Source organism: Joostella sp. (genome assembly GCF_048266025.1).
GTDB lineage: Bacteria > Bacteroidota > Bacteroidia > Flavobacteriales > Flavobacteriaceae > Galbibacter > Galbibacter atrarenae.
On record NZ_JBLXAF010000001.1, the window covers coordinates 540803 to 598473 of the forward strand.

Consider the following 57671-nt stretch of genomic DNA (forward strand, 5'->3'; position numbering starts at 1 on the left):
ATTTATGAGCGAATAGGGGAAAAATACAAGCATTATTTTATAGATGAGTTTCAAGATACATCTACCATGCAGTGGCAAAATATACAACCCCTCGTTTCTAATGCTTTAGAAGCAGAATTGCCAAGTGGCAAAACAGGCAGCTTGATGATTGTGGGAGATGCGAAACAAGCTATTTATCGATGGCGTGGAGGTAAGGCAGAGCAATTTATAGATCTTTATAACGAAGAGAATCCTTTTCACGCTGATAAAGAGGTTACGTCTTTACCTACAAACTACCGGAGTTATGACGAAATTGTTAAGTTTAACAATCAATTTTTTCAACATATTTCTCAATTTCTAAATAACGACACTTATAAAGACCTTTTCGAAAAGCATAGTTTTCAGAAGCAGAATAATAAGCCTGGAGGTTATGTGAATTTTAATTTTATAGATCCGAAAGAGAATAAAGAAAGTGAAGACAACCTCTATTGTATAGCCACTTTAGATGCTATAAAAGATGCTTTAGATAAAGGTTTTACATATAACGATATAAGTATTTTAACTCGTTCAAAAGCGCAAGGAACGACTATTGCAGATTACCTTTCTGAAAATGATATCCCAATAATTTCTTCGGAATCTTTATTGCTGAAAAACGATAAGAAAATTGCTTTTTTGATTGATTTAATCACCTATTTCAATCAACCCGAAGACAAAGAAATTCATTTGAATATACTGCGTTTCTTAGCTGAAAAAAATAAAGTTGAGGAGCTACATAGCTTTTATGAAAAGTACATCTCGAATTTAGAATTAGTTTTTGAAGAACAAGACTTTAAACCAAATTACTTTCTACAATTACCGTTTTATAATGCTGTAGAATATGCCATTAATACATTTAATTTGGCTGAAGAATCGGAAGCTTATTTACAATTTTTCTTAGATGAAATTTTAGCTTTTTCACAAAACAACAATGACAGTTTAAGTAGCTTTTTAGCCTTTTGGGAACTTAAAAAAGACGCTTTAAGCATCGTTGCACCTCAATCTTCAGACGCGGTACAATTAATGACAATTCACAAGTCTAAAGGCTTAGAGTTTTCAGTGGTTATCTATCCGTTTGCAGATACCAGTATTTATAACGACAGAGATTTTAAAATGTGGTTTCCTGTAGAAAAAGACCTGTTTGGAGTCGACTATGCATTATTCAGCAAAAAAAGTGCAATCGAAAACATTAACGAAACAGGAAAAGCACTGGTAAGCGATTATGATCAAAAACAAGAGCTAGATCAATTAAATATCTTATATGTAGCGCTTACAAGGGCTGTAGAGCAACTTTATATAATTTGCAAAAGAGACATTTCTGCAGGGGGCGTAGAGAATGTGAAGACTTTTGCAGGACTCTTTATAAACTTCCTTAAATCTGAAGATTTATGGAAAGACACCCAAGATAATTACAGCCTTGGAAACCATCAAAGATCGTCTGAAGGTAAAAGTATGAATACAGAACTATCTCAAACAATTCCGTTCATCAGTAATTCATCTTTTGGAAACTCTTTTGAACTGATTACAAAAAGTGGATCGCTATGGGATACTAAACAAAAAACGGCTATAGACAAAGGGAATATTTACCACTATTTACTTTCAAAAATATTCTACAAAGAAGACATTCAAATTACTGTTGATGAAGCGGTAGCAAATGGCCTGATTGAAAAAGAAGAGAGTGGTACATTTAAGCAATATCTTACAGATTTAACAGAAGAATCTAGCTTAAAAAAGTATTATACTCGAGCCTATAAAATATATAATGAAAGAGAAATTATTACTTCAGAAGGAACTTTTCTAAGACCAGATAGATTTGTAGAAAAGGATAATAAAGTAACAATAATAGACTATAAAACAGGAGGATTTTCAGACAAATATAAAAATCAAATTAACGGCTACGCAAATGCCTTAGCGCAAGTAGGCTATGAAGTAGAAGAAAAATTATTAGTATTTATAAATGATAATATCGAGATAATAAAGGTATAATTAACCTAAACCTTTAACTTTGCAAAAAACAACAGAACATGTACGGGAAAATAAAAGAACATTTAGAAAAAGAATTAGTAGAAATTAAAGAAGCTGGTCTTTATAAAAAGGAGCGAATTATCACTTCGCAACAAGGAGCAGAAATCACTATTAACACAGGTGAAACAGTTCTTAATTTTTGCGCCAATAACTATCTTGGTTTATCTTCTCATCCTGAGGTAATACAAGCCGCTAAAGACACTTTAGACTCTCATGGTTTTGGGATGTCATCAGTACGTTTTATTTGTGGAACTCAAGACATACATAAAGAATTAGAAGAGAAAATAGCCGACTTTTACGGAACTGAAGATACTATATTATACGCTGCAGCTTTTGATGCTAATGGAGGTGTATTTGAGCCGTTATTAACTGCTGAAGATGCTATTATTTCTGATTCATTAAACCACGCATCTATTATTGACGGTGTAAGACTTTGTAAATCTAAGCGTTACCGCTATCAGAATAGCGATATGGCAGATTTAGAGAAGCAATTACAGCAAGCAAATGAAGACGGAGCACGTTTTAAAATTATCGTTACAGATGGTGTTTTTTCCATGGATGGGTTAGTAGCTCCTCTTGATAAAATTTGTGATCTAGCTGATAAATATGATGCATTGGTAATGATTGACGAATGCCATGCAACAGGGTTTATCGGAGAAACTGGAAGAGGTACGCTAGAAGAAAAAGGAGTGATGGATAGAATAGACATCATTACAGGAACACTTGGTAAAGCACTTGGTGGAGCTATGGGTGGTTATACTACCGGAAAAAAAGAAATTATAGAAATTTTACGTCAGCGCTCACGTCCGTATTTATTCTCAAATTCTCTAGCTCCAAATATTGTTGGCGCATCGATTAAAGTTTTTGACATGCTAACTAAAAGTACCACCCTTAGAGATCAGTTACAAGAAAACACTGCATATTTCAAAAATGGGATGAAAAAAGCAGGTTTCGACATCATCGATGGAGACTCTGCAATAGTACCAGTTATGCTCTATGATGCCAAATTATCGCAGAAAATGGCCGAAGAGCTGCTTGAGAAAGGTATCTACGTTATAGGTTTTTTCTTTCCCGTTGTACCTAAAGAAAAAGCAAGAATTAGAGTGCAATTATCGGCTGCGCACACCCGAGAACACTTGGATAAGGCAATAAATGCATTTACCGAAGTTGGTAAGGATCTAGGGGTCATTTAGGGAACCTCTCTTTTTATTTTAACTAAAAAAATATATATTTGTTTTTGTTAATAAATCATAACAACTTACATTTGTCTTTAAATTAACACTTAAAATTAAATAATTGAACATGAAACATCTTAGCAAATTACTAGTTGCTGCTTTCCTTTTTGTAGGGATTAGCAACATGAATGCTCAAGACCAGAACAATCCATGGCAAATCGCTTTTGGGGTAAACGCAGTTGATGCATACCCAACAAATTCTGATAGACCATATGCTTCAGAATCTTGGTTCGACGAGTATTTTAACGCAAGTGATCACTGGAACATTCTACCTTCTATTTCTTACGTATCTGTTTCTAAATACGTAGGTAGTGGAATATCTTTAGGAGTTCGTGGATCATTAAACAAAATTGAAAACCTTGGAGATACTTCAGTTGATGATTTATCTTACTACGGAGTTGACGGTACTATTAAGTACAACTTCATTCAAGGTCACGTAATCGATCCTTTCATCGAGATTGGTGGGGGTTACACTTGGTTAGACGAAATCGGAGCTGGTACTCTTAATGGGGGTGTTGGTATGAACATCTGGTTTACTGAAAACTTAGGTCTTACTTTACAAACAGGTTACAAACATGTTTTCGAAGACTACTCTACTCCTCACTTCCAGCACTTAGCTGGTCTTGCTATCAAATTTGGTGGTACTGACTCTGACGGAGATGGTGTATATGACAAAGACGATGCTTGTCCAGAAGTACCTGGTTTAAAAGCTTTCAACGGTTGTCCTGATTCTGATGGAGATGGTATCGAAGATTCTAAAGATGCTTGTCCAAACGAAGCTGGTACTGCTGCTATGAACGGTTGTCCTGATTCTGATGGAGACGGTGTAGCTGATCCTCAAGATGAGTGTCCAAATACTCCAGGTCTTAAAGAATTAGCTGGTTGTCCAGATTCTGACGGAGATGGTGTAGCTGACAAAGATGACAAATGTCCTGAAGTTGCAGGTCCTGCTGCTACAAACGGTTGTCCAGATAAAGATGGTGACGGTGTACTTGACAAAGATGACAAGTGTCCTGAAACTCCTGGAACTGTAGCTAACGACGGATGTCCTGAGTTATCTGCTGAAGTTCAGAAAGCATTAAATAACTATGCTAAAACTATCTTATTTGATACTGGTAAATCTACTATCAAACCTCAGTCTAAACAAGTATTAGCTGATATCATTGGAATTCTTAATGAGTATCCAAATGCTAAATTTACTGTAGACGGTCACACAGATAGTACTGGTAGTGATTCTCTTAACCAAAGACTTTCTGAGTCTAGAGCACTTTCTGTTAAAGAATACTTAGTATCTAACGGAATTGACGGATTCAGATTATCTTCTGCTGGTTACGGTGAAACTAAGCCAATCGCTTCGAATTCTACTAGAGATGGTAGAGCTCAAAACAGAAGAGTTGAGATTAACTTAGTTAAGTAATTAACTAAATTAGTTCAAAACATATAATGAAAACGCTCCGAATATTCGGAGCGTTTTTTTATTTATAATACTTTATATTTTGGTAATTTAGTGGAAGAAAATTACTTTCCATGAAATCATTCCTAGCTCAAGTAGCTTTAGAGATATATACTAAACATAAGGAACAATTACCATCCCTTACCATTATACTTCCCAGCAAAAGGGCTGTTACATTCTTAAAAAATGAGCTCTTAAATATAGTAGAGAAAACTACCATTGCCCCAAACATTATTAGTATTGAAGAGTTTGTACAACAGCTAGCAAATCTTAAATTAGCTTCAAACATTCAGCTTTCGTTTGAGTTTTATGAGGTTTATAAAAAAATCACGCCAGAAAGTCAACAGGAAGATTTTTATTCATTTACATCTTGGTCTCAAACCATATTACAAGATTTTAATGAAATAGATCGATACTTAATAGATACAGAAACTTTCTTTTCTCACCTTTTCAATATTAAAGAATTAGATCAATTCCATTGGACCAATGTAGAGGAGAAAACAGAACTGCAAAAAAACTATCTTAAGTTTTGGGAAAAATTAGACCTCTATTACAAAACTTTCAACAAGCATTTAGTAGATAAAGGAATCGGATATCAGGGAATGATATACCGCGAAGCAAATGATAATATAGAATCATTCATTGAAAGCCATAAAGAGATAGAGCATGTTTTTATCGGTTTTAACGCGCTAAATAATGCTGAAAAGAATATTATTCAATTTTTTCTAAAAAAGACGAATGCAGATGTTTTTTGGGACATTGATAAAGTGTTCTTAGAAAATACAGAACACGATGCTAGTTTATTCCTCAGGGATTACAAACAGAATTGGCCTCATTTCATCGAAAACGAATTTAAAATAACAAGCAATCACTTTTCAGAAGAAAAAAATATCAAGATAATAGGAGTACCTAAAAATGTAGGACAAGCTAAATATGTTGGAGCTATTTTAGAAAATCTTAAAGGGGCTATAAAAAATACGGCAATTGTACTAGGAAATGAAAACCTATTAGCTCCGGTTTTAAATAGCATCCCACCAGAAATTCAGAAAGCTAATATTACAAGTGGTTTTCCTTTAAACCTATCTCCATTTGCTTCTTTTTTTGAAACATTACTGGATGTGTGGGACAAAACAAACGATCAATTATGGCATTATCAAGATGTGATAAACATACTCTCAAACCCAATAAGTAATTCACTTCTAGAAAATATTAGCAAGGAAAGCAATGAATTAATTGAGAAGATTAAAAAGGAAAATCTTATATACATCAATCAACATTCTTTAAATGAATTAAACCAAAAAGAAGCAAATCTATTCCTAGATAAAAAAGGAATTTCTATAAATACAGTAATTGAAAACTGTATTTCTATAATCTTATCCCTCAAGGCAACATATACCAGCGATGAACAAAGAAATCCATTATTCCTTGAATACCTTTATCGCTTTTATGAGGTTTTTAATCAGCTAAAAACTTTTAACAATCAATATAAATCGATTACAGGAATTAAAACCCTAAAAAAAATATATGTAGAACTACTTGCTAGTGAAACAGTAGATTTTAAAGGAGAACCGTTACAAGGATTGCAGATAATGGGAATGCTAGAAAGTAGAAATTTAGATTTCGAAACGGTTATACTAACTTCAGTTAATGAAGGTATTCTTCCCGCAGGAAAAACAAACAGTTCATTTATTCCTTTTGATTTAAAAACTGCATTCGGATTACCTACTTATAAAGAAAAAGATGCCATCTATTCGTACCACTTTTATAGGTTATTACAAAGAGCAAAAAACATATATCTCATTTACAATACGGAGCCTGATGCTTTGGAAGGGGGAGAGAAAAGTAGACTTTTGCAACAACTAACTATGCTTAAAGAGCCTAAGCATACTATTACAGAAACTATTGCTAGTCCAACCATAAAAAATGACAGAACAACATTAGCAACTATCAATAAAAGCGCGGCGGTTATAAATAAATTAAAGGAAGTTGCTGAAAAAGGGTTTTCACCAACTTCATTAAGTAACTATGTTCGAAATCCATTAGATTTTTACACACAGTCTGTTTTAGGAATAAGGCAAGTTGAAGAGGTCGAAGAGACGATAGCAGCAAATACGTTGGGAACCATTGTGCATGATACTTTGGAGTTTTTCTACAAGCCATTAGAAGGTAAAATAGTTACACTTGAAGACACCAAGAAAATGCGTAAAGATCTCGATAAACAAGTTGGGATTCACTTTTCAAAATCATACACAGAAACTAAATCATTAAGAGGTAAAAATTTAATATCTTATTATGTTGCTAAAAGATATATTGAGAATTTTCTAACTTTTGAAGAACAAAGAATAAAAAAAGGAGCTATTGTAAAAATAATTGAAATTGAAAGTAATCTTAAAACGGAGCTCCACATAAAAGAATTGAATTTCCCTATTTTTATAAAAGGGAAAGTAGATCGTGTAGAGGAAGTGGATGGAGTTATCAATATTATAGATTACAAAACAGGAAAAGTAGAACAAAAAGATGTTGAAATTATAGATTGGGAATGTTTAACTGAGGATTACAAATACAGCAAAGCATTTCAAATTCTTTGTTATGCATACATGATGCAAAAAAATAGTATTTATAATGAATTTCAAGGCGGCATCATTTCTTTTAAAAACATAAGAGGCGGCATTTTAAAGTTTACTAAAAAAGACGGTCCAGGCAGTAAAGCAACTAAAACACTTAAAATTAATGCTGAAATTGAAAATGCTTTTATAGAGCAATTAAACAACTTAGTGTTAGAAATATTCAATAAAGAAATTCCATTTCAGGAAAAAGAAATCCAAACACATGCATATTAACAGAAACATAGTATTAGAAGGTAAACACAAAAGACCAATTCTAGTAGACACATATTGCAACAAAGAGATTAATGGGCAACCAATTGTAATTTTTTGTCACGGCTATAAAGGATTTAAAGACTGGGGATATTGGGATTTAGTCGCTAAAGAATTTGCAAATAACGGCATATGCTTTGTTAAGTTTAATTTCTCTCACAATGGAGGTACCGTGAAACAGCCAATAGATTTTCCAGATTTGGAAGCATTCGCACTAAATAATTTCACAATAGAATTAGACGACTTAGAAACCGTTATCGATTGGATAATAAGTAGTAATAATGAACTCTCAGAAAAAATAAATACTTCTGATATTACATTAATAGGTCATTCTCGTGGCGGTGGTATTGTAACAATAAAAGCTGCTGAAGATAAGAAAATTACTAAATTAATTACATGGGCCAGTGTTAGCGATTTTAAAGCTCGATTTGCAGATGAAAAAGCACGCGCATATTGGAAGGAACAAGGTGTTATTTACATTGAAAATAGTAGAACTAAACAGCAACTGCCTCATTATTATCAGTTCTATGAAGACTTCATCAAAAATGAAGAACGTTTTACAATAAAAAATTCAGCAGAAAATATTGATATCCCCTTTTTAATTATACACGGCACAAAAGATCCTACTGTAGATTTAAGAGAAGGAGAAGCTTTGCATAATTGGAGCTCAAAAAGCGAATTATTAGTAATTGATGAAGCTGATCATGTTTTTGGAGGAAAACATCCTTGGGAAGAAAAAAAGCTCCCACAACACATGAAACAGGTTGTAGAAGCTTCGATAAATTTTATTGTTAAATAAAATTATTTTTTATCTGGACGCGTTGGTCGCACTTCAATTTTACTAGGCAACGTTCTTGGGTTCATTTTTAATAAATCTAATACTAATTGTCCGATATCTTCAGGCTGTATTTTCCAAGCATCATCTTTAGATGGAGTATGGTCGTTAAAATGAGAAGCAACAGAGCCAGGCATAATAGTTGACACTTTGATATCATACTTTCTAAGGTCTAGCATGACAGCTTGTGTAAATCCTACAACACCAAATTTAGTAGCATTATAACCAGCTGCTGTTGGAAAGAAATTTGTACCCGCCAAACTTGCTAATGTTATATAATAACCAGAAGATTTTTTTAAAGCTTCTACAGACGCTTTTAACGTATGAAAAACACCGTTCAAATTTGTATTTATCATTTGATGCCATGCATCGTCTTCTAACTCATCAATTGGAGCAAAATGACCAACACCTGCATTTGCAAGAACTACATCTAACTGCCCCCACTTATCCAAAATACTTTTTACAGCATCTTTTTCGTCTTGAATTTTAGTGACGTCAGAAGATAAACCAAGCACTAAATTACTATCACTACTTAAATTGGAAGCTGCCTTTTGTGCATCTTCTAATTTACGACCGCTAATAGCCACTTTCATACCTGCTTTTGTAAGCTCTTCTGCAACGCCATATCCTATTCCTTTTGTTCCACCTGTTATATAGGCTACTTTTCCTTTTAAATCCATTTGTTTAATTTTTATATAAAGATAAAAGCTAGGAAATAGAGTAAAAAACAAGCTACGTTATTCTTTTCTTAAAAGAACAACTTTGTCTGTAAGCTAAAAGACATTTTATAAAACATAGTTTAACAAACAAAAAAACGCAATCACTATTAAAAATGATTACGTTTTATGTGGAGCATATCGGAGTCGAACCGATGACCTCTACACTGCCAGTGTAGCGCTCTAGCCAGCTGAGCTAATGCCCCTATAAATAATTAAACACTACTTCTTTACACTTAGAATTAAAAGCGGGATTGTACATCTAAATTCTCGCTTTAAAATTATATTTTTTTCCCAAAGCTTAGCAAAAAATCCTCGTTTTCTTCTGAACACTACTAATATCTCTGGTTTATGCTCTTGGAAATGCTCCAAAACTCCTTCAAACGTAGTCGTATTCTCTGTAACCTTCACATCGTCACTAAGAGATTTAAGTGTACTATCAACTTGTAAATCTTCTTCAACGTAACTAGGTGTTTTAACTAAGAGCAAGTTCAAACTTAACTTAAACTTCTCTTTAAATGCCACCAATGGATCCAATATCGACGGACGTTTTACGATCCCAGATTTAAATGCAACAAGCCCTGTATTATAATCTTTAAAAGTATTCCCCTCAGGAACTATTAGAGTAGGGATATCTGTTTGCTTAACAATTTTTCCAGTAGTCTTCCCTAAGAAAACTTCTTCACGAATATCTGTACTCCTAGGTTCCATAATTAGCAAATCTATTCCATATTGCTTATCCACAGCTTTTATACCATCTAAAACCTCTCCATTATATGCGGTAATCGTAATAGAAACTCCCTTTTTATCAACCTTACTTACAACTTCTTCTAATTGCTCTGTAGTAGTTTTTGCAACTACTTGCTCGACATTTGCAATAGAACCTGCTTTGTTAAAAAATGTGTATGCTTGCATAAGATAAATCTTACTATCAAAAAACTTAGCAAAATCTATAGCATACTGCAAAGTATTTGTAGTATTAGCGGATGTCCCTATTGGAACCAAAATATTTTTCATATGGTATGGTGTTTAAAGAATGATTGATAAAATGCTTTCTTACTTTTGCGTTTAAATTTACATAAAAATATTTTCTCGTCGATTTTTAAGGCTAAAATTGGCATTATTCTATTATGAAAGAAGCTAAAATTAACTTTAAAGAAATTAATCAACTAGCCATTCCAGCAATTATTGCAGGAATTGCTGAGCCTCTAATTTCTCTAACAGACATAGCTATTATCGGTAACGTGGAAAAAAATCCAGTTGAAGCCTTAGCGGCAGCAGGAATAGTAGGCTCATTTCTCTCTGCAATAATCTGGATTGTAGCGCAGACAAAAACAGCTATTTCTGCAATAGTTTCTCAACATTATGGAGCAAATAGACTGCATGCTGTTAAAACATTAGTTCCTCAAGCTTTAGCATTTAATTTTCTTTTTAGCTTAATAATTTACTTTGGAACTGCGTGGGTGGCAGAAAGTATCTTCAGTCTATATAATGCTGAAGGACTTATTTTACAATACACAGCCGATTATTACCAAATTAGAGCGCTTGGATATCCACTTACACTAGTAACATTCGGGATTTTTGGTGTTTTTAGAGGTATGCAAAATACGCTCTGGGCTATGGCATGTAGCTTAACTGGAGCTGCAGTAAATATTATTTTAGATTATGTTTTAGTATATGGAATTGATGGAATAATTCCCGCTATGCATCTTAAAGGTGCCGCATACGCCAGTGTTATTGCACAGCTAGTAATGCTTATAATGGCAATCTTTTTTTACATTTATAACACCCCTTTTAACTTTAAGATAAGCACTAATATAAATCCACAAATGAAAAAGCTCTTATTGATGAGTGCTAATTTATTTGTGAGAACAGCAGCTTTAAATTTCGCCATTTATCTTGCAAACAGTTATGCTACAGACTATGGAAAAAATTATATTGCCGCACAAAGCATCTTAATGAACATATGGCTTTTCTTTTCTTTTTTTATTGATGGGTATGCTAATGCAGGAAATGCTATTTCAGGAAGGTTATTAGGTTCCAAAGATTACAAGCGCTTATGGTATTTAAGTATCGATATTTGTAAATATGCTATTATAATCTCCCTAATTTTGATGGTAATCTGTGGATTATTTTATGACGAAATAGGACGTCTTTTCAACAAAGAGGAAGCCGTTTTAGGTCTCTTTTCATCGGTATTTTGGATTGTATTAATCATGCAACCCGTTAATGCAGTTGCTTTTATGTTCGACGGGATATTTAAAGGGTTAGGCGAGGCTAGCTACCTCAGAAATGTTCTTTTAGCAGCTACTTTCCTTGGGTTTGCTCCTACACTATTTTTATTAGATTCATTTGATTATAAATTATACGCTATTTGGATTGCTTTCTTTGTTTGGATGCTTATTCGATCTTCAGCACTAGTAATTAAATTCAGAAGAAAATATGTTAATGAATCTACACCCAGATGATTTAACTAAAAATAAATAACCATTAAAAGCAGATTTAAAATCTACTCAAGAAGCAAAAGAGACTTAGATTTCTTAAATTTGGAAAACACCTTTTATATATTATCAATATGGGCACAGATAGAATTGACGGAAGTTTATACACTAAAATTGAAAATAATATTGCTATCCTAGAATTTGGGCATCCTGCAAGCAATTCTTTCCCTTCAATACTTTTGAAAAGACTTACTGATGAAATAAATTCGTTATCTGAAAATGAAGAAGTTCACCTGATTGTATTAAAGAGTGAAGGTGAAAAAGCATTTTGCGCTGGAGCTTCATTTGATGAACTTATTGCTATTGAAAACAATGAACAAGGAAAGGCTTTTTTTAGTGGTTTTGGAAATGTTATCAATGCCATGCGAAAATGTAGTAAACTAATTATTGGTCGCATTCAAGGAAAAACTGTAGGAGGTGGTGTTGGACTTATTGCGGCATGTGATTATGCTATTGCAACAGAAGCAGCAGCTATTAAATTATCCGAATTTACTATTGGTATTGGTCCTTTTGTAATTGCTCCTGCGATAGAGCGTAAAATGGGAGTAGCCGCTTTGGCAGAATTAACAATTGCAGCTACCGAATGGAAAAATGCTTATTGGGCTAAAGAAAAAGGGTTGTATGCCAAAGTATATGAAACTCTTACCGAAGTAGATGATGAAATCAATACTCTAACGAACAAATTAGCGGGATACAACCCAGAATCGTTATATGCCATGAAAAAGGCATTATGGGAAAATACCAAAAGCTGGGATTCGCTCTTAGAAGAAAGAGCTAAAACATCAGGAAAATTGGTATTATCTGACTTTACTAAGAAAGCATTAGAGAAATTTAAAAAATAAGCTCTTCGCTATCAATAGCTTTTGTGACATTTGCTTTAATAGTTGGAAAACTAGTAAAAAACTTACGTCCATCTTTTCTTTTTAAAACTGCAAGTTGCTCTCCATCTGCATTTGTATTAATTTCAGTTACTACAACTTCATTGTTATAAACAGATTTGTAGTTTGGTACTCCACCTCTTTTTATAATAATATTCTTTCTAGGTAAATCAATGTGGTTGTAAGTACTTTCAGAAATACTATTAATTGTTAGAACATCTCCAACTTTAACCTCTTTATCTTGTGCTTGGACAGCAAACACAAAAAATGAGAATACTGCAAAAAACAATCTCTTTTTCATATCTATTTTGCTTAATTGTTATTATACTCTAATTATATTAACAAATATACAAAATATTATGATTTTGATAAATAGCGAAATTCATAAAAAAATGCTAAAATCGAGGCTCTTAAAGACAGAGAATCAACTACTTAAAAGCTTGTTCTCCCGTGATATCCGCCCCAGTTATTAGCAGGTGAATATCATGGGTTCCTTCATAGGTTATAACGCTCTCTAAATTCATCATATGACGCATAATGCTATACTCACCACTAATCCCCATAGCTCCTAGCACTTGCCGAGCTTCCCTTGCTATATTTAGAGCCATGTTAACATTATTACGTTTTGCCATAGAAATTTGAGCAGAAGTAGCTTTTCCTTCATTTTTAAGTTGACCTAAACGAAGTGCTAGCAATTGTGCTTTTGTAATTTCTGTAATCATTTCAGCTAACTTTTTTTGCTGAAGTTGTGTAGAAGCGATAGGCTTTCCAAATTGAATTCGTTCTTTAGAATACCTCAACGCAGTATCATAACAATCCATAGCTGCACCAATTGCGCCCCAAGCGATTCCGTATCTAGCAGAATCTAAACAGCCCAGAGGAGCTCCAAGTCCACTTTTACCAGGCAATATATTTTCTTTAGGCACTTTTACATTATCAAAAATCAATTCTCCTGTAGCAGAAGCCCTAAGCGACCATTTACTATGAGTCTCTGGCGTTGAGAATCCATCCATACCTCTTTCTACAATGAGGCCATGGATACGCCCCTCTTCATTTTTTGCCCAAACTACGGCAATGTCTGCAAATGGGGCATTTGAAATCCAAAGCTTTGCTCCGTTTAAAATATAATGATCCCCAGCATCCTTAAATTTAGTCTCCATTCCTCCAGGATTAGAGCCATGATTAGGTTCTGTAAGTCCAAAACACCCCATAAACTCTCCTGAAGCTAATTTTGGAAGGTACTTTTTACGCTGTGCTTCCGATCCATACTTCCAAATAGGGTACATAACTAAAGAGGATTGCACAGATGCTGTAGAACGAACACCGCTATCTCCTCTTTCTATTTCTTGCATGATAAGACCATAACTAATCTGATCTAAACCTGCACCTCCATATTCCTCGGGAATATAGGGACCAAATGCTCCTATCTCTGCTAGTCCTTTTATAATTTGTTTTGGAAATTCTGCTTTTTGAGCATAGTCTTCAATTATTGGAGAAACTTCCTTTTTAACCCAACTACGCGCAGCGTCACGCACTAATTTATGTTCTTCGGAAAGTAAATCATCTATATTATAATAATCAGGTGCTTCGAAAAGGTCTGGTTTCATGGTTAACTTTTATGAATTGTTTTACTCAAATATAACCAAAGAAATATAACATATCAACGATGTATTGTTATATTTTACCCGTTTATTAAGTGAAGTATGAAGTTAATAGTTGTTTTACTGGTAATCGAGATTTAAAACTGCCTTATGATTCTGTAGAGTACATTTAGTATTTAATGTAATTACCTAGAAATTTTGTTGTTAATAGTGGGTTGTTTTCTATTTTCAGAAGGAAAATAAATTAACATTCAACAGAGAAATATAAATTATAAAATGTTTGTCCATTTCAAGAGAAACATGACAAAAAGAGTTGCTGCACTACTGGTTATTATTGAACTTTGCCAGAAATAAAGTCTACCTACCCATGTCTTCCACATATTTTTCCCGCCTATTTTTTTAACATAGTCACTAAGAGCTATATAATGAACAAAATTCATTAATAAAAAAATTAAAACCGCAATAACTACTATCCACATATTCTTTCATTTACTGAATTATAGTTTAATATAAAAACCAACCAATTAAACTCTTGGTATACTAAATATAGTGAAAATTATTTATAGTAAAGGAATGGCTTATTTTTGCTTTTATGCTACTAGCCAGAATCTTATATAAAAAAAGAGCATCTAAAATTAATTAAATGCTCTTTTAATATGATCTAAACTAATAAACGGCTATTACACTTCGTAATTATCCCAATTAGCAATTTCATTTCTTTCTTCAGGTTTAATACAAATATCTAAAGTACGCTGATCGTATTTCATATTATATTGAGCCAAAACATCGTCTGGAACTCCATCCCAAACATTTGGTGTATTCCCAACATAGCCAAGATATTTAATCCCTTCTTCGCTTGTAAAATATCCCGTAGACACTAAATCTCTTAAACGTGTAAAAAAGCGAGCTCCTTGAACAAGATGTGGTTTTACATCATCTGGATAAGCAATATCTTCAACGATTTCTATCTGTTGCTCTTCAGAAATACTTTTAAAAACCTTATTAAAGCGTTTATTACTTTCATGATCTATCCACATAATCCCACCTCGAAGTGGTAATTGATGATGCGGCATATCTAAAACTATGTATGAGATAAAGTCTATGACTCCTACTTTACTAGCTGCACTATAATCACCTTCAGCAGGAATAATTATATCAGCAAGAACGGTAAGTGTTTCTAATTCATGATCGTTAAAATAAGCCCCTTTAGCACGTAACTCCTCTTCATAGGCTAACTCTTCTTTGGTACGTGTTGTGTCGTAATTATTATCACTATCACTTGGCGCATCTGTGTTTGCAATGGTTGGCTCTTCGGTATCAGTAAGACATCCCGAAAACATAAATCCGGAAGTAACAGTACCTGCCACCATGGCTTTTAAACTTTTTCTTCTATCCATGATTTTTATGTTTTAAATATTCATTTTTTTCATTTCTTCTGTAAGATAATCAGACGCCCTCCAAGCCAATGCTAAAATTGTCCATGTAGGATTTTTATCTGCTTGAGAAACAAAAGCTCCACCATCCATAACAAATAAATTTGGCACATCATGCGTTTGATTATATCTGTTTACCACAGAAGTAGAAGGATCATCACCCATTCTCGTTGTACCCACTTCGTGAATAATTCTTCCTGGAGCATCTAATCCATAATCGCTTTCTTTTCCAGGCTTATCTCCCAATGGAATAGCTCCCATGTTATGATAAAGCTCTTCAAAAGTGTCTTGCATGTGTTTTGCTTGCTTAACCTCATCGTCTGTCCAATTATAGTTAAAACGCAACACTGGAATTCCGTATTTATCGACTACATTAGGATCTATCTCACAGTAATTATCTTTCTGCGGAATACTTTCACCTCTACCAGCCATACCAACCGTGGCACCATAATATCTACTAACATCTTCTTTTAGTCCAACTCCATAACCCCCAGCCTTTTTATTTTCGCCAGGTTTTTGAAACTTTCCATTAAGATTTTGAATTCCCATTCCAGCTCCATAAGAAGGCATTCCCATACCTCCCCAATATTCAATATGATATCCTCTAGAAAATCCAAGATCCTTTTTATCATTTAACCACCATGGAACATATAAATGCATTCCTCCAACACCATCTTCATTATAACGTTTTCTTTCCATTAATTCAGGGATTATTGCAGATCTAGAAGCTCCTGTAGAATCGTGTAAATACTTTCCTACTACACCACTTGAATTGGCAACTCCATTTGGAAATCTTTCTGACTTAGAATTCAATAAAATCCTAGCAGAACTACAAGCACTAGCAGCTAAAATAACAACTTTTGCTTTTACCGTGTACTCTTGATTATCATATTTATTTACATAAGAAACACCTGTAGCTTTTCCATTTTCATCCGTTAAAACCTCTCTTACCATTGCATTTACATAGAGATCTACATTATCATACTCCAATGCTGGTTTTACCAAAACAGATGAAGACGAGAAATCTCCGTAAATACTACATGAACGAGAACATTGACTACAATAGAAACAAGCACCACGACGATTATCTACACGTTTAGTAAGAATAGAAAGTCTTGATGGAATAACAGGAATATTAGATTTTGCTCCTGCTTTTTTAAGATATAATTCGTGTAAACGGGGTTTTGGTGGTGGTAAAAAATACCCATCTGGTTCATTTTTAATGTTTTCTTTACTACCAAAGACTCCAATAAATTTATCAACCTTATCATAGTAAGGTTTTACATCGTCATAAGAAATAGGCCAGTTATCTCCTTTTCCATCAAAATCTTTTCTTTTGAAGTCCAAAGGCCCAAAACGTAGCGATATACGTCCCCAGTGATTTGTTCTTCCACCAACCATTCTAGAACGGAACCAATCAAATTTAGATCCATTTTTATGAGTGTACGGTTCGCCATCTAGCTTCCATCCACCATAAGCCATATCGAAATCTCCAAAAGCTCTTGTGCTTCCAGCCCCTCGACGAGGAGATTCATAAGGCCATTTAAATTGCGTTTGTTGATCGGGATTAGCAGGGTCAAAATTAGGTCCAGCTTCTAGCAAGGCTATTTTAAAACCAGCTTCAGAAAGCACCTTTGTCGCCATTCCTCCTCCAGCTCCAGAACCCACGACCAAAATGTCGTAAACCTTAGACGCTTCTTTAATTTGAAAAGACATTTACGTTTGTATTAGTTAATATTAATTTTATATAAATCTTATTTATTGTAAAGGATTTTATTTGGGCGATTACTCATATAAAAGTTTAACTCGCCTCCTTTTATAATATCGTCATGCTTTATAAATGGTTCCTTTAACTCTTTACCATTTAATAAAACTTTATCGACAAATACATTTTCTTCTGATTGATTCTTAACAACCACTTTAAATTTATTACCATTTTCAAGATTCACAGTAGCGCTTTTCATCGCAGGGCTTCCTAATGCATATACATCTGAGCCTGGTGCAACTGGATAAAACCCTAAAGTACTAAAAATATACCAAGCACTCATTTGTCCAAAATCATCATTCCCACCTAAACCATCAGCTTTAGGTTGGTACATTGCTTTTAATATCATCCTAATTTTATCTTGAGATTTCCATGGAGTATCTGTCCAATTATACAAGTACACTACATGGTGAGAAGGTTCATTTCCATGAACATAATTACCAATTATTCCTTCACGGGAAATATCTTCCGTATTTTCAAAATATTTATCTGGTAAATCCATAGAAAAAAGCGAATCTAAATGCTGCGAAAAGACTTCCTTACCTCCCATCATTTCAATCATCTTATTTGGCGCGTGTGGGACATACAAACTATAATTCCACGAGTTACCTTCAATAAAACCTTGCCCATGAGTATTTAATGGATCAAAATCCTTTTTAAAGCTTCCGTCGTCTAATTTAGGACGCATAAACCCGCTTTTCTCATCATATACATTTTTATAATTCTCAGCACGTTCACTAAATTCGTTATAAATATCATCCTTCCCTAGTTTCTTTGCTGCCTGCGCAATTGCCCAATCATCATAAGCATACTCTAGCGTTTTAGAAACAGAAGAACCATTTTTATCTTCTGGAACATATCCTTTTTCCATATAATATTCTAAGCCATCGTAATAAGGAACCTTTGCTGTATGAACACTTGCCATAAGTGCAGCTTCAGCATCAAAACCTGTATTACCTTTTACAATAGCATCAGCAATTACAGAAACACTGTGATATCCAATCATACACCAATTCTCATTGGCATAATGAGACCAAACTGGAAGCATCCCATGTACACTTTGATTATAATGCGAAACCATAGAATTAATCATGTCTGAATTTCTCTTAGGTTGCAATACATTGAATAATGGATGTAATGCTCTGTATGTATCCCATAAAGAAAAACTAGTGTAATTTGTAAAATTCTCAGCTTGATGAATATTCATGTCTAAACCACGATATTTACCATCAACATCCATATAAACTGTTGGACCAAGAAAAGCATGATACATTGCCGTATAGAAATTTACCATTTCATCTTGATTTATAGGATCCAATTGAACCTTATTCAGTTCAGAATTCCATGAACTTTGTGTTTCCTCCTTGACCTTTTCAAAATCCCAATGAGGAATTTCTACATTCATATTATTAATAGCCCCTTCTGTACTCACAGGAGAAATAGCAAACTTAATTTTCACCTTTTCACCTTCAGAAGTATTAAAATCAAAATATGCTTTTAAATTTTCTCCCGCCATTTCTGGAAAGTTAGTGTTTTGGTCAAACTTTCTCCAAAAGCCCTTGTAAACATTATTGTCATAATTTTCTTGACCATATTTAGTGATTGGCTTACTAAAAGCCATCGCAAAATAAACTTTACGTGTTCTTGCCCAACCATTAGTTTGTCTGTAACCAGTAACTAGCGTATCGTTTTCTACACGAACAAAGGTCCATACATTTTTCTCCTCATAATTATAAATTCCCGATGTTAGATCTAAAATAATATGAGATGCTTCCGATTTTGGAAATGTATACTGATGCATCCCTACACGTGTAGTCGCAGTTAATTCAGCTTTAATATTATAATCTTCTAGCTGAACGCTATAATAACCAGCTTCTGCATGCTCATTTTTATGAGAAAATCGTGAACGATACCCAGTATCTGGATTAGATTCTGTTCCTGGATTCATTTGAAGCTCGCCTACAGTAGGCATGATTAAAAAATCACCTAAATCTGAATGTCCTGTACCGCTAAAATGTGTATGACTAAAACCAACAATAGTTGTATCATCATATTGATATCCTGCGCAATATTTATATACATCTGGATTATAATGCCCATCTATCTCATAAGGAATGGTATCCGTATCTGGACTTAGTTGTACACTCCCAAATGGAGCCGTAGCACCTGGATATGTATGTCCCATTTTGGCAGTTCCAATCATTGGATCTACATACTGGACTAAATTTTGGAAATCATCAGTATGATTAGAAGCTGACTCATTAGCGACTTCTTTCTTCTGATTACACGCCACAAACATTAATGCTGAGAAAAAAACAGCAAACTTTAACGTATATTCATATATAAATTTAGGAGGTTTTATCATAATCTCTCTTAAACAATTTACATTTTATTCATTTGATAAAGAATATGGAGCATCTGATTTTTCTGTTCCTCTATTCTTATTAGGCGTGCTACTCATTTCAAAATCAATCTTAGCTCCTTCCATTAAAGCTTTATGACTGATAAAGTTTTTGCTATAATTCTGCCCGTTAAGACTCATTTGATCCACATACCTATTCTTGTCATTATTATTAGGAGCATCAATTATAACTTTTTTGCCATTTTGTAATTCAACAGTAAGCTTTTTAAATAGTGGGGCACCTAAAACATATTCATCCGTTGCTGGACAAACTGGATAAAATCCCATTGCAGAAAACACGTACCAAGCTGATGTTTGTCCGTTATCTTCATCACCACAATAACCGTCTGGCGTAGGCATATACATTCTATCCATTGTTTCACGAACCCAATACTGAGTTTTCCATGGCTGAGAAGCATAATTATACAAATAAATCATGTGTTGAATAGGTTGATTCCCATGTGCATATTGCCCCATGTTTGCTATTTGCATTTCGCGAATTTCATGGATAACACCTCCATAATAGCTTTCATCAAAAATTGGTGGTAAAGTAAATACTTCGTCTAGTTTAGCTGTAAAACTATCTTTCCCTCCCATTAAATCCATAAGTCCTTGGATATCATGAAAAATAGACCATGTATAATGCCAACTATTACCCTCGGTAAAAGCATCTCCCCATTTAAATGGATTAAATGGCTCCATGAATTTACCATCTTTATTTTTACCACGCATTAAATTGGTTTCCTTATCGAATAGATTTTTATAGTTTAAACTTCTTTCTTTATAAAGTTTTATTTCTTTTTTAGGTCTGTCTAAGGCTTTTGCTAACTGATAAATTGCAAAATCATCATAAGCATATTCTAATGTACGGGCTGCATTTTCATTAATATCTACATCGTAAGGAACATAACCTAAGTCTTTATAATATTCTGCTCCGGCACGACCAACAGCAGTAAGCGGCCCTGCATTATTTGCTCCATGAATAACAGCTTCATAAAGTGTTTCTATGTCGTAATTAGCATCTTTATTTTTAAGATAAGCATCTGCAACTACAGAAGCGGAGTTATTTCCAACCATAACACTTCTAAGTCCTGGACTTGCCCATTCTGGCAGCCATCCACTTTCTTTGTAAGCATTTGCCAAACCTTCTTGCATTTGAACATTTAACTCAGGATACATTAGATTTAAGAAAGGAAACAGAGATCGGAAGGTATCCCAAAAACCTGTGTCCGTAAACATGTATCCAGGCAAGACCTTACCATTGTATGGACTATAATGAACTACGTTTCCATCTTTATCGTATTCAAAAAACTTTCTTGGAAAAAGAAGAGAACGGTATAAGCAAGAATAGAAAGTCTCAAACTGATCTATAGTTCCGCCTTCTACTTTAATTCTATTTAATTCTTTATTCCATATATTTCTTCCTGCCTCTTTTAAAGCATCAAAATCTTTATTCCCAATTTCTTTTAAATTAATTTCAGCTTGTTCAATGCTTATGAAAGAAGACGCTACTTTGGCATTTACCTGTTGTCCTTTTTTGGTTTTAAATCCGACAACGGCACCAACATGATCTGCTTCATTTTCTAAAACATCTTGAAGTTTATTGTTGCTGAAAGTATTTGTACTAACAAAAGGCGTATCAAATTCAATAACAAAGTAATTTTTAAAATTATCAGGAACTCCACCGCTATTTTTAGTAGTATAACCTATTATTTTATTTTCCTTCGGAAGTAATTTCACATATGATCCTTTGTCTAATGCATCGATTACAATATAAGCACTATCAGTTTCTGGAAAAGTAAATCTAAAGCGAGCAGCTCTTTCTGTTGGTGTAATCTCTGTGGTAACATTGTGATCCGCCAAATAAACACTATAATAATGAGGCTTTACGGTTTCGGCTTTATGAGAAAACCAACTTGCACGATCGTCTTCATTAAAAACTAACTTTCCAGTAATTGGCATGATAGCAAATTGCCCATAGTCGTTCATCCAAGGTGATGGCTGATGTGTTTGTTTAAAACCTCGGAGTTTATCTGCATCGTATTCATATGCCCAACCATTCCCCATTTTACCAGTTTGAGGTGTCCAAAAATTCATTCCCCAAGGCATTGCAATAGCTGGATATACATTACCATTAGACATACTTGGTTTTGAGTCGGTTCCCATTAAGGGCTTGACATAATCAATTGGATTCTCAATTGAAGCTATTTGCTTTGTTTGTCCAAAAGAGACAGCGCATATAAATATAAAATAGATAAAAAATGATGGTCTCATAAGTAAATATAGCTTAACATTAAAGCTTTTTTAGTTGTTTGCTTATTGTAATTTATCTAAAATAAAACAAATAGCTTAAGCTTTCTTATTTTAAAATTAATAATTAGTAAAACGTTTTAGCAATTATTAACCAAGATGACTTATAATATTAATTTAGATAAGGTTCTGCTATATTACAAAAAAATAAATATTGACGCAAAATTAAGTCTCTAGCTTAAAGAAGCATACAATATTATTGATTAGTAAAGTGAAAATATAAACATCTTCTAGATACTTACATTTTTAAGTAAAAGTCTTTGGTAAGCTCTATATAGTCTGTGGTATACTTATGTCTTTCTTTTTCTATAATCAGTTCTTCATAATTACAGTCTGATTCTAAAAAGGACAATTCTATAAGAGATCTTTTAACTTCTGAAGTGGGATTTCCTTTAACTCGTAATACTCGATTAGGAAAAAGGTTGTTTTTTGAAGCCAATTCTAAAAAACTAACTTCTTCTTTATATGGAATAATGATACTAAAAACTCCACTAGAAGATAATAGAAGAGACACTCCTTTTAATAAATCTTCAAAAGGGAGTGAAAAATTAGATCGTGCTTTTTCTCTTTGGTTATCATGGCTTGTAAAGTCTTCTGTATAAAAAGGAGGATTGGAAATTATCAAATCATATTTATCCTCAATCTCCTCAACGAACTCATCAAAACCTGCATGATAACAAAACAAACGATCTCCCCATGAAGAAGTTTCAAAATTACCTACACATTGCTCATAAGCATCATCGTCTATTTCTATTGCATCAATTAATTCGGCATTACTCCTTTGCGCGAGCATCAATGCAATTAATCCGGTTCCTGCTCCTATATCTAGAACAGAAAAAGGATTACCTTTTAAAGAAGTCCATGCTCCTAATAGCACTCCATCCGTTCCTATTTTCATAGCGCAACGGTCTTGCTGAACAGTAAACTCTTTAAATTTAAAAGGCTTCGTAGACATTTTTAATATATTATAGAGAATTTATAGATATAGGTCAATAAGTCCCTCGGGAGTTTTTACGACCACTTCATTGTTTTCTCGATCTATTTTTTCAATAAACTCATCGTTCATTGGAATCAAAATTTGTCTACCTTCATTTTCTACCTCAAAAAGTGCTTGGGCAGTATTATCATTAACGGAAACAATGGTCCCTACAGCACCATACTTCACATCTTTCATTGTAAAACCAATAATCTCATGGAAATAAAACTTATCTCCAGTTAATTTAGGCAAGAACTCTAAAGGCAAATAGAGTTCACTCTTCAAAATAGAATCTGCTTCGGCTTCTGTATCTACATCCTCTAATCGCATTCTTAAGAGCTGCGATTTATGCAAGGAAGATTTCTCTATAAAAAAAGGAACCAGATTATTACCATGGGCAATAAATACTGATTCCAAATCTTTGTAAAGTTCAGGTTCATCAGTATCGAGCTTTGCCAATACTTCACCCTTAAAGCCGTACTTTTTAACTATTTTTCCGAGATAGAAGCATTCTTCTTTTCTCATGGAAATATATTAAGCGTTTGCTTTATTTTCTTCTTGTGCATCAGCTGCTGGAGCCTCTGCTTCTGCTTCAGGAGCAGCTTCTTCAGCTACTTCTTCTTCAGCTGGAGCTTCTGCTGCTTTAGCATCTGCAATACGCTTTTCATTAATTGCTTTTTCAGCTTCTAATGCTTTAGCTTTAGCCTCTTCTTTAGCTTTGTCTAAGTCACTTTGCTTAGCCTCTACTATTCCAGCTTTATCTTCAACCCAAGCATTGAATTTCTCTTCTGCTTGCTCTGCTGTTAAAGCTCCTTTAGCTACACCTCCTAAAAGGTGGTGCTTTAATAAAACACCTTTGTAAGATAAAATTCTTCTAGCAGTATCAGTTGGCTGTGCACCATTCTGAAGCCATTTTACAGAACCATCTACATCCAAGTCAATTTGAGCTGGATTTGTGTTTGGATTGTAAGTTCCTAATTTTTCAAGAAATTTACCATCTCTTTTTGCGCGAGCATCAGCCGCTACAACCCAATAAAAAGGTTTTCCTTTTTTACCGTGTCTTTGTAATCTAATTTTTACTGGCATAATCCATTAATTTGCGGGGTACTCGACCCCATTATTAATTATGTTTCGCTCGCCATATGGCTTAAGCGGGTGCAAATATACGCTATTTCTCTTTTGATATCAATATCAAACACTTCTTTTTGTGTAAAAAACTGAAAATAAATTATTTATTGAAAATTTCAAAAAAACATAATAATGTTAAATATTCTATAGTTTTACTATTAATTATGAATATAATAGTTAATATGTCGTATATTTACACGCTCCTTCAACAACAATTGATCATATAATATTTTACCGAATAAGTGATGATTCATCTCACCCCCCAACTACTACACTATATTAGTTAAGAAAAAAGAGATGTTTTTTTCGATGGAAAGCCTGGTTTATACCGGGCTTTTACTATTTACAATACACTACTTTTATACAAGAGACCCCTTATAGGTTACTAAACGCACTCGTTTTAGTATAATAATAGTAACTTTGTGTTTTCAGAAATTATATCTTCACAACATCATGGCACAAGAAAACAATAGAAAGGTCTCTTTTGAAGGTGACATAAAATTCACTGGAATAAAATTAAAAACACCCGAAGTTTATGCTGCTGGTTTTAAAGCTGTAAAAGTCGCATTAGAGCATACTTTTAAAGAAATGGGAGTCTCCAGATCGTTACCTACACTTTCACACATGAATCAGAAAGATGGTTTTGATTGCCCAGGTTGCGCATGGCCAGATCCAGAAAAGCCTTCAAAATTAGGAGAATACTGTGAGAATGGCGCAAAAGCCTTAGCAGAAGAGGCAACTCTTAAACAAGTGGATATCAATTTTTTTGAAAAATATTCTCTTGAAGAACTCTCCAAATGGTCGGATTTTGAAATTGGAAAAAGTGGACGTATAGAAACTCCTATGATTTTAGAGGAAAACTGCACACACTATAAGCCAATTTCATGGGAGGAGAGTTTTAATGTTATTGCTGAAGAATTAAAAAAACTGAATTCTCCAAATGAAGCTGTTTTTTACACTTCTGGTAGATCAAGTAATGAAGCGGCATTTTTATACGGTCTATTTGCTAGAGCTTTTGGCACTAATAATATGCCAGATTGCTCCAATATGTGTCATGAATCTAGCGGAGTAGCATTAGTAGAAACACTGGGAATAGGTAAGGGTTCTGTAAAACTTGAAGATTTTGAAGATGCAGAAGTGGTTATGGTGATTGGTCAGAATCCAGGTACAAATCACCCTAGAATGCTTTCTGCTCTAGAGAAATGTAAAAATAACGGCGGACATGTAGTAAGTATTAACCCTTTAGAAGAGGCTGGATTAACAAGGTTTAAAAATCCACAGGAAGTAAACGGGCTCCTATTTTCTGGAACTGCCCTTACGGATATTCATCTTCCTGTGAAAATAAATGAAGACGTTGCGCTCTTAAAACTTATCATGAAGAAGCTTGCTTTACTAGATACTTCAGAGCCTGTTTTTGATCATGATTTTATTAATAAATATACTGCTGGTTACGAATCTTTCTTATCGCATTTAAATCAATTTTCAGAAGAAGAACTTTTAAAACGTTGCGGCGTAAAAGAGAGTTTAATAAACCAAACTGTAGCTCTATTAGCAAAAAAGAAGAAAATTATTGTTTGTTGGGCAATGGGACTTACACAGCATAAAAATGGTGTTGAAAACATTAAAGAATGCGTAAATCTATTGCTTCTAAAAGGTAGTTTAGGAAAACCTGGCGCTGGAACATGCCCTGTTCGCGGACACAGTAATGTACAAGGTGATCGCTCTGTTGGAATTATGCATTTTGTAGATAAGGAGTTAAATAATAACATCAAAAAGGTTTTTAATTTCTCCGCTCCGCAAGAAGAAGGTTATGATACCGTAAAGGCCATCGAAGCTATGCATGAAAACAAAGCAAAAGTGTTTATTGCTCTTGGAGGAAACTTTGTTTCTGCAGCTTCCGATACAGAATACACAGCAAACGCATTGCAGAAATGTAACCTTACTGTACATATAAGTACCAAACTGAATAGATCTCACTTAATCCCTGGAAAAAAAGCATTAATTCTCCCTACATTGGGACGCTCTGAGCAGGATAAAAAAGATAATAAAATTAGATTTCTTACTGTAGAGAATAGCATGGGTAAAGTTCATCGTACAAAAGGAATTCTCCCTCCATCTTCTACAAACTTAAAAAGTGAACCTGAAATTGTAGGAGGGATTGCTAATGCATATTTTAATGGTAATCACTCTGTAAATTGGTCTGATTTAAGTGAAAATTACGATCTTATTCGTGAGAAAATGGGTGCTGTAATTCCTAGTTTTAATAAAGTTTCTAAAAAGAGTGAAGGCACAGGCTACTACTTGCCTAACAATGTCCGAGAGTTAGATTTTAGTAAACTTCCGCAGGGAAAAGCACAGTTTAGCAATTGTAATTTACCTTCTCACGAATTATCAGAAAATGATTTTTTATTGATGAGTATTAGATCTCATGATCAATTTAACACTACTATTTACGGACTCAATGATCGCTATCGAGGAATTTATAATGAAAGACGTATTGTTATGATTAATGAAGATGATATGGAAAAATTTCAGCTTAAAAAACTCGATAAAATAAACATTATAAGTAATTATGATGGCGTTACACGAATTGCTAGACAATTTCTTGTGATCCCTTATAAAATACCGAAAGGCAACTTGGCAGCTTATTTTCCTGAAACTAATGTTCTAATTCCACACAATCAGTTTGCAGATAAAAGCTATACGCCCATTAGTAAATCCGTAAAAGTAACAATTGAAAAATGTAGTTCGTAACAAATAAATAGAACGTCAAAACTACTCCTTTTATATACTGATGCATCAAATAGAGGGATTCTAACTACAAAGTGATACTTTTGTAATATGGCTGGAATTTACATTCATATCCCTTTTTGCAAGCAGGCTTGCCACTATTGCGATTTTCATTTTTCTACTTCTATGAAAAAGAAATCGGAACTTATAAATGCGCTTGCTCAAGAAATGATTCTTCGGAAGTCAGAAATCGATGAGCCTGTAGAAACTATTTATTTTGGCGGAGGTACTCCCAGCGTTTTATCAGTTGAAGAAATTAATTTTTTAATAGACACCGCATACAATCATTATGAAATAAGTGAAAAGCCAGAAATAACGCTAGAAGCTAACCCCGATGATCTTGACAAAGAAAAAATAATTGCATTTTCGCAAACTCCAATAAACCGATTAAGTATTGGAATACAATCTTTCTTTGAAGAGGATTTAAAACTAATGAACCGTGCTCATAATGCTAAAGAAGCTAAAGAGAGTCTAGATCTTGCTACCCGATATTTCGCAAATATTTCTATCGACCTTATTTATGGAGTTCAACAGATGTCTATAGCGCGCTGGAAAGAAAATATCCAAACAGCTTTAGATTACAACATCCCTCATATTTCCAGCTATGCACTTACAGTAGAGCCTAAAACAGCATTAGCAAAGTTTATAGAAAAAGGTATTATAGAAGATGTAGATGACGCCTTAGCGCAACAACATTTTGATGTATTAGTAGACACTTTAGAGAAGAATAATTTTGAGCATTACGAGCTTTCTAACTTCGGAAAAAAAGGCTTTTTCAGTAAAAACAATACCGCTTATTGGCTCGGAAAAAAATACCTTGGCATTGGTCCTTCTGCTCATAGTTTTAATGGCAAAAATAGAAGTTGGAACATTAACAATAACACGAAGTATATTAAAAGCATTACTGAAAACATGCTACCAAGCGAAATAGAAACATTAACCCCCATCGATAGATATAATGAAGCTGTAATGACGGGATTAAGAACTTCTTGGGGAGTTTCTATAGATAAAATTCAGGAAGAATTCGGTGAAAATTTCAAGAAATACATTTTCGAGCAAGCTGAAAAACATATTACTAGAGACTTGCTAATTTTTACTTCAGAAGAAAATAAAACAGTTCTTAAGACTACAAAAAAAGGAAAATTTCTAGCCGATGGAATTGCATCCGATCTTTTTATGTTAAATTTAGAGTGATTCAATAAGTTGCATGAAAACAATCATAAAATACAACAATAAAGCATACGAAGTTGACCTCTCTAAACCTTTAGATATTTCTATTCCTTTAAAGGGAGATGTTTCGAACCCAAATGCATGGTATGTTCCTGCCCCAAAGATAACGCCAGTTAAAGACGGAGACTTTACTGGGAGCATTAAAGCAGGTGCCTCTACAAATTTTAATAACATATTTTTTAACCCTCACGCACACGGTACGCATACAGAATGCGTTGGCCATATTACCAGAGACTTCTATAATATAAATGATGTTTTAAAACAGTTCTTCTTTATAGCTGAATTGATAACTATTTCTCCAGAACAAAGGGGAAATGATATGGTAATCACAAAAAAGCACCTAGAATCTAAACTGAAAGATACAACAACGGAGGCTTTAATTATTAGGACTCTACCCAATACCAACACCAAACTTACTAAACAATATTCGCATACAAACCCGCCTTATCTTTTAGAAGAAACCGCTATCTTTATAAGAGAATCTGGAATTAATCACCTTTTAATAGATTTACCTTCTGTAGACAAAGAAAAAGACGACGGAGAATTATTAGCTCATAAAAGTTTTTGGGATTATAATAATAACATTAGATTGGATGCTACAATTACAGAGTTTATTTTTGTACCGAATTCAATTTCAGATGGTAGCTATATTTTAAACCTACAGATAGCTCCTTTTGTAAACGATGCTTCCCCTAGCAAACCTATTTTATATAAAATAGCGAATTCATGAAAAGTAGTTTAAAAATAGAAGAGTTTTGCATGCTCATACTAGGAACTTTTCTTTTTAGCAAGCTATCCATAGATTGGTGGTGGTTTTTAATCTTATTTCTCACTCCAGATATTGGAATGCTGGGTTACTTAAAAGATTCTAAATTAGGCGCCATAACATACAACCTATTGCACCATAAAGGAATTGCAATAATTCTATATCTTACAGGGATTATTTTAAAAAATGAAATCCTTCAATTTATCGGATTATTAATTTTCTCTCATGCTTCTTTTGATAGAATGCTGGGCTATGGACTAAAATTTAAAGACAATTTTAACAACACACATTTAGGAAAAATATGAGTGATATTATCCAAATATTATTAGGACTGCTATTAGGGATTCTTGGTACTTATTGGCTGGTTTCAATATTATGGAAACGTAAATCTTCAGAAAGTACAGAAAAACAATCTGTAATACTTTTAGAGAAAATTAGAAACGTATATAAACTAGTAACAGTAGAAGGGGAGTTTGCGGAAATTTATCAATATGAGAATGTCCGCGAACATTTTATGAAACTTATCAGCAGCAAGAAAAAAGCATTGCTAGTAATAAATGCGAAGGTAAATATTGGCTTCGATCTAAAGAAAATAGAAATGCATGCCGACCCGAGTTCAAAAAAAATAATTCTTACTGCATTTCCACAACCTGAAGTACTAAGTATAGAACCAGATGTAAAATATTATGATATAAAAGAAGGCCTTTTTAATTGGTTTAAAACCGAAGATCTTTCTACTTTAAACAGTGAGGCCAAAGAGCATATTTTGAAAAAAATCCCTGAAAGCGGATTGATTGAAACTGCAAAAAAAGAAGCGCTAGATGCAGTTCTTATGATTGAAAATATGGTTCAAGCAATCGGTTGGAAATTAGACTACAAAGCGCTAGAAACCGATTTCATTCCTGAAAAAATTAAAGAAAAAGCTACTCTCAAAAAGTAACAACACATCCATAACATATAAATATCCGCTTATCATTGCGCCTATATAAGGATTCCAGCAACAAAGAGTTCCTCATATAAATCTATTATTCTATCTTTGCAGCTGTCTAAAAAACAATAGAAATGACTACAAATTTAGTAGAAGAACTACGTTGGAGAGGAATGGTACATGATATGATGCCAGGAACTGAGGAGCAATTAAGTAAAGAAATGACGCCAACATATATAGGTTTCGACCCTACGTCGGATTCCCTACATATTGGTAGCTTGGTGCCTATAATTATTCTTGTTCATCTCTATAAATCTGGTCATAAACCTATTGCATTAATTGGAGGTGCTACAGGAATGATCGGAGATCCTTCTGGAAAATCTGACGAACGTAACTTACTAGACGAAGCTACGCTGGCAAAAAATGTTGCAGGAATTAAAGGTGTGCTATCAAAATACCTTGATTTTAATGCTACTACTGAAAATGCACCGATTCTTGTTAATAATTACGATTGGATGAAAGATTTTTCTTTTATCGAATTCGCAAGAGACGTAGGAAAAAGAATTACTGTTAATTACATGATGTCTAAAGATTCTGTAAAAAAACGTCTTAGTGCCGATTCTGGTGTTGGAATGTCTTTTACTGAATTTACATACCAGTTAATTCAAGGATACGATTTTTACCATTTACATAAAGAATACGGTTGTATGCTACAAATGGGTGGTAGCGACCAATGGGGAAATATCACCACAGGAACAGAATTAGTGAGACGTATGAATGTTGACGCTGACGGAGACGAGCCTGCAAAAGCTTTCGCTCTTACATGTCCACTTATTACTAAAGCTGATGGTTCTAAATTTGGTAAATCTGAAGGAGGAAATGTATGGCTAGATGCCGATAAAACATCTCCATATAAATTCTACCAATTTTGGTTGAATACTTCTGATGAAGATGCTGAAAAATATATTAAGATTTTTACATTTTTAGATAAAGCTACAATTGATGCACTTATTACAGAGCACAAAGAAGCTCCACATATGCGTTTATTACAAAAACGCTTAGCACAAGAAGTAACAACTTTTGTTCACTCTCATGAAGAATATGAAAATGCTGTTAAAGCATCTAATATTTTATTTGGAGGAACAACAGACGACTTAAGATCGCTTAATGAAAAGACATTTTTAGATATTTTTGAAGGTGTTCCTCAAGCGGATATTGAACGTCAAGAAATTGAAAACGGATTAGATGTTATTGCTGCTTTAGCTGCAAATACAGGTTTCTTAAAATCTAACGGAGAAGCTAGAAGAGCGCTAAAAGAAAACTCTATTTCTGTAAATAAAGAAAAAGTAAAAGAAGACTATATAATTAAAAGTTCTGACCTTATTAACGATAAGTTTGTATTACTACAACGTGGTAAGAAAAACTATTTTGTAATTAAAGTGAAGTAAGAATATACCTCTTTTTAAAAAATACCCCAAGAGTTTTAAAACTCTTGGGGTATTTTTTTTGAATTCCATTCCATCAGATAAATTATAGAAATCATAAAATCACATCAATTAACTTCATAACAGGCAATTACACACACTTACATTCAGTAAAATAATTGTTCATTCAATAGAATTAAAAACTACATTTGCCAGCTTTTTAAATTTAATGAATGAAGGAATTGTTTGATCAATTGGATTTCGTTGAAAATCCGTTGTATGAGAATATTATTACAGATCTTATAGAACAACAATATAGTATTATTGATGATTTCTTTTCTCCAGAAGAAGTAACCTTACTTAGAGACTCTCTACTTGAAAAATACGAAGAAGACAACTTTAAAAAAGCTGCTATAGGTAATAAGTTTGAGGAAAAAATTATAAATGCCATTCGTGGAGATTTTGTTTTATGGATCGACGAAAAGAAAAATGACCCGAGCGAACAGCTATTCTTCTCGAAAATAAATAACCTTGTTAGCTATTTAAATGAAACATGCTTTTTAGGAATTCTCCACAAAGAGTTCCACTACGCAGTGTACCCAAAAGGCACTTTTTACAAACGTCATTTGGATACTTTTCAGAATGACAACCGTCGTAAGCTCTCATTTGTTTGCTATCTAAATGATGATTTATGGAAGAATGATAATGGTGGAGAGTTAACTATTTACAAAACGGAAAACAATCAAGAAATCACAAAAAACATCTATCCTTTACCTGGCCGAATTGTTATTTTTGAGAGTCAGGTTTTAGAACACGAGGTAAAACCTGTTCTTGCAGCAGAACGTTACAGCATTACTGGATGGTTAAAAACAAGGTAGTCTCTAAAAAATATTTTAAAAATTAAACACCCTTACTTTTTAAGTAACGATTTACATTACGCTCCAAAATTGGGAGCGTAACTGTACCTTGCCCTAAAATAACTTCATGAAACTCCCTAATATCAAAATCTACTCCCAATGCTTTCTCAGCCTTTTCCCTTAATTCTCGAATCTTAAGCTCTCCTATTTTATAAGAAATCGCCTGACCTGGCCAGCCTATATATCGGTCTGTTTCTGTGTTAATTTCATGTTCAGAAAGTGCTGTATTAGACCTCATATAATCTAATACTTCATCTCTTGTCCAGCCTTTAGCATGAATTCCAGTGTCTACAACCAATCGGCAAGCACGCCACATTTCGTATGTAAGTTTCCCAAACTCTTCGTACGGAGTAGTATAGATTCCCATTTCGTCTGCTAAAGATTCTGTATAAAGCGCCCATCCTTCTCCATAAGCTGATAAATATAAGTTTCTTCTAAATTTTGGAATGCTATCTCCTAATTCATTATTTAAAGATCCTTGTAAATGATGCCCCGGTACTGCCTCATGAGCAGTTAAAGCTGGTAGATTATACAACGGCCGACTCTCCAAATTATAAGTATTTACAAGATAATAACCTGGTGTAGTTTTATTTGAACTTCCTGCGTAGCGTCCAGCAGTATATTTTGGCGCCATAGCATCTGGAACTTTTATAACACCATATGGTTTTCTTGGTAGCGTATTAAAATATTTAGGAAGCTCCGCATCAATCCGTTTTGCAATATCTCTAGCTACCATTAATAATTCACGTCCTGAAGTGGCATAAAACTGCTTATCTGTTCTTAAAAACTCCAGAAAATCTTGAAAACTCCCTTCAAAACCTACCTTTTCAATTATTTTTTTCATTTCACTCTTAATTCGAGCTACTTCTTTTAAGCCTATTTCATGAATCTCATCAGCAGTATATTCTGTGGAGGTTGTGTAATAGTTAATTCTATTTTGATAAAATTCTTTCCCATTAGGCGTTTCCGAAACACCTATTTTAGCTCTTGTATTTGGAAGGTATTCGTTTTCTACAAATACTTTGATTTTTTTAAAGGCAGGAACAACACTTTCTCTTATCGCTTTTTTAGCAGCCAATAAAACAGAATCCTTTTGAGCATCTGTTAGGATTCCTGGAAGCTTTTCAAAAGGACTATAAAAAGGACTCAATATTGGATCTTCAACAATATGATCGTTATAAGAAGATTCATATCCTTTAAAAATGACCTTTGGTTGCGCCATTCCTTTTTCAATTCCTTCTCTAATTAAAACAATCTTCTGATCTACAAAATGTGGGATATCATTTAAAATAGCTAAATAATTCTTTGCATCTTCGTAATTTAATATCGGCTTAATACGATAATTTAAGTCTAAATGAAATCCTTGGTCTGCTTGAATAGGATTTAGATACATTTCAAAAGTGACTTTATCAATTCTATTCTGGAGAGAAAACCGCAGTAATTCCCATGAGATTTGTTCCGTTTCTGATAAACTCTCTAAAGGTATTTGCTTTAACCTATCTAATTGCTCACTGGCAAACTCTGCATCTTTTTTAAATAATTCCTTTTCATACCTTCCTAAAGGATGATCCTTTCTGTCGTATAATTTAAAATCTTCTACCGTTTGAATAACACTTGCTAGTGCTTCAGAATTATCAGTTGTATTTTCTGTTTTACATGAAAATTGGAATGCTGTAGAAATAAGTATAAACAATAAAGAGTATTTCTTAAAAATCATATCAGAATAGGTTAGATTATCTCTTTTCCTGTGAAGGAATCTTGAAAAGTTCCCAAGTTAGTATTTTTAAGGTAAACATCTTACACTATCGAATCTCGAACTTTTTTTGGCAATCCTTTTACGACCAGCTCATAAGAATGATCTATTAATTTCATTAATAAGGAAGGAGTCATTTCTGTTGCATCATAAGTAACAGTATTCCAATGCACTTTATTCATATGAAAACCTGGCTTTATATTTTCATACTCATCTCGTAACTCCAAAGCCCATTCAGGATCACACTTTAAATTTATCCCGTTAGCTCCCGACTCCCAACTACTGATATCGCAAAGTGCAAACATTTTCCCCGCTACTTTAAATACCAATGTATTATCATCAAAAGGAAAACCCTCTGTAACCTGCTTCTTAGAGAGACAATAATCACGTATCATTTCAACATCCATAATTCTAAATTTTAAGGAACTCTTAAAGTTAATCAGAAGTATTGAATCCTAAAACAACAATAAGGCTTATTGCATCTTTTATTACCAAAAACTCTCCCAATCTTTCCAAACAACATCCACACCTTTATTTCTAAGCATTCCCACAACTTCTTCAGTAGAGCGCTCATCGGAAATCTCAAATTGATCTAAAGATTGTGGGTCTACTACATAACCTCCAGGATTAGTTTTAGATTCTGCACTCATAGAAGTAATTCCAAGATGGGAAGCATTATTCCTAAAAACTTCACTCTCTCTCGTAGAAATTGTTAACTCCAGATCTTCATCCAACAATCTGTAAGCACAAATAGTTTGCACTAAATCGCGATCTGTCATTTCTACTTTAGGATCTAAACCTCCTGAAAAAGGTCGCAACCTCGGAAAGGAAATGGAGTACTTCGTCTTCCAATATGTCTTTTTAAGGTAAGCTAAATGTAACGCTGTAAAATAACTATCGGCTCTCCAATCCTCTAAACCAAATAAAGCTCCTAATCCTATTTTATGAACTCCAGCTCTCCCCAATCTATCGGGAGTTTCTAAGCGATAGAAAAAATTAGACTTCTTTCCCTTTGGATGGTGTTTTTTATACTCTTCTTGGTGATAGGTTTCTTGATATACTAAAACTCCATACAATCCATGTTCTGACAAAAGCTTGTATTCATCTTCGTCTAGAGGCTGAACTTCTATACTAATATTAGAAAAATGCTTCCGAATTAATTGAATTGCATTTTTAAAATAAGAAACTCCAACTGTAGTATTTGCCTCTCCTGTAACCAATAAAATAGTATCAAACCCTTTACTCTTTATAAAAGCTACCTCCTTTAGAATCTCATCATCAGTAAGCGTTCGTCTGGGTATTTTATTTGTCAAGCTAAATCCACAATATGTGCATATATTTTGACATTCATTACTCAAGTACATCGGAGCAAAAAGCTGCATGGTATTTCCAAATCGCTTCTTTGTTATTCTATTACTTTCCACTGCCATCTCTTCAATATAATTGCTTGCAGCAGGAGAAATTAATGCCTTAAAATCTTCTAAATCTCTTTTTGGATTCTCAATTGCTCTTAGCACATCATTACTGTCTTTATCCATTATGCTTTGCAGCACCTCATCCCAAGAGTATTGTAAGAATATATCTTTAAAGTTAGTCATATAAAAAACTGGTTAACGGACTACTAGCTTCGGCCTTGGTTTTTATTGGAGCAAGATTAGCTATGTACGCTTCTCTTCCTGCCTCTACAGATTTTTTAAATGCATTCGCCATTTGTATCGGGTTTTTAGATACGGCAATTGCAGTATTTACTAACACAGCATCTGCACCCATTTCCATCGCTGCTGCAGCATGAGATGGTGCGCCAATCCCAGCATCTACAATTACAGGAACATTACTTTGTGCTATAATAATTTCTAGAAAATCGAAAGTTTTCAACCCTTTATTCGTTCCAATTGGCGCACCCAAAGGCATCACACATTGTACTCCTACATCTTCCAAGCGCTTGCATAAAACTGGATCTGCATGAATATATGGCATCACAACAAAGCCTTTACTTACCAATTCTTCAGCTGCTTTTAATGTTTCGATAGGATCTGGAAGTAAATATTTAGGGTCTGGATGGATTTCTAATTTTATCCAATTCGTTTCCAATGCTTCCCTTGCTAATTCTGCTGCGAAAACAGCTTCTTTAGCATCTCTTACACCAGAAGTATTAGGTAATAAATTTACGCTCGAATGTTGTAAGCTCAACAGCATATCATCTTCGCTATCTTTTACATCTACTCGTTTCAACGCTACCGTAACCAATTCACTTTTACTGGCCAAGACAGCCTTTTCCATCATTGATGATGATGAGAATTTTCCTGTTCCCACAAAAAGTCGGGAGTTAAATTCTCTATCACCTATTTTTAAAATATCTTCTTTAACCATAATTCTTTATTTTTTTGGATTCTATTGTAGTTCTTATAAAATGGATTCGCTCTTTTATATCCTCATTTTCTGTTAGCCACCCAGACATAGCAACTCCATGTATTCCTATATCTTCTAACTCTAAAACATCATTATTGGTAATCCCTCCAATGGCAATGATTGGGGTCATTTTTTTTACTGAAGTAAGCCCTAAAAGAAGCTTTTTGTAGCCTTCAAGTCCTAGAATTGGACTCAATCTCTTTTTCGTATCGGTAAATCTATAAGGACCCAAACCTATATAATCCACTCTTTTTTGTATGAGTGATTTACAATCATCTAATGTATTAGCCGTCCCTCCAATTATTTTATTATCCCCCAGAAGTTTCCTAGCAATAAGTGGACATTGGTCTTCCTTTCCTAAGTGTACACCATCTGCGTTCATTTCTCTAGCAATCTCCAGATGATCATTGATTATTAATGTAGCACCAAAATCCTTACAGATCTCTTTTGCAGAAACTGCTGTTTTATAAAGCACTCCTGCTTCTTCATTTTTTAATCGCAACTGTACCCAATTTGCACCCTCTCTACAAACCTTTTCTATATTCTGAAGATGGTCTTTTGGCGTTGCCCCTTGTGATATATAATGTAATGCCGCTATTTCCATAAATGATATCCTAATTTTGTTCTGTTAGATGCTAATAGACTCTCTGTATATAGTTTTGCTTCTTTACAAGCGTTTTCTATCGTACTCCCCTTTGCCAAAAAACTTATCAAAGCAGAAGCTAAAACACATCCACTGCCATGCTTTTCATAGGTTTTTACTGCTGAAGGGTAAAAGTCAATTGATGTTCCATTCTTTAAATACAATACATCTTTTCCTTTTTCTGAAGGATGATGACCGCCCTTTAAAAAAACATTTGTCGACTCTTGAAGCTTAGCAAGAGTATCTTTAATTGATAGGTCTTTAAACAACCGTTCTATTTCCTGATAATTTGGAGTAAGCACTGTAATCTGCTCTAAAATTTCCTCCGAAAACACACAATCATTATTATGGAAAGAGAAGCCACTACTCGCTTTTAATACAGGATCTAAAACTATTGGTATCTTAGCATCATACCTCCGAATCCGAGAAACAACTTCCAATAAAACATCCGTATTCTCTATAATTCCAATTTTCACACCTTCTATTTTATACCGACTTAGCAACACTTCCAATTGAGAATAAATAACTGATGGACTTACCCAATTGCAAGCCTCAAAGCTATCATCCGTTTGGATGGTATTAGCCGTACAAACTCCAAAACCATATACCTGCATAGCTTCAGCAGTTTTTATATCCGCCAATAATCCCGCGCCTCCAGAAGGATCAAATCCTGAAACACTAATTATATAAGGACGATTCTCCATATACTTTTTTATATTTCTGATTTATACTTTTAAAGCTTTCCAAAGGGTCTTTAGCATTCCAAACACTCCCTAAAACAGCAACGCCACTATACCCCAAGTTATAGGCGCTTTCTATATTTATAGAATCAATCCCTCCAAGAGCAATTACATTTTTATTCAAAGAAGAAACATCAAATCCTTTCCCTTGATAATTTTCTTTAGAGATGGAGTTAAAAACTGGACTTAAAAAAGTATAGTCATAACCTTCTTCTATAGCTGCAATAGAATGAAATCCTGTACTAACCAACTTGTCATTATTTTGATGGTTTCTAATACATTTCTGCACGTTTTCATGCTCTTTTCTATAGTTTTCAGTAAAATGGATGCCTTTTAGGTTAAATTCAGAAATCAATTCATGATGTCCGTGTAACATCATTTTCTGATGATAGCACTCCTCAAGATTTTCTAATAATAGACTCAGCTCCTCCTTTCTAATGCTAGGCTTACGAATATGTAACCTCTCTAAACCACTATCAAAAAGCATTTTCCATATTTTCCACTCCTCTCTATTGTTCTCCTCGTTTGTAATTACAATTAGCATCGCTTTATACTTTAATTAGATAAAATGACTCAGACCAAATTATAAATACACTTCACTTCCTTTTTGCTTAAACTCTTCCGCTTTCTTTTTCATCCCTTCTTCGATTGCCTCTTGGGAATCCAATCCATTCTCTTTTGCATAATTTCTTACGTCTTGCGTAATCTTCATAGAGCAAAAATTAGGACCACACATAGAACAGAAATGTGCTACTTTAGCATTTTCCGAAGGAAGCGTTTCATCATGATAAGATCTAGCCGTATCGGGATCCAACGATAAGTTAAATTGATCTTCCCAACGGAACTCGAATCTTGCTTTACTCATGGCATCATCTCTGTGTTGAGCTCCAGGATGCCCCTTTGCCAAATCTGCAGCATGAGCAGCAATTTTATAAGTAATAACGCCCGTTTTTACATCCTCTCTATTTGGCAATCCTAAATGTTCTTTTGGAGTTACATAACAAAGCATTGCGCAACCAAACCATCCAATCATTGCCGCTCCAATACCACTGGTGATATGATCGTAACCAGGGGCAATATCTGTAGTAAGAGGCCCCAAAGTATAGAAAGGCGCTTCTCCACATTCGTGCAATTGCTTGTCCATATTCTCTTTAATCATATGCATAGGAATATGTCCTGGACCCTCTATTATTGCTTGGATATCGTGCTTCCAAGCAATTTTTGTAAGCTCTCCTAAAGTTTCTAATTCTGCAAACTGTGCATAATCATTAGCATCAGCAATACTTCCTGGACGCAATCCATCTCCTAAAGAGAAAGAAACATCATAAGCCTTCATTATCTCACAGATTTCTTCAAAATGTGTATATAAAAAGCTCTCTTTATGGTGAGCCAAACACCATTTTGCCATTATCGACCCCCCTCTAGAAACTATTCCTGTTAAACGCTTTGCAGTATGTGGCACATATTTAAGTCGGACACCAGCATGAATAGTAAAATAATCTACTCCTTGCTCTGCTTGCTCAATTAATGTATCTCTGAAAATCTCCCATGTAAGATCTTCAGCTTTTCCGTTTACTTTTTCTAAAGCTTGGTAGATTGGAACTGTACCTATTGGAACTGGAGAATTACGTAGAATCCATTCACGTGTTTCATGAATATTTTTTCCTGTTGAAAGATCCATTATGGTATCTGCTCCCCAGCGGCAAGCCCAAACAGATTTTTCTACTTCTTCTTCAATTGAAGAACTTACAGCAGAATTTCCAATATTAGCATTGATTTTTACTAGAAAATTACGCCCTATAATCATAGGTTCGCTTTCTGGGTGGTTTATATTACACGGAATTACCGCACGTCCACTTGCTACTTCTTGACGTACAAATTCTGGAGTTATTTCCTTAGGAATAGAAGCTCCAAAACTCTCTCCAGGATGCTGCTCGGAAATCATTTTTGTTTGCTGTATTTTTTGATTTTCACGAATTGCAATAAACTCCATTTCTGGAGTTATAATTCCCTTTTTAGCATAATGCATTTGGGTAACATTTTTTCCTGCCTTAGCTTTTAAAGGCTTCTTTATATGCTTAAACCGTAGCTCATCTAGTTTTTCATTTTGTAAACGTGAATTTCCATAATTTGAGGTTAATCCCTCTAACTGCTCTACATCTCCACGTTTCATAATCCATTGCTCACGGATTGGTTGAAGTCCTTTTTTTACATCTATTTCAATATTTGGATCTGTATATGCTCCACTGGTATCATAAACTAAAACAGGCTGATTTTTCTCTGTTGTTCCATTAAATTGATCTGTGGTGTCATCTAATTTTATTTCTCGCATCGGTACTTTTATATCTTTATAGATATTACCGTAAACATAGATTTTAGAAGAATTTGGAAAAGGCTCTCTACTAATTTTTGAACTTGTACTTGGTGTTGACTGTTGGGTTTTCATATGCTTTATATTTGATGTATATTTTGAGATTTACTGTTTTTTGCGTGAAGGATAGTAGCGGCATCCTTTTTGTTTTTCACAAAAAGATATAGCAGATAGCCTGACCGTAATAAAATGGAGGGCACGCCACTAAAACCATAATTATCCGCCTTGAGTAGCTTTGATTATTAATATATTTACATGATTTGATAACGGCTCTTCCCATTTAGATTTTGGAAGAACATTGTTATCTAAGGCAACGGCAATGCCATTGGAAGAAATATTTAACTTCTCCAATACCTCTTTAATAGTGGGCGATTTTGAAAATGTGTGTGCTGTGTTGTTTACGTTTACAGTGGTCATAATAAAATGGTTTACTGCAAACTTTAGGAAGTGCTCCTAAAAAAGTAGATTCCTAGAGTTATCTCCAAAAAATTATAGAAACAACTACTGCCATACAAAAGTATGGTGATAGGAAGTATATCAACTTTTCCCTTCGCTCGTACTAACGAGATCAGGTTCTAAGGGTTTTATCTCAGCTGATTTAACAGCACCCCTAAAGTTTACTTAATCCAAAGGTACTTAATTATTAACGAGAATACCAAGCGTATTAAAAATCTTTTAGAAAAAGAGAATTTTCCTTACAAAAGAATGAAAAATGCATTCAATTCATAATTTTAAAATTTCATTAACATTATTCTTTAAGTAAAATTGTTATAATGTACACCTATAATTATAAAATCGATATATGCTTAAAATTACAGTAAAAGAGGGGGAGAACATAGAACGAGCTCTTAAAAGACTTAAAAGAAAATTTAGAAATACTAAAGTGTTGCGAGAATTAAGAGACCGTAAAGAGTACACAAAACCCTCGGAACAAAAGCGTAAAACTATCCAAAAAGCGGCTTATAAAGAACAATATTTAAGAAGCTTAGAAGAATAACTTTTATTTGGCTTTTACATTTAGAATATTTATTTAGCTTTACTGAATAAGGAGAATAAAGCAGTGTATAAATCAATAATAAACCTTGGTTTTAGACTTTGCTAAACTCCTATAAAAGTAAACCCATATTTGGGAAAAATAACAGTTTATTCTAAATGGAAAACCCACAACAATTTTATAATAAAGAGTTATCTCTCTTTAAACAACAACTTACAGCAGTCAAAAAAACACTTACCATTTTAAGCGTTTTTAGACTGCTTGTTTTTTTGGTAATTGCTAGTATCCTTTATTTTTTCTGGGGGAATACCTCCATAATTTTACCATCCATAGTTATTTCTATAATACTATTTATTGTATTGGTATCTAAATACACCGACCAGAAGTATAAAAAGAATAAGATTGCCGAGCGTATAAATATCAATGAAATAGAATTAAGGGTTATTAAAAAAGATTTTCACGATTTAGAAGATGGAAAAAAATATAGTGATTACAATCATGATTATAGCCATGATATTGACCTTTTTGGCAAAGGTAGCTTCTTTCAATACAGCAACAGAACAGCAACGAATGCTGGGAAAGAATTATTGGTTAAAATATACACAGAAAATGATGTTAATAATATTGTAGCCAAACAAGAAGCCATTAAAGAGCTAGCTCAAAAAATAGAATGGCGTCAAGATTTTAGTGCTACTGCCGCACAAGTAAAGACAGAGCTTGCTGCGAGCAAAATAGCTGATTGGCTACAAACACATACTCCTATAATTAAGAAAAGTAGTACATGGTTGCCTTACGCCTTTGCTATATCTTCGGTTGCTATTTTTCTATTAGCGTATTTTAATATTATTCCAAGCTCTGTAATTATTTATTGGTTTGTTATTGGACTCGGAGTTTCTGGAAGTAAAATAAAGAAAGTAAATAACTTAGCTGCTTATACTTCTAAAACGCAAGATACCTTCCAGCAATATCATCAGCTGATTGCAAAAATTGAAACTGCTAAATTTTCGAGTGATTTATTAAAAGAGAAACAAAAGATCATCTTAGGTAATGGCACTTCCACTTCTCAAATAATAAAAAAATTCTCTAAAATGTTAGACGCTTTAGAGCAGCGTAACAATTTACTTATCTCAGTGCCTGGAAACGGATTCTTACTCATGGATCTTTATAATACACGCCGAATAGAAAAATGGATTGCATTGCATAAAAATGAAGTTAAAGAATGGTTTGAAGTAATCGCTTTTTTCGATGCCTATAACTCGTTAGGAAATTTTGCTTACAACCATCCTAATTATACATTTCCGACTATAAACACCGACAATACAACAATAAAAGCCACCCAATTAGGGCATCCTCTTATCGATGAAAATAAATTGGTGTACAACGATCTCCATGTAGAAAAAGAACACTTTTTTGTAATTACTGGTGCTAATATGGCTGGTAAAAGCACGTTCTTAAGAACTGTTTCTTTACATATTGTCATGGCAAATTGCGGCCTCCCTGTATGTGCCGAAAAAAGTGATTACAGTCCGATAAAACTTATTACAAGTATGCGAACGGCAGATTCTCTTACAGACGATGCTTCTTATTTTTATGCCGAGCTAAAACGACTGAAACTAATTGTAGATAAGATTAAAACCGACACCTATTTTGTGGTTTTAGATGAAATTTTAAAAGGTACCAATAGTAAAGATAAGGCTATCGGATCAAGGAAATTTGTAGAAAAGTTATCGGCTTCTCACTCTACAGGGATTATTGCTACCCACGATTTAAGCCTTTGCGAGGTGGCTAATGTAAACGAAAAAGTAGATAATTATTTCTTCGAAGCCTTTATTAACGGGAAAGAACTTACATTCGATTATAAATTTAAAGAGGGTATTTGTGAAAATATGAACGCCTCCTTTTTACTAAAAAACATGGGAATTGTATAATTTATATAGGCAGTTTTACTCTCGGAGCGCAACATAACGCACGTTTACTCTTTTCCCTGCCAACATACAAACACAACAATTAAAACTCCCTATCTTTGCAATAAATTATGTGAGGTTATGAGCAACATACGTATTACAAAACAGTTTAATTTCGAAACTGGACACGCCCTTTATGGTTATGATGGGAAATGTAGAAATGTACATGGGCACAGTTACAAGCTTTCCGTTACTGTTATCGGGACACCAATTACCGACACTTCGCATGTAAAACTTGGGATGGTGATCGATTTTGGAGACCTTAAAAAGATTGTAAAAGAAGATATTATCGATGTTTTTGATCACGCTACCGTTTTCAATAAAAACACTCCACATAAAGAGCTGGCCGAAGAACTTTCTGTTCGTGGGCACAATGTTATTTTAGTAGATTACCAGCCTACAAGCGAGAATATGGTGATCGATTTTGCTGAGAAAATACAAAAACGCTTGCCAGAACATATCGATTTACATTCCATAAAACTCCAAGAAACAGAGACCTCTTTTGCAGAGTGGTATGCATCAGATAATAAATAGGGCGTTCCCTGCGGGCGGGCTTTTCACGCTACACGGTAGCTTGCTACAATCCCTAACGCAAAAAAAAATAGTACTATAAAAACCAAAGAATGAAGATCCCTGAGGGTAAAAAAATATATTTCGCATCCGATAACCATTTAGGCGCTCCTACAAAGGAAGAAAGTATTATCCGTGAGAAAAAATTTGTTGCATGGCTAGATGAAATCAAAACAGATGCCGCAGCTATTTTCCTGCTTGGAGACCTCTTTGATTTTTGGTTTGAATATAAAACAGTAATCCCAAAAGGCTTTTCGAGAACTTTAGGGAAACTAGCAGAAATTACCGATTCTGGAATCCCAGTTTACTATTTTGTTGGAAACCACGATCTCTGGATGGATGGTTATTTTGAAGAAGAACTTAATATTCCTGTATACCACAAACCCCAAGAATTCACTTTTAACAATAAGAAGTTTTTTATCGGCCACGGAGATGGTTTAGGGCCTGGAGACAAAGGATATAAAAGAATGAAAAAAGTCTTTACAAATCCCATTTCAAAATGGTTTTTTAGATGGCTACATCCTGATCTTGGTGTGAAACTAGCACAATATCTGTCGGTAAAAAATAAGCTTATTTCTGGAGATGAGGATATAAAATTCCTTGGAGAAGATAATGAATGGCTCGTACAATATTGTAAAAGGAAACTAGAGAAAGAACATAGAGATTATTTTGTTTTTGGCCACCGTCACCTTCCCATGGAAATCTCTCTTCAAGAGCATAGCAAGTACATAAATCTCGGAGACTGGATACACTATTATACCTATGCAGTTTTCGATGGGGAAATCATGTCTCTAAAAACCTATGAGAAAAAATAATTCCTTTTTTCCTCTTAATAAATCCCGTTATTAGAAACTAGCAGCGATTATATCCTGCAAACGCTTACGTTTTTGTATTTTCGTCCTTAAATACAAAGATATGGCTCGTACATTAATTATAATTTCTATTCTATTTAGCTTTTTATGCAGCAATGCGCAAGCTGTAAAAGATAGTACTATACAGGTAGGCTACACAGGTTCGGAACCCTTTTCTATTGCTGGAGAAACCCCAAAAGGTATTGCAATCGACCTATGGAGAGAAATTGCTTTTAAAACCGATTTAGAATACAATCTTGTACCTTATAAAACCGTAGATTTAGGACTTGCAGCCATTCAAGATAAAAAGATTGATGTACTTATAGGTCCGATCACAATTAACTCCGATCGTGCTTTGCGCGCAAGCTTCTCACAGCCTTATTTTGATACAGAAATGGCAATTCTAGCGCCCATTTTAGACTTAACAATTTGGGATAGAATCCAACCATTCTTTAGCTCTACCTTTTTATATGCTGTACTTGGACTACTCCTTGTTTTAACATTTGTAGGTTTCCTTTTCTGGCTTGCAGAAGGGAAATATATGTCAGAAGAATATGGAAATAGCGCCATTAAAGGAATTGGAAATGGAATATGGCTTGCCATTGTAACAATGACAACAGTTGGCTATGGAGATTATGCTCCAAAAACTATACTCGGAAGATTTATAATAGGAAGTTGGATGATTATCTCGCTAATTATGGCAACTTCATTTGTAGCAGGGATTGCAACAACATTATCTATTACTAGTAAGGAAGGAAAAACAATTACTTCTCTTTCACATTTGGATAATAAAATGGTGGCAATACCCGCAAATCAACGATTAATTAACAATGTAAATCTTGTAGGAGGGAAGCCTGTAATTGTTTCTAATGCTAAAGAAGGATATTCTAAATTATTAAATGGGGAAGTAGACGCCTTGGTTTACGATGTAATCCCATTAGAATATGTATTTGAAAACAGTAAAAAATCGGACTTTGTAATCAGTAAGAAAAATATATTCCCTCAGCATTATGGTTTTGCTTTCCAAGAAGCAAATACTCTTAAAAAGAAGATTGACCTTGAGCTCCTAAAACTAAAAGAAGATGATGCCGTTACTAGAATCATAAATACTTGGATAAATAATAACGAATAAATCTAATCGATAATGGTTTAACCCTACCGATTAGATTTAGTTATATTTTTCAGAAGAAAGAATTATTAATGCATGTGCTCTTTAAACTGCTGCACAGCATCATTTACTACGTTCTCAACTTTCTTAACATCTAAATTATAAAGCTTTGCTATTTCTGTTTCTGTAAGCTTCCCAAAGGTTTTAAGATCTATAATACTAGATACGCATTCTGGGAGTAATTTATAAAAATTCCCTACCGTTGCATTATCAGAATGGTAAACTTCATTATGAAGATCAAATGTAGAAATCACTTCTGTATTTGCAGTTTCATCTTGATAAACCATATCAAAATCATTCTGCTGGTTATAAGAAATATCATCTAAGTCTTTATAAAGAACAACCTCATTCCCTGCATCAACAAAATATTCAATCTCCAAAGATTGTAATTCCCCTTTTAAAAAATCATCAGAATTCTCTGTGTTAGAATTTTGAATCTCTTTTGCAAAGACACTTTTTAAAATATCATCTACAACTTTAAACAACAGTAGTTTTGTATCACCTCCTTTTTCCTGAAGGTTATCCTCATAAATTTTTAAAATAGCATCATCTATAATACCAGTAGAATTATATAAGTTTCTCGGAAGAATCCCTTTGCTTTCTGCTACATATAAACGGTGTTTTACATAAGGATGTAAAAACTCCATATAAGAAAGTATGTCTTTATCAAAAGCCGTTGGGCTATCCTTTTCCTTTAATTTTTCTAATGATTTCATATAATTGTTTTATACTGTTTTAACTTCTTAATGCCAATTTAACTCACTACGCTCCTTCCAATAGAAATCACTTTCTACTGATAGCTCATTAAGCTGGGTAATTTCCTCTTCCGTAAGTTTAAAGTTATACGCTTTTAAATTCGCTTCTAATTGCGAACTCGATGAAGCACCGCTTAAAACTATTGAGGGTGCTAATGCATCCATGCAAAAACGCAACGCTACAGCATCAGTTCCTATATTATATTTCGCAGCTAGCTTTTCTAACAAAGCATACATACTTTTATACGCAGGATAATTCTCATTCTCAAAAACTCTCCCATTTGCTAAAGCTTCTTTTATAATTACAGTTTTACCATTTGCTAATGCACTCTTTAAAATAGCATTGGTACTGTTTTCTAATATATTATAGGTAACCTGGAAGCTATCAAATAATTCTTCTCCATTTACGACAACATCGAGTCCTTTTTGGATAATAGTTTTTTGATTTTCCCCACTAGAAGTCAGTCCTATTTTTAATCCATATTCAGACTTAATCTCTGCAAGCTTTTCTAAAACTTCTTTATTTTCTAACACCCCGCTTTCCAGCGTTGCAGAATGTATTTGGTAATATTTAAGATTCGGAAGTAAGTTTTTTGAAACTTCCCATTGCTCCAATAATTTTGCAAGTGAATGCTCTTTTATTTCATGCTTTCCATCATACCCCAACTCCCAATCGGCAACATATGTATATCCCCATTTTGTTCCTAAGAAAACACCTTGATGATTTCTTGTATCATTCCACTCGTGAAGATATTTCTCTCCTTTTCCATACGACGGCGCAGTATCATAATAACGAACTCCCTGCTCATAGGCATCATCTAAAACTTTAAAGGCATTTTTTTTAAATGTCTCTTCAGATTTATTGCTAACCGCAGTTTGCTTGACATTTATATATTCAGGCCGCCCTAATGCAGCTAAACCGATTCCTATAATAGTTTTAGCTCCTGCCATTTAATCGTATTTAATCTGACAAGTAGCGCAAGTGTATGTATTTTCATCTATTATAATACCATTGATATGTTTGGTAACTATTTCTTTAATGAAACTATTGTAAGTATCGTCCATAGGACTGATATTTTTAGCTCTCATAAGTTCATAGAAATGCCCATCCCATTCTTGGCTCCCCCAACAATTTGGACAAACTCCCTCCGGTGCTTTTCCCGTTGCTTCTTTGTTTTCTTTTTTCTTGAAGTACTCTTTTATATTATCTATAATTGTAGCTTTCATATTGATTAAATTTTTTATTTATATCTCTTCTGTTTCTATAATTACTTCACTTTGTAATGTTCTATGAACAGGACATTTTGAAGCTATTTCTTTTAATTTTTTTCGTTGTGTATCATCTAGGTTCCCTATAAATTTTAACTTCTTAGAGAGATGATCTATTTTACCAGGTTTCTCAACATCTATCATCAAGTCGTCAGAATGCTTTTTAGAATGTGTAACATATACATAAACTTCCTCCAGCTCCCATTCTTTTCTCTCTGCATATAATTTAACTGTCATTGCAGAACAAGCAGCTAATCCTGCGCTTAAAAAATCGTAAGGTCCAGGACCAAAATCATCACCCCCTATACTTCCAGGCTCATCAGCTATAAAAGAATGTTTTTTGGTTTGTATATTGGTTGTAAAATTATCCTCTTTAAGGTTTAAATGTGCTACCAACTGCTCTCCATTAGTTCCAAGCATTTCATTTTCTTGAGGTTTGATATATCGCTGCACCCATGTCCCTATAATATTACCTACATACTCACTGTCTACAGACTTAGATAAAAGGTGATCTGCATCATCGAGGCTGACAAAACTTTTAGGATGAATTGCATTATGATATAATTCGTGCGCATTTTCTATACCTACTGTTTTATCAAAAGGAGCATGCATAATTAGTAAGGGTTTTCTTAAAGATTTTACAATCTCAGGAAGATTGGTCTTATCAAAATCCTTGACAAACTCTTCATCAATAGCAAATGGCCTTCCACCTATATTCACCTCAACATTTCCTTTGCTTTCTATATCATCAATCTGATGAGAAAACAGATGCTTAACATGACTAACAGAAGCTGGAGCTCCTATAGTTGCTACTGCTTTAATATTTTTTAATTTTGATGCTGCTACTAGAACTGCAGCACCTCCTAATGAATGCCCTACCAATAATGTTGGTGCTTGAAGGTTTTCTGCCAAATATTCATTTACGGCAATTAAATCGTCCACATTAGCAGAAAAATGGCTTTCTGCAAACTCTCCTTCACTCTGTCCTAATCCTGTAAAGTCAAACCTTACAACTCCAAAGCCATGGTTTGTAAGCGACCGACTCACATTTCTTACTGCATTAAAACTACTATTACATGTAAAACAATGAGCAAAAATCACATAATTATTAGGTTTCTGATTTGCTGGTAATTCTAAATGAGCTTGTAGTTTATATCCCTTTTTATTGGTAATTTCTAATTTTGAACTTTTCATTAGGCGGAATTTTATTGTATATGACTTAACTTCTCTTTCCTAGTGTATGCAGAAAAATCGGTTAATAATTTTTTTAACTTCGGATTAATATAACTTTTACAAAAAGGCTTTTCTGTATCGTTATAATAATAATTATGGAATATCTCCTCGGAAGCTTTAAAGCTTTCAAACGAAAAAACGCTGGTAACAATTGGCTCACTGAAATCTTCCTGTAACTTAATTATTGCTTGTGATGCTTTCTTTTTTTGTTCTTCTGAAAAAACATACACAGCAGATTTGTATAAATCACGACGACTATGATTAACAGTACATTTATGTGTGTGCAAATGAATTTTAATAAGAACTTCTAGAGAAATTTCGTCTGGATTAAAATGAACTATAACCGCTTCCGAGAATTCCTCAGGTGCAGATTGTGAAGCTATAAAACCCTGATCGACTTTCTGAATGCCAATTAAAGATTGATAAATGGCTTCCATACACCAATAACAACTTCCTCCAAAAGCAATTTTCTCCATTACATTAACCCTCTTGTATTTCTATACCTTTCCAAAAGGCAACATAGCCTTCAATATCTCTTGCTAAAGGAGATGCTTTTGGATAATACCAAGCAGCATCTTCATTCACTTTTCCATCCACCTCAACAGAGTAATAGAAAGCTTTTCCCTTCCATGGGCATGTAGTGTGCGTTTCCGTTTCTTTAAAAAACTCTTTACGAATACTATCTGCAGGAAAATAAATATTCCCTTCAATACTCTTTGTTTCGTTGCTTTCTGCTAAAACTTTATCATTCCAAACTGCTTTGTATCTCATCCTTCTTAGTTTTGCGTTAATTCTTTTATTTTGAGGTCTAATCGTAATAATGCGTTATTGGGATCGGAGCCAAAAATAGACTGGATCACAACTCCATCTTTGTTTACCAAAAGCCAATGCGGCGTTCCTCCTGCTTTATATTCATTAAAAGTCTTTGCTTCTGGCAGATCTCGATAATAAGGGAACCTTATATAAAATTCTTCCTTAGCAGCCATGAGCTCTTCGTCTGAGTAGGTACGACCCTCAAACCGTGTATGAATTCCTATTACCTGTACACCAGAATCTTCATAAACAATTCTATTTGCAAAGGGGATTGCTCGGCCTTTACATCCGGGGCACCCCATATAAAAAAACATTATTAACAACGGTTTCCCTTTATAAGATGCTACATTTGGAACTTCATCGTTTCCAAAAATTGGTTTAAGCAACCACTCCGGAAGTGGTTTCCCTTCTAATGTTTCCATTACATCAAATGGTTATTATCAAATTGAATTCTTCTAATAATTACTGTTCGCGAAGCATATACTATCAAAATAGAAATTCCAATAAACATCAATACAGTTCCCACATATAAAATAAGACTAGGCAGGCTCCAAATAGACTCCACTTCATAAATAGCTCCCATAATTCCTGAAAGCACATAACATCCAGTAGCAGTATATAAAAGAGTGCTTGCTCTGGTTAACAGTCCCAATTGCTTGATCTTTCTATTTGCGATATCATGCTGGAAAGAGTTGCATTTTTTTGAAATTAACCCTGCTATTTCACTACTTAAACCCATCATTTGGGTCGCCGTTGACAGAATTAGCATTCCTAGCCCAGGAAGTATCGTTATCGGTATATACCAATTCATTTTTTTACTTTAAAATTGGTGTTTCTCCTTGTGCTAATTTAAGGCGAGTCCACAAATTCATATTAATAACAATTGCAGCTATTTCTGCGATCTCCTCTGTTGAGAAAAATTTAGCTAAATCATCATGATATTTCTGGAAATTTTTATGAGTTCCCTCAGAAAGTACATCTGTATAAGCTAAAGCTGCTTTTTCTTTGTCAGTAAATAAATCACTATTCCACCATGAAGATATATTATCTGTTTTAGTCTCAGAAATACCTATTTCTCTTGAAGTCTTAGCATGTAATATCACACAAAAAGCACACTCATTTTTTTGAGCAACTCTCAAACGAAGCAATTGTGCTAAATGTTTGTCTGTTTTTAAATCAGCTGTATAACCAAAAGCAGATGCTAATTGTTTTGCTAACCCAAGAAAAGGTGTTATTTCTGGATCAAATCTTTTGTTTTCGAATGTTACATCTTCCATAAATCTATAGTTTTTTATAATTTTTTAAAAAGTGAATCACCTTCTGTTGCGGCATTTCACATGGTTTTAAATTCTCTGCAGTACTAGTTATATAATAATTTAAACTTATAAAATCATTACCCCCTAGCTCTTCTGCATATACTTTTATACTTTTCCCTGCATTAAAATCTGTTCGCGTAACACCATACTTCTTTTGCTGATATTCTACTTCAGAATAACCCAATGGTAGCTCTTTAATACTTTCGATAATCATTATTCTTTAATATTAACTCCTCCCCATACAACAGAAAACTTGCGGCAATGAATTACTAAGGAATTAAAATCACTTAAGTTAGTTCCAGATGGGATTTTATATTTCTGAGCTCCTTTATTTGATGTTAACTCAGCTACAAATACGCCCCCTTCTTGATCTACAGCATCTCTGTTATTAATTTCTTCCATTTTAAGTGGAGATAAGTAGAGCTTTAAATCTGGGCCTGTTAGCGTGTAAAAATTATCGGCAAGTACAAAATATTTATCATCTCCATCTTCTTCTATGCTCCAGTCTCCTTTTACATCGTACACCTTGTCCACCCATTCATTTCCACTTTGAGCAATTCCATCTGTGTTTGTCATAACTACCAATAATAACGTTAATAAGATTGTTTTCATTTTTTTAAATTTGGTTAAGAACTACATGATAACATCGAACATCCAACTTTATGGCGTGCCCAATCTGGACGCTTTGCAAACCATTTTTCTTTGTCAGGTTGTTCGCTGTATGGCTGTTTTAATAATTGAAATAATTCTTCAATTAAAGAATAATCCCCTTTATCTGCGGCATCTATTGCTAATTGAGCCATATAATTTCTAAGAACATATTTTGGATTTACTTGATTCATTCTTTCAGTTCGCTCCCCTTTCGTTAAGGTTTCTTCTTTTAATCGCTCACTGTATAAAACAAACCAATCTTTCCATTTCTTTAAAATATCATTTGAAACATCTTCAGAAGCATATAAAGCTTCCTTAAGAATTGCATCTCCGCTCTCAACATCCGTAAATTTACTCAAATTTCTGAAAAAAATCGTCATATCTGTTTCTGATAATTCTAAATTTTCCTCTAATTGTAGAATTAAAGCTGCATCTTGGTTACTTTCTTCATACAAACCGAGTTTTTCTTTCATCATTTTTAGCGATTTGACTTCAAACGCAGACTTATAATCATTTAATATTTTCTCTAAAGGAGCTGCTTCATCTACCAAAGGATAAATAGCATTTGCTAATTGATAAAGATTCCATAGTCCAATATTTGGCTGGTTCCCGAAGCGATATCTCTTATGCTGAGCATCGGTAGTGTTTGGCGTCCATCCAAAATCAAATCCTTCCAACCACCCGTATGGGCCATAGTCTATTGTTAATCCTAAAATCGACATATTATCGGTATTTAGAACTCCGTGAACAAAACCAACCCGTTGCCAATGGAGTATAGTTTCTAATGTGCGATCTGCAACCTCCTTAAAAAATGCAACATAAACTTCTTTAGATGGCGCTCCCAAGTTTGGGTAGAAGTGTTTAATTGTATAGTCTGCTAATTTCTTTAAATTTTCATGGTCTCCTCTAGCTGCAAAAATTTCAAAACTTCCGAAGCGAATAAAAGAAGGTGCTACTCTACAAACTACAGCACCCTTTTCATAATCTGGATTTCCATTATAAAGAACATCTCTAAGAACACTATCTCCTGTTAAAGCAAGAGACAACGCTCTTGTTGTTGGAACTCCTAAATAATACATCGCCTCACTACATAAATACTCTCGGATAGAAGAACGTAAGACCGCCAAACCATCTGCAGATCTAGAGTATGGTGTTTCTCCAGCTCCTTTTAACTGTAATGCCCATCGTTTATCATTATGAACAACTTCACCTAGATTAATAGCACGCCCGTCGCCAAGTTGTCCAGCCCAATTTCCAAATTGATGCCCTCCGTAACACATAGCGTAGGGTTTGCTGTTGGATAAAACCTCATTTCCTGTAAACACTTTTAAAAATGCATCAGAGTTTTTATCACTCTCCGATAATCCTATTTCATCCAACATAGCATCAGAAACATGGATAAGTTCCGGATCCGCTGTTTTTTTTGGAGTTACATACGAATAGAAAGACTCTTTTACTTGCCTTCTAGAATTTTCCATAATTGGATCTCCTGGAAGCTCTTCGCTAAAGGTATCTTGTATATTTAGTTTTAATTTGCTCACTATATTAATGTTCAATTATATTTTTCCACTTATCACTTCTGCTAGCCACTGCTCTTACATACGTACATACAGCAACTGCTTTGTATCCCTCTTCGGTTAATTTTTCAAAAGTTTTTTCAACCAACTCTTTTCCAATTCCTCTACCTCTAAGCTGTACAGGAACTTCTGAGTGATTTAAATACATTTTTCCGTTTTTTAATTGGTATTCAACTTTCGCTTGTGCTCCATTGATATCCAATATGTATTGATTGTTCTGTTTGTCGTGTTCTATATCCAAAATTGACGGTATTAATTTGTTAATCCACTTATTAAGCTCTTCTTTATTCGGGTTTCTTAATTTCTTTGTTCCGATGGTAATCGTAGGAAAGTTTAATTTACCCGATTCATATAAACTTCTTAATTCTGTTGCGTATTCCTCATTCTCTTCTACATCGAGAAATAAAAAAGGAAGTCCACGCGCTTCTAGCAATAATTGATAGTAGCGCGTTTTATGACAACCTTCTGCCCCATATAATTTAATTTCTGGGATATTCTTAATCATTAAATTGTTTTTAAAAATGCTATTGCATTATCTACATTTACATGAAAATCTGCAAAAACTACATTATCATGCTTATCAATAAAAATAAACCAAGGTGTCCCTCCAGTTTGGTAATTGGTTAATATTTTAGATCTATTCCCTGTAGATTCATCTCCAGGATCATGACCAAAAGGGATTGCTAGGTTATACTTCTTTTGAGTCTCTGTCATTTTCTCATACGTATTGGCATCGTGTCCTTCAAAAACGGTTTGAATCGCTAAAAATTCTACACTTTCGTTATCTTTTAATGCCTCTACCATCTTTTGCAATGCAGGAAGTCCTTGACTATGACAACCTGGACACCAACTTTGGAAACAATAAATCACCTTAAATTTACCATTATAATCCGACAATTTAATAGGAGAAGTCTTATTTCCGTTAGCATCAACCCAAGAATCTACTTGAAATTCTGGAGCTTTAAATATTTCTTTTTCTTGTTTATCAGTATTCATATATATTGCCTTTCTTTTATTGTCTCTAAGGGTTTCCTTGAGACGGTTGACTTAATAAAAAAGCACCTAAGATTACTCTTAGATGCTAATTCATGTTAACTAAGTAATAATCAAAATTTCAATTAAGAAACTGTCTTTTTTAACTTATCAGCATGCATTTTTCGTAGTTTGGCCAACTTTGGTGTAATAACCGCACTACAATAACCTTGCGCTTGATTGTTTTTATAATAATCTTGATGGTAATCTTCAGCTTCAAAAAACTCTCCAATTGGACTGATTTCTGTAACTATTGGTCCATCATAAAATGGATCTATTTGTTTTGCAACCTCAGTTGCTATTTTCTTTTGTTCATCAGAATGATAATATATCACTGAACGGTATTGAGAACCTACATCTGCTCCTTGACGATTCATCGTTGTTGGATCGTGACTTGTCATAAAAATAACCAACAAGTCTTCATAAGAAATAACACTAGGATCAAAACTAATTTGAATAACCTCAGCATGTCCAGTTAATCCAGAACATACTTCTCTATAGGTAGGTCTTCCTGGAGCGTTTCCTCCAGTATACCCAGAAACTACTTTTTCTACACCATTTACTTCTTGAAAAATGGCTTCGATACACCAAAAACATCCTCCACCTACAGTCGCTAATTCATAATTTTTATTTGTCATTATCTTTCCTTTCTAATTTAATTGATTCTGAATTTATACAATATCGTAATCCACTTGGTTCTGGACCATCTGGAAATACGTGTCCTTGATGCGCATCACAAGTATTACATAAAACCTCTACACGCACCATTCCAAAAGAGCTATCTTTTATATACTTAATAGCATTCTCTTTAATTGGTTGTGTAAAACTAGGCCAACCAGAACTCGAGTCGTATTTTATGGTAGAATCGAACAATGGAGTATCGCAACACACACAATTATATTTACCAGCATCATAAATAGAGCATAAAGCTCCAGAATGTGCCATCTCTGTTCCTTTTAAACGTGTAATTCTAAACTGCTCTGGAGTAAGTAATTCTTTCCACTCTGCTTCTGTTTTTTCTACACGTCTATCTGGTTCTGGATTCCCTTTTACAGAGAAATTAATAACATCTTTCCAAGTTAACATACTATAGTGTCCTTTCTTTTTTAGTTAAGTAATAATTTTCTTGAATTTGCACCTCGAAATATTTAGATACAAATTAATAGTCGTATTTAGTTTCAATTCCTTACAATTTTGAATTTATACTATCACCACTACGCATCTAAAGTTATAGAATTTAATCCTGATAATAAAGGAATAATACTATTTAAGTGGTATTTATATTTAAGTGAAGCTTCTATAACTTGAATTTCACATACTATAAACTCCCTATATGAATCACAACTAATATAATTAAGAGACTGGGAATTATTTAGATTGAAGAAAGGAATCTTTAGAAGGCAAGTAAAATGTTATTTGATATCCTTTACTATTAACTGAAGGGAAACTACTCCGTTCCACTCATTTTCATCAATAGCATACACGGCAGCAAATGTCTGTTTTCCTTTTATAGCTTCTATTTTACTTCCTAAATTAAATCCAATCCCACCGATAGAAGGCCCTCCATTTTGAGATACATTTATTTTAAGGTGACTATTATCCTGACCTACACATTTACTATAGCCTGTATCTTTAAGGTTTTGTGTAAGAAAAACAGGCGATAAATTTCCTGGCCCAAAGGGAGCAAACTGTTTAAGGATGCGATAAAACTTTGGGGTTATATCTTTTAATTCAATTTCTGTATCGATAAGAATCTCTGGAGTTAACAAGTTTTTATCTATTGTTGCTGAAACTACTTCTTCAAACTTAGTTTTAAAACCTTGATATTGCGCTGGTTTTAAAGTAAGTCCAGCTGCATATTTATGACCTCCAAATTGCTCCAAATGATCTTCGCATGCCTCAATTGCATTATAAACATCGAAACCTTTTACCGAACGTGCAGAAGCGGCTAACTTATCGCCACTTTTAGTAAAAACTAACGTTGGTCTGTAGTAATTTTCAATAAGTCTCGAAGCAACAATTCCTATAACTCCTTTATGCCAAGTTTCGTTAAAAACAACCGAAGTAAAATTTGTCTCTTCATTATTCTCTTGAATCTGAAGAATAGCCTCTTGTGTAATCTGCTGATCTAAAGTTTTTCGATCTGCATTAAAAACTCCGATTTCTTCAGCATAAGCTTTGGCAAGATCTTCATTTTTTTCAGTAAGTAACTGAACAGCATATAACCCATGCTTCATTCTTCCTGCGGCATTTATTCTTGGAGCTACCACAAAGACAACATCGGTTATAGTTAGTTCTTTTTTAAGCTGTTCTGTAAAAGCTTTTATTCCAGGTCTAGGATTACTATTTATTACCTTTAAACCATGAAAAGCTAAGGCTCTATTTTCTCCAGTAATAGGCACAATATCTGCACCAATAGCTGTTGCTACTAAATCTAAATATGGGATAAAATCTTCTATAGTTTCTCCTCTACGCGATCCTAAAGCCTGAATCAACTTAAAACCAACACCACAACCACATAATTCATCATAAGGGTAATTGCAATCTTCTTGTTTAGGATCGAGAATAGCTACAGCATCTGGAATTACATCGCCCGGTCTATGGTGATCGCAAATAATAAAATCTATCCCTTTCTCTTTGGCATAAGCAACCTTATCCACAGCTTTTATTCCGCAATCTAAAGCTATTATCAAAGAAACACCGTTATCATCTGCAAAATCTATCCCTAAAGTAGAGACTCCATAACCTTCTTTATATCTGTCTGGAATATAGGTAGCTACATTAGGGTAAAGCGTTAACAAATAGGACGACATTAATGACACTGCCGTAGTACCATCAACGTCATAATCGCCATATACCAATATATTCTCTCCATCTGCAATCGCCTGTTCAATTCTAGATACAGCTTTGTCCATATCTTTCATTAAAAAAGGATCATGAAGGTCATTTAAAGAAGGTCGAAAGAATTTTTTTGCTTCCTCGTAATTTGTAATTCCTCGCTGTATTAACAATGAAGCAATAAGATTATCTACCCCTAAAGCTACAGAAAGCTCTTGTACAGCTTCCTTTGGCGGCATTGCTTTTACAGTCCAACGAGTCATATATAATTACGAATTTTGAGTATTATGAGTTATGAAAAATGGTTTCTATTTTAACTTCAGCAAAACGACGGAACATTTCCATCACGCCACAATAAGTTTCTACAGATAAATCTACAGCACGTTGTAATTTCTTTTCAGCTAAATCTGTACCGTAAAAATGATATTCTACCGTTACTTTATTGTAATATTTAGGATGCTCATCTGTAAGTTCAGCATGGATATCGATTCTAAAATCTTCTACATCTAACTTCATCTTTT

At 34.0% G+C, this 57671-nt stretch carries 57 protein-coding genes, 1 tRNA gene and 1 riboswitch (2 of these 59 running past the window's edge); of the genes, 19 read left to right on the forward strand and 39 right to left on the reverse strand.

All coding sequences use genetic code 11. The features are described 5' to 3' along the window. The 5 genes from ACN0TY_RS02250 to ACN0TY_RS02270 form a co-directional block, all read left to right on the forward strand. Positions 1-2001 carry the 3' portion of a UvrD-helicase domain-containing protein gene (locus ACN0TY_RS02250; protein WP_417443197.1) on the forward strand. It extends 1062 nt beyond the left edge of the window, so 2001 of the gene's 3063 nt are visible here — the last part of the coding sequence; the start codon falls outside the window, past its left edge; it ends in the stop codon at positions 1999-2001. Between the two features lie 38 nt (positions 2002-2039). After that, a complete protein-coding gene (gene kbl, locus ACN0TY_RS02255) occupies positions 2040-3233 on the forward strand; it encodes a glycine C-acetyltransferase (RefSeq protein ID WP_236957433.1) in 1194 nt (397 codons plus the stop codon). A 109-nt stretch (positions 3234-3342) separates the two neighbouring features. Next, the gene (locus tag ACN0TY_RS02260; RefSeq protein ID WP_417443198.1) at positions 3343-4692 is read left to right on the forward strand and encodes an OmpA family protein; all 1350 of its coding nucleotides are present in this window, start codon (positions 3343-3345) and stop codon (positions 4690-4692) included. 110 nt (positions 4693-4802) lie between these two features. Next, positions 4803-7568: a PD-(D/E)XK nuclease family protein gene (locus ACN0TY_RS02265; RefSeq protein ID WP_417443199.1), complete on the forward strand. Its 2766-nt coding sequence runs from the start codon at positions 4803-4805 to the stop codon at positions 7566-7568. Continuing rightward, positions 7558-8403 (forward strand): alpha/beta hydrolase family protein, encoded by an 846-nt coding sequence (locus ACN0TY_RS02270; protein WP_417443200.1) that lies wholly within the window; start codon positions 7558-7560, stop codon positions 8401-8403. The genes ACN0TY_RS02265 and ACN0TY_RS02270 overlap by 11 nt, the downstream gene beginning before the upstream one ends. A 2-nt stretch (positions 8404-8405) precedes the next feature. On the opposite strand, the gene ACN0TY_RS02275 is transcribed toward ACN0TY_RS02270, so the two are convergent. The 3 genes from ACN0TY_RS02275 to ACN0TY_RS02285 form a co-directional block, all read right to left on the reverse strand. Then, positions 8406-9119 carry an SDR family oxidoreductase gene (locus tag ACN0TY_RS02275; protein ID WP_417443201.1) on the reverse strand — a complete coding sequence of 238 codons (714 nt, stop codon included), beginning with the start codon at positions 9117-9119 and terminating at the stop codon, positions 8406-8408. Between the two features lie 168 nt (positions 9120-9287). Beyond that, positions 9288-9361 (reverse strand) — tRNA-Ala (locus tag ACN0TY_RS02280). Positions 9362-9377: 16 nt separating this feature from the next. Further along, positions 9378-10172, reverse strand: a complete 795-nt coding sequence (locus tag ACN0TY_RS02285; protein WP_236957438.1) for a universal stress protein — start codon at positions 10170-10172, stop codon at positions 9378-9380. Between the two features lie 113 nt (positions 10173-10285). Between ACN0TY_RS02285 and ACN0TY_RS02290 the strand changes: the two genes are divergently transcribed. Beyond that, positions 10286-11623, forward strand: a complete 1338-nt coding sequence (locus ACN0TY_RS02290) for an MATE family efflux transporter (protein WP_417443202.1) — start codon at positions 10286-10288, stop codon at positions 11621-11623. Positions 11624-11730: 107 nt separating this feature from the next. Continuing rightward, on the forward strand, positions 11731-12498 hold the full coding sequence (locus ACN0TY_RS02295; protein WP_417443203.1) for an enoyl-CoA hydratase/isomerase family protein: 768 nt from the start codon (positions 11731-11733) through the stop codon (positions 12496-12498). On the opposite strand, the gene ACN0TY_RS02300 is transcribed toward ACN0TY_RS02295, so the two are convergent. From ACN0TY_RS02300 to ACN0TY_RS02340, 9 genes are all read right to left on the reverse strand, one after another. After that, a complete protein-coding gene (locus ACN0TY_RS02300; RefSeq protein WP_417443204.1) occupies positions 12488-12835 on the reverse strand; it encodes a hypothetical protein in 348 nt (115 codons plus the stop codon). The genes ACN0TY_RS02295 and ACN0TY_RS02300 overlap by 11 nt on opposite strands. A gap of 127 nt (positions 12836-12962) precedes the next feature. Continuing rightward, a complete protein-coding gene (locus tag ACN0TY_RS02305) occupies positions 12963-14141 on the reverse strand; it encodes an acyl-CoA dehydrogenase family protein (RefSeq protein ID WP_417443205.1) in 1179 nt (392 codons plus the stop codon). Positions 14142-14815: 674 nt separating this feature from the next. After that, on the reverse strand, positions 14816-15532 hold the full coding sequence (locus tag ACN0TY_RS02310; RefSeq protein ID WP_236957443.1) for a gluconate 2-dehydrogenase subunit 3 family protein: 717 nt from the start codon (positions 15530-15532) through the stop codon (positions 14816-14818). Positions 15533-15544: 12 nt separating this feature from the next. Beyond that, on the reverse strand, positions 15545-17284 hold the full coding sequence (locus ACN0TY_RS02315) for a GMC family oxidoreductase (RefSeq protein ID WP_236957444.1): 1740 nt from the start codon (positions 17282-17284) through the stop codon (positions 15545-15547). 38 nt (positions 17285-17322) lie between these two features. Next, entirely contained in the window at positions 17323-19698 is a 2376-nt protein-coding gene (locus ACN0TY_RS02320) for a GH92 family glycosyl hydrolase (RefSeq protein WP_417443206.1), read from the reverse strand. A 24-nt stretch (positions 19699-19722) separates the two neighbouring features. After that, entirely contained in the window at positions 19723-22008 is a 2286-nt protein-coding gene (locus ACN0TY_RS02325; RefSeq protein ID WP_417443207.1) for a GH92 family glycosyl hydrolase, read from the reverse strand. A gap of 274 nt (positions 22009-22282) precedes the next feature. Further along, positions 22283-22999 carry a tRNA1(Val) (adenine(37)-N6)-methyltransferase gene (locus ACN0TY_RS02330; protein ID WP_417443208.1) on the reverse strand — a complete coding sequence of 239 codons (717 nt, stop codon included), beginning with the start codon at positions 22997-22999 and terminating at the stop codon, positions 22283-22285. A 21-nt stretch (positions 23000-23020) separates the two neighbouring features. Then, positions 23021-23545, reverse strand: coding sequence for a ribosome maturation factor RimM (gene rimM, locus ACN0TY_RS02335; RefSeq protein ID WP_417443209.1), 525 nt, complete (start codon positions 23543-23545; stop codon positions 23021-23023). A gap of 9 nt (positions 23546-23554) precedes the next feature. After that, positions 23555-24106, reverse strand: coding sequence for a 30S ribosomal protein S16 (locus tag ACN0TY_RS02340; RefSeq protein ID WP_417443210.1), 552 nt, complete (start codon positions 24104-24106; stop codon positions 23555-23557). Between the two features lie 495 nt (positions 24107-24601). On the opposite strand from ACN0TY_RS02340, the gene ACN0TY_RS02345 reads away from it, so the two are divergent. From ACN0TY_RS02345 to ACN0TY_RS02375, 7 genes are all read left to right on the forward strand, one after another. After that, positions 24602-26902, forward strand: a complete 2301-nt coding sequence (locus ACN0TY_RS02345) for an FdhF/YdeP family oxidoreductase (protein WP_417443211.1) — start codon at positions 24602-24604, stop codon at positions 26900-26902. An 87-nt stretch (positions 26903-26989) separates the two neighbouring features. Beyond that, positions 26990-28132, forward strand: coding sequence for a radical SAM family heme chaperone HemW (hemW, locus tag ACN0TY_RS02350; protein WP_417443212.1), 1143 nt, complete (start codon positions 26990-26992; stop codon positions 28130-28132). A 13-nt stretch (positions 28133-28145) separates the two neighbouring features. Continuing rightward, a complete protein-coding gene (locus ACN0TY_RS02355; protein ID WP_417443213.1) occupies positions 28146-28898 on the forward strand; it encodes a cyclase family protein in 753 nt (250 codons plus the stop codon). Beyond that, positions 28895-29239 (forward strand): DUF4260 domain-containing protein, encoded by a 345-nt coding sequence (locus tag ACN0TY_RS02360; protein WP_417443214.1) that lies wholly within the window; start codon positions 28895-28897, stop codon positions 29237-29239. Before ACN0TY_RS02355 ends, ACN0TY_RS02360 begins: the two co-directional genes overlap by 4 nt. Further along, the gene (locus tag ACN0TY_RS02365) at positions 29236-29874 is read left to right on the forward strand and encodes a DUF4230 domain-containing protein (RefSeq protein ID WP_417443215.1); all 639 of its coding nucleotides are present in this window, start codon (positions 29236-29238) and stop codon (positions 29872-29874) included. The genes ACN0TY_RS02360 and ACN0TY_RS02365 overlap by 4 nt, the downstream gene beginning before the upstream one ends. A gap of 122 nt (positions 29875-29996) precedes the next feature. Beyond that, positions 29997-31310, forward strand: coding sequence for a tyrosine--tRNA ligase (gene tyrS / locus ACN0TY_RS02370; protein WP_417443216.1), 1314 nt, complete (start codon positions 29997-29999; stop codon positions 31308-31310). A gap of 209 nt (positions 31311-31519) precedes the next feature. After that, positions 31520-32164: a 2OG-Fe(II) oxygenase gene (locus tag ACN0TY_RS02375; RefSeq protein WP_417443217.1), complete on the forward strand. Its 645-nt coding sequence runs from the start codon at positions 31520-31522 to the stop codon at positions 32162-32164. Positions 32165-32186: 22 nt separating this feature from the next. On the opposite strand, the gene ACN0TY_RS02380 is transcribed toward ACN0TY_RS02375, so the two are convergent. The 9 genes from ACN0TY_RS02380 to thiS all read right to left on the reverse strand — a co-directional run bounded on the left by ACN0TY_RS02380 (position 32187) and on the right by thiS (position 40536). Then, the gene (locus ACN0TY_RS02380; RefSeq protein ID WP_417443218.1) at positions 32187-33920 is read right to left on the reverse strand and encodes a DUF885 domain-containing protein; all 1734 of its coding nucleotides are present in this window, start codon (positions 33918-33920) and stop codon (positions 32187-32189) included. 80 nt (positions 33921-34000) lie between these two features. Then, positions 34001-34363, reverse strand: a complete 363-nt coding sequence (locus ACN0TY_RS02385) for an MmcQ/YjbR family DNA-binding protein (protein ID WP_417443219.1) — start codon at positions 34361-34363, stop codon at positions 34001-34003. 81 nt (positions 34364-34444) lie between these two features. Beyond that, entirely contained in the window at positions 34445-35554 is a 1110-nt protein-coding gene (gene thiH / locus ACN0TY_RS02390) for a 2-iminoacetate synthase ThiH (protein ID WP_417443220.1), read from the reverse strand. Continuing rightward, entirely contained in the window at positions 35547-36326 is a 780-nt protein-coding gene (locus tag ACN0TY_RS02395) for a thiazole synthase (protein ID WP_417443221.1), read from the reverse strand. Before ACN0TY_RS02395 ends, thiH begins: the two co-directional genes overlap by 8 nt. Continuing rightward, the gene (thiE, locus tag ACN0TY_RS02400; protein ID WP_417443222.1) at positions 36319-36969 is read right to left on the reverse strand and encodes a thiamine phosphate synthase; all 651 of its coding nucleotides are present in this window, start codon (positions 36967-36969) and stop codon (positions 36319-36321) included. Before thiE ends, ACN0TY_RS02395 begins: the two co-directional genes overlap by 8 nt. Further along, entirely contained in the window at positions 36960-37712 is a 753-nt protein-coding gene (locus tag ACN0TY_RS02405) for a hydroxymethylpyrimidine/phosphomethylpyrimidine kinase (RefSeq protein ID WP_417443223.1), read from the reverse strand. Before ACN0TY_RS02405 ends, thiE begins: the two co-directional genes overlap by 10 nt. After that, positions 37687-38292: a thiamine phosphate synthase gene (locus ACN0TY_RS02410; protein ID WP_417443224.1), complete on the reverse strand. Its 606-nt coding sequence runs from the start codon at positions 38290-38292 to the stop codon at positions 37687-37689. Before ACN0TY_RS02410 ends, ACN0TY_RS02405 begins: the two co-directional genes overlap by 26 nt. A 39-nt stretch (positions 38293-38331) precedes the next feature. Then, entirely contained in the window at positions 38332-40194 is a 1863-nt protein-coding gene (thiC, locus tag ACN0TY_RS02415) for a phosphomethylpyrimidine synthase ThiC (RefSeq protein ID WP_417443225.1), read from the reverse strand. A 141-nt stretch (positions 40195-40335) separates the two neighbouring features. Then, entirely contained in the window at positions 40336-40536 is a 201-nt protein-coding gene (gene thiS / locus ACN0TY_RS02420; protein WP_417443226.1) for a sulfur carrier protein ThiS, read from the reverse strand. 111 nt (positions 40537-40647) lie between these two features. Then, positions 40648-40741, reverse strand: a riboswitch (TPP riboswitch). A 180-nt stretch (positions 40742-40921) separates the two neighbouring features. Between thiS and rpsU the strand changes: the two genes are divergently transcribed. The 5 genes from rpsU (at position 40922) to ACN0TY_RS02445 (ending at position 45630) form a co-directional block, all read left to right on the forward strand. Beyond that, entirely contained in the window at positions 40922-41116 is a 195-nt protein-coding gene (rpsU, locus tag ACN0TY_RS02425; RefSeq protein WP_236957466.1) for a 30S ribosomal protein S21, read from the forward strand. 155 nt (positions 41117-41271) lie between these two features. Next, positions 41272-43041, forward strand: coding sequence for a MutS-related protein (locus ACN0TY_RS02430; RefSeq protein WP_417443227.1), 1770 nt, complete (start codon positions 41272-41274; stop codon positions 43039-43041). Positions 43042-43158: 117 nt separating this feature from the next. After that, positions 43159-43611, forward strand: a complete 453-nt coding sequence (locus ACN0TY_RS02435; protein ID WP_236957468.1) for a 6-pyruvoyl trahydropterin synthase family protein — start codon at positions 43159-43161, stop codon at positions 43609-43611. A gap of 89 nt (positions 43612-43700) precedes the next feature. Beyond that, positions 43701-44462: a UDP-2,3-diacylglucosamine diphosphatase gene (locus ACN0TY_RS02440; protein ID WP_417443228.1), complete on the forward strand. Its 762-nt coding sequence runs from the start codon at positions 43701-43703 to the stop codon at positions 44460-44462. Between the two features lie 100 nt (positions 44463-44562). Next, complete coding sequence (locus ACN0TY_RS02445) at positions 44563-45630, forward strand: transporter substrate-binding domain-containing protein (protein ID WP_417443229.1); 1068 nt, start codon at positions 44563-44565, stop codon at positions 45628-45630. A gap of 65 nt (positions 45631-45695) precedes the next feature. Here ACN0TY_RS02445 and ACN0TY_RS02450 read toward each other — a convergent pair whose 3' ends face one another. The 18 genes from ACN0TY_RS02450 to ACN0TY_RS02535 all read right to left on the reverse strand — a co-directional run. Continuing rightward, entirely contained in the window at positions 45696-46382 is a 687-nt protein-coding gene (locus ACN0TY_RS02450; RefSeq protein WP_236957472.1) for a hypothetical protein, read from the reverse strand. 27 nt (positions 46383-46409) lie between these two features. Further along, entirely contained in the window at positions 46410-47372 is a 963-nt protein-coding gene (locus ACN0TY_RS02455) for an aldo/keto reductase (protein ID WP_417443230.1), read from the reverse strand. Continuing rightward, positions 47373-47648 (reverse strand): hypothetical protein, encoded by a 276-nt coding sequence (locus ACN0TY_RS02460; RefSeq protein WP_236957474.1) that lies wholly within the window; start codon positions 47646-47648, stop codon positions 47373-47375. It lies immediately after the preceding gene. A gap of 18 nt (positions 47649-47666) precedes the next feature. Then, a complete protein-coding gene (locus tag ACN0TY_RS02465) occupies positions 47667-48884 on the reverse strand; it encodes an alpha/beta fold hydrolase (protein ID WP_417443231.1) in 1218 nt (405 codons plus the stop codon). Positions 48885-48895: 11 nt separating this feature from the next. Further along, the gene (locus ACN0TY_RS02470) at positions 48896-49399 is read right to left on the reverse strand and encodes a peptide-methionine (S)-S-oxide reductase (RefSeq protein ID WP_417443232.1); all 504 of its coding nucleotides are present in this window, start codon (positions 49397-49399) and stop codon (positions 48896-48898) included. Positions 49400-49403: 4 nt separating this feature from the next. Next, a complete protein-coding gene (locus tag ACN0TY_RS02475) occupies positions 49404-49694 on the reverse strand; it encodes a DUF427 domain-containing protein (RefSeq protein ID WP_417443233.1) in 291 nt (96 codons plus the stop codon). Between the two features lie 5 nt (positions 49695-49699). Continuing rightward, positions 49700-50158, reverse strand: a complete 459-nt coding sequence (locus ACN0TY_RS02480) for a TlpA family protein disulfide reductase (RefSeq protein WP_417443234.1) — start codon at positions 50156-50158, stop codon at positions 49700-49702. Then, positions 50158-50547 (reverse strand): hypothetical protein, encoded by a 390-nt coding sequence (locus ACN0TY_RS02485; RefSeq protein ID WP_236957479.1) that lies wholly within the window; start codon positions 50545-50547, stop codon positions 50158-50160. Before ACN0TY_RS02485 ends, ACN0TY_RS02480 begins: the two co-directional genes overlap by 1 nt. 4 nt (positions 50548-50551) lie before the next feature. Beyond that, the gene (locus ACN0TY_RS02490) at positions 50552-51013 is read right to left on the reverse strand and encodes a carboxymuconolactone decarboxylase family protein (RefSeq protein ID WP_236957480.1); all 462 of its coding nucleotides are present in this window, start codon (positions 51011-51013) and stop codon (positions 50552-50554) included. 4 nt (positions 51014-51017) lie between these two features. Beyond that, complete coding sequence (locus tag ACN0TY_RS02495; protein ID WP_417443235.1) at positions 51018-51266, reverse strand: peptide methionine sulfoxide reductase; 249 nt, start codon at positions 51264-51266, stop codon at positions 51018-51020. After that, on the reverse strand, positions 51266-51664 hold the full coding sequence (locus ACN0TY_RS02500; protein ID WP_236957482.1) for a DM13 domain-containing protein: 399 nt from the start codon (positions 51662-51664) through the stop codon (positions 51266-51268). Before ACN0TY_RS02500 ends, ACN0TY_RS02495 begins: the two co-directional genes overlap by 1 nt. Positions 51665-51678: 14 nt before the next feature. Further along, complete coding sequence (locus ACN0TY_RS02505; protein WP_417443695.1) at positions 51679-53181, reverse strand: protein adenylyltransferase SelO; 1503 nt, start codon at positions 53179-53181, stop codon at positions 51679-51681. 67 nt (positions 53182-53248) lie between these two features. Beyond that, positions 53249-53785: an N-acetyltransferase gene (locus ACN0TY_RS02510; protein ID WP_417443236.1), complete on the reverse strand. Its 537-nt coding sequence runs from the start codon at positions 53783-53785 to the stop codon at positions 53249-53251. After that, a complete protein-coding gene (locus tag ACN0TY_RS02515) occupies positions 53785-54276 on the reverse strand; it encodes a peroxiredoxin family protein (RefSeq protein ID WP_417443237.1) in 492 nt (163 codons plus the stop codon). The genes ACN0TY_RS02510 and ACN0TY_RS02515 overlap by 1 nt, the downstream gene beginning before the upstream one ends. 122 nt (positions 54277-54398) lie before the next feature. After that, complete coding sequence (gene msrA, locus ACN0TY_RS02520; protein ID WP_236957485.1) at positions 54399-54950, reverse strand: peptide-methionine (S)-S-oxide reductase MsrA; 552 nt, start codon at positions 54948-54950, stop codon at positions 54399-54401. Then, positions 54940-55398: a peptide-methionine (R)-S-oxide reductase MsrB gene (msrB, locus tag ACN0TY_RS02525; protein WP_236957486.1), complete on the reverse strand. Its 459-nt coding sequence runs from the start codon at positions 55396-55398 to the stop codon at positions 54940-54942. The genes msrA and msrB overlap by 11 nt, the downstream gene beginning before the upstream one ends. A 326-nt stretch (positions 55399-55724) precedes the next feature. After that, positions 55725-57413 (reverse strand): single-stranded-DNA-specific exonuclease RecJ, encoded by a 1689-nt coding sequence (gene recJ / locus ACN0TY_RS02530; protein WP_417443238.1) that lies wholly within the window; start codon positions 57411-57413, stop codon positions 55725-55727. Between the two features lie 22 nt (positions 57414-57435). Then, a protein-coding gene (locus ACN0TY_RS02535) for an OsmC family protein (RefSeq protein ID WP_236957488.1) crosses the window boundary here: on the reverse strand, positions 57436-57671 show its 3' portion. It continues 190 nt past the right edge of the window; only the last 236 of its 426 coding nucleotides appear in the window; its start codon lies beyond the right edge, outside the window; it ends in the stop codon at positions 57436-57438.

Coding starts and splice junctions, on each gene's coding strand:
- kbl (WP_236957433.1), top strand. CDS start 2,040: ATGTACGGGAAAATAAAAGAACATTTAGAAAAAGAATTAGTAGAAATT.
- ACN0TY_RS02260 (WP_417443198.1), top strand. CDS start 3,343: ATGAAACATCTTAGCAAATTACTAGTTGCTGCTTTCCTTTTTGTAGGG.
- ACN0TY_RS02265 (WP_417443199.1), top strand. CDS start 4,803: ATGAAATCATTCCTAGCTCAAGTAGCTTTAGAGATATATACTAAACAT.
- ACN0TY_RS02270 (WP_417443200.1), top strand. CDS start 7,558: ATGCATATTAACAGAAACATAGTATTAGAAGGTAAACACAAAAGACCA.
- ACN0TY_RS02275 (WP_417443201.1), bottom strand. CDS start 9,119: ATGGATTTAAAAGGAAAAGTAGCCTATATAACAGGTGGAACAAAAGGA.
- ACN0TY_RS02285 (WP_236957438.1), bottom strand. CDS start 10,172: ATGAAAAATATTTTGGTTCCAATAGGGACATCCGCTAATACTACAAAT.
- ACN0TY_RS02290 (WP_417443202.1), top strand. CDS start 10,286: ATGAAAGAAGCTAAAATTAACTTTAAAGAAATTAATCAACTAGCCATT.
- ACN0TY_RS02295 (WP_417443203.1), top strand. CDS start 11,731: ATGGGCACAGATAGAATTGACGGAAGTTTATACACTAAAATTGAAAAT.
- ACN0TY_RS02300 (WP_417443204.1), bottom strand. CDS start 12,835: ATGAAAAAGAGATTGTTTTTTGCAGTATTCTCATTTTTTGTGTTTGCT.
- ACN0TY_RS02305 (WP_417443205.1), bottom strand. CDS start 14,141: ATGAAACCAGACCTTTTCGAAGCACCTGATTATTATAATATAGATGAT.
- ACN0TY_RS02310 (WP_236957443.1), bottom strand. CDS start 15,532: ATGGATAGAAGAAAAAGTTTAAAAGCCATGGTGGCAGGTACTGTTACT.
- ACN0TY_RS02315 (WP_236957444.1), bottom strand. CDS start 17,284: ATGTCTTTTCAAATTAAAGAAGCGTCTAAGGTTTACGACATTTTGGTC.
- ACN0TY_RS02320 (WP_417443206.1), bottom strand. CDS start 19,698: ATGATAAAACCTCCTAAATTTATATATGAATATACGTTAAAGTTTGCT.
- ACN0TY_RS02325 (WP_417443207.1), bottom strand. CDS start 22,008: ATGAGACCATCATTTTTTATCTATTTTATATTTATATGCGCTGTCTCT.
- ACN0TY_RS02330 (WP_417443208.1), bottom strand. CDS start 22,999: ATGTCTACGAAGCCTTTTAAATTTAAAGAGTTTACTGTTCAGCAAGAC.
- rimM (WP_417443209.1), bottom strand. CDS start 23,545: ATGAGAAAAGAAGAATGCTTCTATCTCGGAAAAATAGTTAAAAAGTAC.
- ACN0TY_RS02340 (WP_417443210.1), bottom strand. CDS start 24,106: ATGCCAGTAAAAATTAGATTACAAAGACACGGTAAAAAAGGAAAACCT.
- ACN0TY_RS02345 (WP_417443211.1), top strand. CDS start 24,602: ATGGCACAAGAAAACAATAGAAAGGTCTCTTTTGAAGGTGACATAAAA.
- hemW (WP_417443212.1), top strand. CDS start 26,990: ATGGCTGGAATTTACATTCATATCCCTTTTTGCAAGCAGGCTTGCCAC.
- ACN0TY_RS02355 (WP_417443213.1), top strand. CDS start 28,146: ATGAAAACAATCATAAAATACAACAATAAAGCATACGAAGTTGACCTC.
- ACN0TY_RS02360 (WP_417443214.1), top strand. CDS start 28,895: ATGAAAAGTAGTTTAAAAATAGAAGAGTTTTGCATGCTCATACTAGGA.
- ACN0TY_RS02365 (WP_417443215.1), top strand. CDS start 29,236: ATGAGTGATATTATCCAAATATTATTAGGACTGCTATTAGGGATTCTT.
- tyrS (WP_417443216.1), top strand. CDS start 29,997: ATGACTACAAATTTAGTAGAAGAACTACGTTGGAGAGGAATGGTACAT.
- ACN0TY_RS02375 (WP_417443217.1), top strand. CDS start 31,520: ATGAAGGAATTGTTTGATCAATTGGATTTCGTTGAAAATCCGTTGTAT.
- ACN0TY_RS02380 (WP_417443218.1), bottom strand. CDS start 33,920: ATGATTTTTAAGAAATACTCTTTATTGTTTATACTTATTTCTACAGCA.
- ACN0TY_RS02385 (WP_417443219.1), bottom strand. CDS start 34,363: ATGGATGTTGAAATGATACGTGATTATTGTCTCTCTAAGAAGCAGGTT.
- thiH (WP_417443220.1), bottom strand. CDS start 35,554: ATGACTAACTTTAAAGATATATTCTTACAATACTCTTGGGATGAGGTG.
- ACN0TY_RS02395 (WP_417443221.1), bottom strand. CDS start 36,326: ATGGTTAAAGAAGATATTTTAAAAATAGGTGATAGAGAATTTAACTCC.
- thiE (WP_417443222.1), bottom strand. CDS start 36,969: ATGGAAATAGCGGCATTACATTATATATCACAAGGGGCAACGCCAAAA.
- ACN0TY_RS02405 (WP_417443223.1), bottom strand. CDS start 37,712: ATGGAGAATCGTCCTTATATAATTAGTGTTTCAGGATTTGATCCTTCT.
- ACN0TY_RS02410 (WP_417443224.1), bottom strand. CDS start 38,292: ATGCTAATTGTAATTACAAACGAGGAGAACAATAGAGAGGAGTGGAAA.
- thiC (WP_417443225.1), bottom strand. CDS start 40,194: ATGAAAACCCAACAGTCAACACCAAGTACAAGTTCAAAAATTAGTAGA.
- thiS (WP_417443226.1), bottom strand. CDS start 40,536: ATGACCACTGTAAACGTAAACAACACAGCACACACATTTTCAAAATCG.
- rpsU (WP_236957466.1), top strand. CDS start 40,922: ATGCTTAAAATTACAGTAAAAGAGGGGGAGAACATAGAACGAGCTCTT.
- ACN0TY_RS02430 (WP_417443227.1), top strand. CDS start 41,272: ATGGAAAACCCACAACAATTTTATAATAAAGAGTTATCTCTCTTTAAA.
- ACN0TY_RS02435 (WP_236957468.1), top strand. CDS start 43,159: ATGAGCAACATACGTATTACAAAACAGTTTAATTTCGAAACTGGACAC.
- ACN0TY_RS02440 (WP_417443228.1), top strand. CDS start 43,701: ATGAAGATCCCTGAGGGTAAAAAAATATATTTCGCATCCGATAACCAT.
- ACN0TY_RS02445 (WP_417443229.1), top strand. CDS start 44,563: ATGGCTCGTACATTAATTATAATTTCTATTCTATTTAGCTTTTTATGC.
- ACN0TY_RS02450 (WP_236957472.1), bottom strand. CDS start 46,382: ATGAAATCATTAGAAAAATTAAAGGAAAAGGATAGCCCAACGGCTTTT.
- ACN0TY_RS02455 (WP_417443230.1), bottom strand. CDS start 47,372: ATGGCAGGAGCTAAAACTATTATAGGAATCGGTTTAGCTGCATTAGGG.
- ACN0TY_RS02460 (WP_236957474.1), bottom strand. CDS start 47,648: ATGAAAGCTACAATTATAGATAATATAAAAGAGTACTTCAAGAAAAAA.
- ACN0TY_RS02465 (WP_417443231.1), bottom strand. CDS start 48,884: ATGAAAAGTTCAAAATTAGAAATTACCAATAAAAAGGGATATAAACTA.
- ACN0TY_RS02470 (WP_417443232.1), bottom strand. CDS start 49,399: ATGGAGAAAATTGCTTTTGGAGGAAGTTGTTATTGGTGTATGGAAGCC.
- ACN0TY_RS02475 (WP_417443233.1), bottom strand. CDS start 49,694: ATGAGATACAAAGCAGTTTGGAATGATAAAGTTTTAGCAGAAAGCAAC.
- ACN0TY_RS02480 (WP_417443234.1), bottom strand. CDS start 50,158: ATGGAAACATTAGAAGGGAAACCACTTCCGGAGTGGTTGCTTAAACCA.
- ACN0TY_RS02485 (WP_236957479.1), bottom strand. CDS start 50,547: ATGAATTGGTATATACCGATAACGATACTTCCTGGGCTAGGAATGCTA.
- ACN0TY_RS02490 (WP_236957480.1), bottom strand. CDS start 51,013: ATGGAAGATGTAACATTCGAAAACAAAAGATTTGATCCAGAAATAACA.
- ACN0TY_RS02495 (WP_417443235.1), bottom strand. CDS start 51,266: ATGATTATCGAAAGTATTAAAGAGCTACCATTGGGTTATTCTGAAGTA.
- ACN0TY_RS02500 (WP_236957482.1), bottom strand. CDS start 51,664: ATGAAAACAATCTTATTAACGTTATTATTGGTAGTTATGACAAACACA.
- ACN0TY_RS02505 (WP_417443695.1), bottom strand. CDS start 53,181: ATGGAAAATTCTAGAAGGCAAGTAAAAGAGTCTTTCTATTCGTATGTA.
- ACN0TY_RS02510 (WP_417443236.1), bottom strand. CDS start 53,785: ATGATTAAGAATATCCCAGAAATTAAATTATATGGGGCAGAAGGTTGT.
- ACN0TY_RS02515 (WP_417443237.1), bottom strand. CDS start 54,276: ATGAATACTGATAAACAAGAAAAAGAAATATTTAAAGCTCCAGAATTT.
- msrA (WP_236957485.1), bottom strand. CDS start 54,950: ATGACAAATAAAAATTATGAATTAGCGACTGTAGGTGGAGGATGTTTT.
- msrB (WP_236957486.1), bottom strand. CDS start 55,398: ATGTTAACTTGGAAAGATGTTATTAATTTCTCTGTAAAAGGGAATCCA.
- recJ (WP_417443238.1), bottom strand. CDS start 57,413: ATGACTCGTTGGACTGTAAAAGCAATGCCGCCAAAGGAAGCTGTACAA.